At 53.5% G+C, this 49,856-nt stretch carries 49 protein-coding genes and 1 other RNA gene (1 of these 50 only partly in view); 39 read left to right on the forward strand and 11 right to left on the reverse strand.

The genetic code is table 11. The features are described 5' to 3' along the window. Together KGZ92_02565 and KGZ92_02570 are read left to right on the forward strand one after the other, a co-directional pair. On the forward strand, positions 1-653 hold the final stretch of the coding sequence (locus KGZ92_02565; GenBank protein ID MBS3888170.1) for an ABC transporter ATP-binding protein. Its footprint begins 1,138 nt before the window's first position; only the last 653 of its 1,791 coding nucleotides appear in the window; its start codon lies off the left edge, out of view; it ends in the stop codon at positions 651-653. Between the two features lie 51 nt (positions 654-704). Further along, a complete protein-coding gene (locus KGZ92_02570; GenBank protein MBS3888171.1) occupies positions 705-1,250 on the forward strand; it encodes a hypothetical protein in 546 nt (181 codons plus the stop codon). Between the two features lie 185 nt (positions 1,251-1,435). Here KGZ92_02570 and KGZ92_02575 read toward each other — a convergent pair whose 3' ends face one another. The 5 genes from KGZ92_02575 to KGZ92_02595 all read right to left on the reverse strand — a co-directional run bounded on the left by KGZ92_02575 (position 1,436) and on the right by KGZ92_02595 (position 6,199). Next, positions 1,436-1,804, reverse strand: coding sequence for a hypothetical protein (locus KGZ92_02575; protein MBS3888172.1), 369 nt, complete (start codon positions 1,802-1,804; stop codon positions 1,436-1,438). After that, positions 1,801-2,607: a hypothetical protein gene (locus tag KGZ92_02580; protein MBS3888173.1), complete on the reverse strand. Its 807-nt coding sequence runs from the start codon at positions 2,605-2,607 to the stop codon at positions 1,801-1,803. The genes KGZ92_02575 and KGZ92_02580 overlap by 4 nt, the downstream gene beginning before the upstream one ends. 129 nt (positions 2,608-2,736) lie before the next feature. Next, positions 2,737-4,734: a TRAP transporter permease gene (locus KGZ92_02585; protein ID MBS3888174.1), complete on the reverse strand. Its 1,998-nt coding sequence runs from the start codon at positions 4,732-4,734 to the stop codon at positions 2,737-2,739. After that, positions 4,731-5,249 carry a DUF1850 domain-containing protein gene (locus KGZ92_02590; protein MBS3888175.1) on the reverse strand — a complete coding sequence of 173 codons (519 nt, stop codon included), beginning with the start codon at positions 5,247-5,249 and terminating at the stop codon, positions 4,731-4,733. Before KGZ92_02590 ends, KGZ92_02585 begins: the two co-directional genes overlap by 4 nt. Then, complete coding sequence (locus KGZ92_02595) at positions 5,249-6,199, reverse strand: TAXI family TRAP transporter solute-binding subunit (GenBank protein MBS3888176.1); 951 nt, start codon at positions 6,197-6,199, stop codon at positions 5,249-5,251. Before KGZ92_02595 ends, KGZ92_02590 begins: the two co-directional genes overlap by 1 nt. Positions 6,200-6,352: 153 nt before the next feature. Between KGZ92_02595 and KGZ92_02600 the strand changes: the two genes are divergently transcribed. The 9 genes from KGZ92_02600 (at position 6,353) to KGZ92_02640 (ending at position 16,146) form a co-directional block, all read left to right on the forward strand. Continuing rightward, positions 6,353-7,117, forward strand: coding sequence for a phosphatase (locus KGZ92_02600; protein MBS3888177.1), 765 nt, complete (start codon positions 6,353-6,355; stop codon positions 7,115-7,117). 11 nt (positions 7,118-7,128) lie between these two features. Continuing rightward, the gene (rapZ, locus tag KGZ92_02605; GenBank protein ID MBS3888178.1) at positions 7,129-8,001 is read left to right on the forward strand and encodes an RNase adapter RapZ; all 873 of its coding nucleotides are present in this window, start codon (positions 7,129-7,131) and stop codon (positions 7,999-8,001) included. A gap of 2 nt (positions 8,002-8,003) precedes the next feature. After that, positions 8,004-9,302: a YvcK family protein gene (locus KGZ92_02610; protein ID MBS3888179.1), complete on the forward strand. Its 1,299-nt coding sequence runs from the start codon at positions 8,004-8,006 to the stop codon at positions 9,300-9,302. A gap of 25 nt (positions 9,303-9,327) precedes the next feature. Beyond that, positions 9,328-10,707 carry a tryptophanase gene (locus tag KGZ92_02615; GenBank protein ID MBS3888180.1) on the forward strand — a complete coding sequence of 460 codons (1,380 nt, stop codon included), beginning with the start codon at positions 9,328-9,330 and terminating at the stop codon, positions 10,705-10,707. A 27-nt stretch (positions 10,708-10,734) separates the two neighbouring features. Continuing rightward, the gene (locus KGZ92_02620) at positions 10,735-11,418 is read left to right on the forward strand and encodes a 5'-methylthioadenosine/adenosylhomocysteine nucleosidase (GenBank protein MBS3888181.1); all 684 of its coding nucleotides are present in this window, start codon (positions 10,735-10,737) and stop codon (positions 11,416-11,418) included. Positions 11,419-11,494: 76 nt separating this feature from the next. Then, positions 11,495-12,277, forward strand: coding sequence for a transposase (locus KGZ92_02625; GenBank protein MBS3888182.1), 783 nt, complete (start codon positions 11,495-11,497; stop codon positions 12,275-12,277). A 119-nt stretch (positions 12,278-12,396) separates the two neighbouring features. Beyond that, a complete protein-coding gene (locus KGZ92_02630) occupies positions 12,397-13,293 on the forward strand; it encodes a DUF4349 domain-containing protein (protein MBS3888183.1) in 897 nt (298 codons plus the stop codon). A gap of 187 nt (positions 13,294-13,480) precedes the next feature. Continuing rightward, on the forward strand, positions 13,481-14,857 hold the full coding sequence (locus KGZ92_02635) for a TldD/PmbA family protein (GenBank protein ID MBS3888184.1): 1,377 nt from the start codon (positions 13,481-13,483) through the stop codon (positions 14,855-14,857). Beyond that, positions 14,857-16,146: a TldD/PmbA family protein gene (locus KGZ92_02640; GenBank protein ID MBS3888185.1), complete on the forward strand. Its 1,290-nt coding sequence runs from the start codon at positions 14,857-14,859 to the stop codon at positions 16,144-16,146. The genes KGZ92_02635 and KGZ92_02640 overlap by 1 nt, the downstream gene beginning before the upstream one ends. A 68-nt stretch (positions 16,147-16,214) precedes the next feature. On the opposite strand, the gene KGZ92_02645 is transcribed toward KGZ92_02640, so the two are convergent. Both KGZ92_02645 and KGZ92_02650 read right to left on the reverse strand, forming a co-directional pair. Beyond that, entirely contained in the window at positions 16,215-17,354 is a 1,140-nt protein-coding gene (locus tag KGZ92_02645; GenBank protein ID MBS3888186.1) for a glycerate kinase, read from the reverse strand. Between the two features lie 74 nt (positions 17,355-17,428). Further along, complete coding sequence (locus tag KGZ92_02650) at positions 17,429-18,493, reverse strand: M42 family metallopeptidase (protein ID MBS3888187.1); 1,065 nt, start codon at positions 18,491-18,493, stop codon at positions 17,429-17,431. Between the two features lie 129 nt (positions 18,494-18,622). Between KGZ92_02650 and KGZ92_02655 the strand changes: the two genes are divergently transcribed. After that, the gene (locus KGZ92_02655) at positions 18,623-19,063 is read left to right on the forward strand and encodes a peptidylprolyl isomerase (GenBank protein ID MBS3888188.1); all 441 of its coding nucleotides are present in this window, start codon (positions 18,623-18,625) and stop codon (positions 19,061-19,063) included. A gap of 480 nt (positions 19,064-19,543) precedes the next feature. Here KGZ92_02655 and KGZ92_02660 read toward each other — a convergent pair whose 3' ends face one another. Together KGZ92_02660 and KGZ92_02665 are read right to left on the reverse strand one after the other, a co-directional pair. Beyond that, on the reverse strand, positions 19,544-20,119 hold the full coding sequence (locus tag KGZ92_02660; GenBank protein MBS3888189.1) for a hypothetical protein: 576 nt from the start codon (positions 20,117-20,119) through the stop codon (positions 19,544-19,546). Positions 20,120-20,353: 234 nt separating this feature from the next. Further along, positions 20,354-21,502, reverse strand: a complete 1,149-nt coding sequence (locus KGZ92_02665; GenBank protein MBS3888190.1) for a DUF362 domain-containing protein — start codon at positions 21,500-21,502, stop codon at positions 20,354-20,356. Between the two features lie 100 nt (positions 21,503-21,602). Between KGZ92_02665 and glnA the strand changes: the two genes are divergently transcribed. The 12 genes from glnA to KGZ92_02725 all read left to right on the forward strand — a co-directional run bounded on the left by glnA (position 21,603) and on the right by KGZ92_02725 (position 34,597). Continuing rightward, a complete protein-coding gene (gene glnA, locus KGZ92_02670; GenBank protein ID MBS3888191.1) occupies positions 21,603-22,928 on the forward strand; it encodes a type I glutamate--ammonia ligase in 1,326 nt (441 codons plus the stop codon). A gap of 127 nt (positions 22,929-23,055) precedes the next feature. Next, entirely contained in the window at positions 23,056-23,991 is a 936-nt protein-coding gene (gene whiA / locus KGZ92_02675; GenBank protein MBS3888192.1) for a DNA-binding protein WhiA, read from the forward strand. A 2-nt stretch (positions 23,992-23,993) separates the two neighbouring features. Beyond that, on the forward strand, positions 23,994-24,266 hold the full coding sequence (locus KGZ92_02680; protein ID MBS3888193.1) for an HPr family phosphocarrier protein: 273 nt from the start codon (positions 23,994-23,996) through the stop codon (positions 24,264-24,266). A 27-nt stretch (positions 24,267-24,293) separates the two neighbouring features. Then, entirely contained in the window at positions 24,294-25,583 is a 1,290-nt protein-coding gene (gene rpoN, locus KGZ92_02685) for an RNA polymerase factor sigma-54 (protein ID MBS3888194.1), read from the forward strand. A 144-nt stretch (positions 25,584-25,727) separates the two neighbouring features. Beyond that, a complete protein-coding gene (gene gap / locus KGZ92_02690; protein MBS3888195.1) occupies positions 25,728-26,732 on the forward strand; it encodes a type I glyceraldehyde-3-phosphate dehydrogenase in 1,005 nt (334 codons plus the stop codon). Between the two features lie 5 nt (positions 26,733-26,737). Further along, positions 26,738-27,937 carry a phosphoglycerate kinase gene (locus KGZ92_02695; GenBank protein MBS3888196.1) on the forward strand — a complete coding sequence of 400 codons (1,200 nt, stop codon included), beginning with the start codon at positions 26,738-26,740 and terminating at the stop codon, positions 27,935-27,937. A 1-nt stretch (position 27,938) separates the two neighbouring features. Next, entirely contained in the window at positions 27,939-28,685 is a 747-nt protein-coding gene (gene tpiA, locus KGZ92_02700) for a triose-phosphate isomerase (GenBank protein MBS3888197.1), read from the forward strand. Between the two features lie 4 nt (positions 28,686-28,689). Next, entirely contained in the window at positions 28,690-30,213 is a 1,524-nt protein-coding gene (gpmI, locus tag KGZ92_02705) for a 2,3-bisphosphoglycerate-independent phosphoglycerate mutase (protein MBS3888198.1), read from the forward strand. Positions 30,214-30,225: 12 nt separating this feature from the next. Continuing rightward, entirely contained in the window at positions 30,226-31,509 is a 1,284-nt protein-coding gene (eno, locus tag KGZ92_02710; protein MBS3888199.1) for a phosphopyruvate hydratase, read from the forward strand. A gap of 71 nt (positions 31,510-31,580) precedes the next feature. After that, positions 31,581-31,802: a preprotein translocase subunit SecG gene (gene secG, locus KGZ92_02715; GenBank protein ID MBS3888200.1), complete on the forward strand. Its 222-nt coding sequence runs from the start codon at positions 31,581-31,583 to the stop codon at positions 31,800-31,802. A gap of 68 nt (positions 31,803-31,870) precedes the next feature. Beyond that, positions 31,871-33,949 carry a sodium-translocating pyrophosphatase gene (locus tag KGZ92_02720; protein MBS3888201.1) on the forward strand — a complete coding sequence of 693 codons (2,079 nt, stop codon included), beginning with the start codon at positions 31,871-31,873 and terminating at the stop codon, positions 33,947-33,949. Between the two features lie 96 nt (positions 33,950-34,045). Further along, a complete protein-coding gene (locus KGZ92_02725; GenBank protein MBS3888202.1) occupies positions 34,046-34,597 on the forward strand; it encodes an HDIG domain-containing protein in 552 nt (183 codons plus the stop codon). A gap of 156 nt (positions 34,598-34,753) precedes the next feature. Here the strand turns inward: KGZ92_02725 and KGZ92_02730 are convergent, their stop codons facing one another. Then, positions 34,754-35,239 (reverse strand): hypothetical protein, encoded by a 486-nt coding sequence (locus KGZ92_02730; protein ID MBS3888203.1) that lies wholly within the window; start codon positions 35,237-35,239, stop codon positions 34,754-34,756. A gap of 108 nt (positions 35,240-35,347) precedes the next feature. Between KGZ92_02730 and KGZ92_02735 the strand changes: the two genes are divergently transcribed. From KGZ92_02735 to ssrA, 15 genes are all read left to right on the forward strand, one after another. Then, positions 35,348-36,658 carry a hypothetical protein gene (locus KGZ92_02735; GenBank protein MBS3888204.1) on the forward strand — a complete coding sequence of 437 codons (1,311 nt, stop codon included), beginning with the start codon at positions 35,348-35,350 and terminating at the stop codon, positions 36,656-36,658. 28 nt (positions 36,659-36,686) lie between these two features. After that, the gene (gene rnr / locus KGZ92_02740; protein MBS3888205.1) at positions 36,687-38,834 is read left to right on the forward strand and encodes a ribonuclease R; all 2,148 of its coding nucleotides are present in this window, start codon (positions 36,687-36,689) and stop codon (positions 38,832-38,834) included. Between the two features lie 96 nt (positions 38,835-38,930). Further along, a complete protein-coding gene (locus KGZ92_02745) occupies positions 38,931-39,206 on the forward strand; it encodes a hypothetical protein (protein ID MBS3888206.1) in 276 nt (91 codons plus the stop codon). A 5-nt stretch (positions 39,207-39,211) separates the two neighbouring features. Continuing rightward, the gene (locus KGZ92_02750; GenBank protein MBS3888207.1) at positions 39,212-39,637 is read left to right on the forward strand and encodes a BlaI/MecI/CopY family transcriptional regulator; all 426 of its coding nucleotides are present in this window, start codon (positions 39,212-39,214) and stop codon (positions 39,635-39,637) included. Continuing rightward, the gene (locus KGZ92_02755) at positions 39,637-40,548 is read left to right on the forward strand and encodes a M56 family metallopeptidase (GenBank protein ID MBS3888208.1); all 912 of its coding nucleotides are present in this window, start codon (positions 39,637-39,639) and stop codon (positions 40,546-40,548) included. Before KGZ92_02750 ends, KGZ92_02755 begins: the two co-directional genes overlap by 1 nt. A 61-nt stretch (positions 40,549-40,609) precedes the next feature. Further along, the gene (locus tag KGZ92_02760) at positions 40,610-41,770 is read left to right on the forward strand and encodes an ABC transporter permease (protein ID MBS3888209.1); all 1,161 of its coding nucleotides are present in this window, start codon (positions 40,610-40,612) and stop codon (positions 41,768-41,770) included. Between the two features lies 1 nt (position 41,771). After that, the gene (locus KGZ92_02765; protein MBS3888210.1) at positions 41,772-42,431 is read left to right on the forward strand and encodes an ABC transporter ATP-binding protein; all 660 of its coding nucleotides are present in this window, start codon (positions 41,772-41,774) and stop codon (positions 42,429-42,431) included. 192 nt (positions 42,432-42,623) lie between these two features. Beyond that, positions 42,624-43,820, forward strand: a complete 1,197-nt coding sequence (locus KGZ92_02770; GenBank protein ID MBS3888211.1) for a winged helix-turn-helix domain-containing protein — start codon at positions 42,624-42,626, stop codon at positions 43,818-43,820. A 202-nt stretch (positions 43,821-44,022) separates the two neighbouring features. Further along, positions 44,023-44,787 (forward strand): hypothetical protein, encoded by a 765-nt coding sequence (locus KGZ92_02775; GenBank protein ID MBS3888212.1) that lies wholly within the window; start codon positions 44,023-44,025, stop codon positions 44,785-44,787. Further along, the gene (locus KGZ92_02780) at positions 44,768-45,367 is read left to right on the forward strand and encodes a signal peptidase I (protein MBS3888213.1); all 600 of its coding nucleotides are present in this window, start codon (positions 44,768-44,770) and stop codon (positions 45,365-45,367) included. Before KGZ92_02775 ends, KGZ92_02780 begins: the two co-directional genes overlap by 20 nt. A gap of 110 nt (positions 45,368-45,477) precedes the next feature. Beyond that, positions 45,478-45,939 (forward strand): SipW-dependent-type signal peptide-containing protein, encoded by a 462-nt coding sequence (locus tag KGZ92_02785; protein ID MBS3888214.1) that lies wholly within the window; start codon positions 45,478-45,480, stop codon positions 45,937-45,939. A 73-nt stretch (positions 45,940-46,012) separates the two neighbouring features. Next, positions 46,013-46,663, forward strand: coding sequence for a SipW-dependent-type signal peptide-containing protein (locus tag KGZ92_02790; protein MBS3888215.1), 651 nt, complete (start codon positions 46,013-46,015; stop codon positions 46,661-46,663). A 111-nt stretch (positions 46,664-46,774) separates the two neighbouring features. Continuing rightward, positions 46,775-48,238 (forward strand): lysine--tRNA ligase, encoded by a 1,464-nt coding sequence (gene lysS, locus KGZ92_02795; protein ID MBS3888216.1) that lies wholly within the window; start codon positions 46,775-46,777, stop codon positions 48,236-48,238. 7 nt (positions 48,239-48,245) lie between these two features. Next, positions 48,246-48,719, forward strand: coding sequence for an SsrA-binding protein SmpB (smpB, locus tag KGZ92_02800; protein ID MBS3888217.1), 474 nt, complete (start codon positions 48,246-48,248; stop codon positions 48,717-48,719). Positions 48,720-48,725: 6 nt separating this feature from the next. Beyond that, positions 48,726-49,075: a transfer-messenger RNA gene (gene ssrA, locus KGZ92_02805) on the forward strand. 301 nt (positions 49,076-49,376) lie between these two features. On the opposite strand, the gene KGZ92_02810 is transcribed toward ssrA, so the two are convergent. Then, on the reverse strand, positions 49,377-49,745 hold the full coding sequence (locus tag KGZ92_02810; protein MBS3888218.1) for a hypothetical protein: 369 nt from the start codon (positions 49,743-49,745) through the stop codon (positions 49,377-49,379). Positions 49,746-49,856: the final 111 nt, after the last annotated feature.

Genomic DNA, 49,856 nt, shown 5'->3' on the forward strand with positions numbered 1-49,856 from the left:
TACCCCCTGGCAGAACAGTGGCCTTAGTTGGCCCCACAGGTGCAGGAAAGAGTTCTATCATTAATCTGTTGGCGAGGTTCTATGATCCCACTAGCGGCGTCATCTCTATCGATGGCCATGACTTAACAACTGTGACACAGCGTTCACTGCATGAACAGGTGAGCATGGTGCTGCAAGACAGTTTCATTTTTAATGGCTCCGTGCGGAATAACATCGCCTATGGGCGCCCAGATGCCAGCCAGGACGACATAATTGCTGCCGCAGAGGATGTCAACGCCCATGAATTCATCATGCGTCTGCCTGATGGCTACGACACGGAGGTCGGCGAACGTGGTGCTAGGTTGTCGCAGGGCCAGAGGCAGCTACTGTCCTTTGCCCGGGCCTTACTGTGTCGCCCTAGCATTTTGATTCTCGACGAAGCCACCTCCTCGGTTGATGCTTACACAGAAGTCCTCATCCAGCGAGCGCTAGAGAAGCTTTTAGCGGGACGCACAGCGGTAGTGATCGCGCATCGCCTCTCTACCATTCGCCATGCCGATACCATTGTCGTTATTGACCAGGGGCGCATCGTGGAGCAGGGTAATCATCACGAACTTATGCAACTTGTCGATGGGCTCTACAGGCGCCTCTATGAACGCCAATATGGAAAATGATACAAGTTTACCCTGCGCCTACTTGCCGATACTATGAGCAGGAGGTGTTGCATGGTGTGGCAGAAAATAACTGCTGTGACCCTATTGTTCACTATTTTGTCCTCGGGAGTTTCGGCCCTTAGTAGTGAGGAGCAAAGGTACGACCAGTTCGTCGCTGCTCTGCAGCGAGCTAGCAGCGGGGAGTTTGTCTTTAGCGAGAACGAAGCGCTGACCTTGTTGAACGAAGGTATGGACGAGCTCTTTGCGGATACCAAGCATGTCACCGCTGCGGCGCGCAGCGTGCGTATTCGGGGTTCGACCGTCACTGTGGTGACTGATTTACGGGTCCTTAACCTTTCAGTTAGCCCCGAAGTGACTTTTGCAGCCTCGGTCGCTGGAGAAAACGTAGTTCTCGACATTAAGCGCTTACGCCTAGGGAGACTGCCGCTTAGTGTCTCGGCCTTGCTGACCACCATGCGTGCGGCAGGCTTAGGCGAGTACATACACGTGGAGCCAAGGTTGGGGAGAATTGTGGTCGAAAAGCGTGGAGCTGTGCAGCGAGTTCGGGCCATTTCTGTCCGGTCTGGGTCCATCAGAGTAAGAGTCGGAGGGAAGTAATAAAAAGGCTGGCCACATATTCGTGGTCAGCCTTTTTTGGTGCGCGGGGGGTGTTTTGTCAACCTCCGCATACCGAACTGTACGCACGGTGGTGTGAAAGGGAGGGGGTTAGTCACCCCCTCCTGCTCGATCTATACTGTAGAGTTTGGGATTCGATCAGCATAAGTTAACTGGGCAACTTCAAATCAGGTCTCCCTTTGTACGATGTAATCTGCTAGGGCCTTCTCAACCATGTCCATAAAATCTGAGCCAGCGCCAAAGTCTTCTCCTTCTTTGGACCATCGTTTATGTCCTCCAGTAGACACATGGATTGTAGTAACACCGAGCAAGTTGCTGATAGTTATAGCTAATGTTATGAAGCTGCCTACTCGAATGTAGTACTTGGTGAGTATCAGGGAGATAATCGTGCCTGACGAGCTATTAATTCGATAATTGTCCAAGAGAATACCTGGATCCTTGCCAATTCGGAAGAGTGCTTTTTCTTGAGTGATGGTCTCTATGATTGCTGACGCTGCCTGTTCGGGCGACAGTGATACTGTGTAGTCCCTAATCATGTAGCTTGTATGCCGTAGCGGCTGTAAGTTAGTGGATAGTAGGTTTGGTTTTCGGTCTCCCATCCTGCCGGACAGTAGTTCTGATGAAGTAGGAAAGCCCGATGAGATAACTCCCCGTCATTGTAGAAGTTTGGGGATGGAGCTATGCGGTCGGGAATGGTAGTCGGGTTATCAACATACTGCAATAAGGGAGGGTTAATACCTTGAGGATTCGCCACAGTGGCCCTGTCGTACCTAAAATAATCATATCTATAGGCGGTATAGTATGTTTCCCAGTTGCCACCCAAGGATGACTGAATTTGCACGGTCTTAAGGTAAGTATTATGTGAGTAGCCTATTTCAATTCCTACTGTAGATGTCGGTTGAGGACTAAAGCCCATAAAAACACTAAAAAGGTAGTTGTGAACAGTAGTTTGTATGGCCAGTTGTGCGACCCAGATGGCACTGTTTTTGATTAACTGGTATTCACCATTCCAGCGACCCCAGTATATTGCCGAACCAGGAATTGTAGTCTCAAGTATTCTCATGCCATATATTAGCCTGCCACTTAGGGGAGCATGCGTGTCATTTTTTTCCAGCAGGCCATCCAGTGTAATAGGTACTGTGAATGTTTCGCTGGAAAGCACTCGTGTGGTAATAGGCTCAGTGTTTGCAATCATCTCGACATAATCGTACAACAAGTCTACGTTTGCTGGATGCGCAGCCCAAATTCTGGAGCGATGAGTATTTGCCTCAGCGAACCCTAGAGGCGCAAAGAGACACGACAGCGCTAGTAATCCGGCCAAAATTCTCTGCCAATACATGTAACTACCTCCTTTTATCTAGGGATCAAATTGTATGTGCCACTGTTTTGCATGTCAACTGTACATATACACTGTTTTTTGCAGGACGGAGTTGCTCGGGGTAGGTATCCTTCTCGATTGGATTGGGAACTAGTTCGCGTTTTGCGGCGGAGTTAGACCAGAGTTCTCTAGACATGACTTCTGTAGGCGCGCCTTCTGTAGAAAGTAGACGAGAGCAAGTGAAGTAATGCCGATAAAGTCAGTCAGGAGGCCTGGGTCAATCAGGGCAAAGGCCGAAATGAAAAGCAAGGCGCGCTCTGTTAGACGGGTGTCTGTCAGAAAGAAATTCTGTACGCCTCCTGCTAGGGCCACTATGCCGATGCAGGCGGTGACGATATTGTGTACGGCCTCTATCCACGTGACATCAATGAGTAGTAGCGCCGGCGAGAGGGTGAACATGTAGGGAATCAAGAAGCCTGCCAGGGCTAACTTTAGGGCCAAGACGCCCGTTTTCATGGCGTTGCCACCCGCTATGCCAGCCCCGGCATAGGCTGCTAAAGCCACGGGGGGAGTGATGTCGGCGACGACGCCGAAGTAGAGGATAAAGAGATGGGCGGCAATTAAAGGAACTCCGAGTGCTACCAGTGCTGGGGCCGCCATCGTGGCTAGAACAATGTACTTCGCGGTGGTCGGTAGCCCCATCCCTAGGATCAGTGAGGCAATCATGGTCATGAACAGAGTCAAGAGCATGTTTCCATCGCCAACAGATAAGACCAAGGAGGAGAACTTGAGCCCGAGCCCCGTCAAGGTGACCACGCCAACGATGATTCCCGCACAAGCACAGGCCGAGGCAACGCCGACTGCGCTGCGCGCCCCATTCTCAAGTGCTTTTAAGATGTCACGGATGCCGAGAGGGCGCTCGCGCTTGATGTAAGCTCCAATCACAGCCACGACGACGGCAATGTTGATGCTGTAGAACGCCGCCCTAAAGGGCGAGCGGCCCGCCATAAGAAAATACAAGATGGCGATGAGGGGTATGAGCAAGTGCCATCCCCGTTTGAGGGTGGCTCGAGGGTCTGGCAGCAGAGCTTTTGGTAGGCCAACGAGGCCTTTTTTTAGTGCTTCGAAGTGAACCATGGTGGCTACCGCTAGATAGTAGAGAATGGCGGGTATGGTCGCCGCCTTGACAATCTGCAGGTAGGGGATGCCGGTCATCTCGGACATTATAAAGGCGGCTGCGCCCATGACGGGGGGCATAATCTGCCCGCCCGTAGAGGCTGCGGCCTCTACAGCTCCGGCGAATTCAGGGCTGTAGCCTACTCTCTTCATGGCAGGAATAGTAAAAGCCCCTGTAGTGACGGTATTAGCTACCGACGAGCCAGAGATAGAGCCCATAAGGCCAGAGGCCAGTACAGCGGTCTTGGCAGGCCCGCCCCGCATATGGCCAGTTGCGGCAAAGGCAAGGTCAATGAAAAATTGCCCCACGCCGGTTTTTTCTAGGAAGGCTCCATAGAGGATAAAGAGAAAGACGAAGGTGGAGCTAACGCCGAGTGGTGTGCCGTAGATGCCCTCCGTCGTAAGAAAGATGTGCTCGACAATGCTTCTAATGCTGTAGCCGCGATGTCCGAGAGGGCTCGGAAAGTAGGGCCCTAGGTTGGCGTAAACCAAGAAGACGACTGCCACGATAGGTAGCTCGGGGCCGATGGTGCGGCGGGTTATCTCGAGGACGAGCGCAATAGCCAAGATGCCCACCGCTACGTCGAGCGGTGTGGGGATGCCAGCGCGAAGCAGTAGAGCATGGTAATTCAGCAGAATGTAGGCGCCCACCCCAAGTCCAGCTAGAGCCAAGAGCACATCATACCAGGGCAGACGGAAACGACTCAGCTTCTTTGACGCAGGCCACAAGAGAAAAGCCAAGACCATAACAAAAATTAAGTGCACAGCACGCTGCTGCATCGCCAGCAAGATGCCAAACCCCGCCGTGTAGTAATGAAATAGCGACATGGCAATGGCAATCGCGGCTACGAGCAAGCCGACAAAGCCGGCCAATTTGCGGTAGTTAGACTCGCTGTCGAACTTTTCTAAGAGTGCTTCTACATCCACATTTTCCGCTGCGACTACGCTGGTGGGCTTGTCAGTGCTACTCAAGGTAGTATCCTCCTTAATCGAAGCCAAAGTAAGGGGCGTCTAACGATTTTTACACTAAGTGAAGTCCCCACCGGGTATGTAGAGAGGTCTATTCTTTCGCCGGCAAGGTATAGAGCGGGCAGGGTGCTTGGTGTGAGCATGAAGTCTAGTTGGGGGAGCCTAAGGTCAAAGTCTTGCACAAAGGTACCGCCAACCAAGGCAAAGCCACCCGTAGGCGGTACTGGCAGTCCTGCTCCGAGCGCTCGCGTTTCGGCCCGTACTAGGCGAAACGCATCGCCCTCAAGGCTGAAAAACTCTTTTACCGGAGTATTTTCGACAGAATGGAGGTGACTAAAGACGATTTCATCGCCACAATGGGCCGGTGTACTCCAGATAAGTCTGTTTTCAACTTCTAAACCTAGTACGCGTGCGGAAGGATACAGTGTCGCAACGAATAGCGCTGCGAAAGTAATCAGCCCGAGTAAGGGCAAAAAGGAAGGGGCACCGCGACGCGGCGCCCCGGCCATTCGCGGCACTAGCGTCTTTCCCTGTAGAATCTCTCTGCTCCGGGATGAAGCGGTATAGGCATATTTTCGCGGGCGGTAGCCAGAGTGAGGTCTTTGCCGCGCACATGGGCGGCTCCAAAGGTAGCGAGATTATCAAACAGGGCTTTGGTTATGTCATAAACTAATCTCTCGCTAAGATCAGCCCGGACAACCAGCATGGCCTTAACGGCAATAGTGGTGACCTCCTCGGTCTGGCCTCTGTAGGTGCCCGCAGGTATCTTAAGCACTTGGTAGAAAGGGTACTTCGCCTGCAAGGCTTGCACTTCGGGTCCGGTGATAGATATTAGTCTGACGTTGATAGAAGTTGCCATTTCGGTCACAGCCGCAGTGGGAAAGCCAGAAGTCACAAAAGCGGCGTCGAGATGGCCGTCACGCATATTGGTACTAGCTTCGGCAAAGGAGAGAAAATCGGCTCTATTTAAGTCAGCGTGTTTGACGCCAAAGGCTTCGAGAATTTGGCGTGAGTTGGCCTCAACACCACTGCCCGCTGCTCCTAAGGCCACTCTCTTGCCCTTGAGGTCAGCCACCGACCTAATGCCGGACGCCTCAGTGACGACAAGCTGAATAACTTCCGGATAGATGGTGGCGATGCCGCGCAGTTGGTCGTTCTTCTTGTCGGTGAACATTTCGCTGCCTGTAAAACCATAGTGAGCAATATCATTTTGTATGAAAGCTAGTTCAACTTGTTTCTCGGCCAGAAGATTGACATTGGCTACCGAGGCGCCGGTGGAGCGCACCGTGGCTTCCATGCCGCGTATGTTCTCATTGAGAATTTTGGCTAAGCCGCCGCCGAGTGGGAAGTATACTCCGGCGGTGCTTCCTGTGGCAATGGTGAGGAACTGCTGTTGTGGCTGACAGCCGGTGAGCACCACTGAAAGCGAGAGCACTAGGGCTAGGGCAGTAAGTAAAATGCGTTTCATAAGAGACCTCCTCCGTTCATTTGGGGTGATTGTACTATGCGTCCTACAGAAAACTACAGAATACTACCGAAAATAACATTCATTTTTCAGAATATTATTTATATCACCTCGTGCAAATGCAGAGAAAGGCGGAATGGGGTATAATGTAGCCGTATGGAATTAGCGAGGAGGGATTGCGTGTTTAAGGCCGATACTCATATGCATACTATTGCTAGTGGACATGCTTGCGGCACAATCTGGGAGATGGCCAAGGCTGCTAGCAGTAAGGATTTAGAGCTCATTATCATCACGGATCATGGGCCGGCCTTGCCGGGTGGCCCCCACAAGTATTACTTCAGCACTCTAGCGTGGCTGCCGCCTGTTATTGAAGGAGTGGAGGTGCTGCGGGGAGTTGAAGCCAATATCATTGATGCGCAGGGAACTCTAGATCTCGAAGATCACTTTCTCTCCATGCTCGACTGGGTCGCAGTAGGCCTGCATGACGACTGCTTCGCACCAGGGTCGCGCGATGAGAACACCGCAGCCCTCCTCTCAGTTATACGCTCTGGGCGGGCAGATGTGATTGTCCACCCTGGTAATCCGCGTTTCCCCATTCATCATCGTGCTTTCGTGGCCGCGCTGGCTGACGCTGGCATGGCCATGGAGATGAATAACTCCTCGCTAGTATCACCCTTCCGCCGCGGGAGCGAAGTCAACTGCGAAGAATTGGGCAAATTAGCCATAGAATATGGCGTGCCCATTGTTCTCGGCAGCGACGCACACACGCCCTGGCAGGTGGGGGAAATCAATCATGCCTACAAACTAGCCGCAAGTTGTGGCATACAGCCTGAGCAGATTCTTAACTTCACCGCCGATGGCGTGCGCAAGTTCTTGGCTAAGCGCGGCAAAAAGAGATTCCTCACTGCGCCAGCAGAGTAGGGGGGACGGGCTTGAAGCATGATGTTAAGTTTGTCATTATCACCGGGCTCTCGGGGGCAGGCAAGTCACAAGCGGTGCGCGTGCTCGAAGACGCGGACTACTTTTGCGTGGATAATTTGCCGCCCGCCTTGGTGCCTAAGTTTGTCGAGCTCTGTACGCAGTCGGGCGGAAAGATTAAGCAGGCGGCCCTGGTTATGGACATTCGGGGTGGGGAGTTTTTTAACGCCTTGACTGAGGCCTTAGCCTACCTGCGCCATCATGAATGGCCGCATGAAGTGCTTTTTTTGGAAGCATCTGATGAAGCGCTTATTCGTCGTTTCAAGGAAACGCGGCGCCGACACCCGCTCAGTGGCGATGGAAGTATTCTCGATGGTATCAGAAGTGAAAGACAGGCTCTGCAAGAGCTAAGAGGTCGTGCCGACAAGGTTATCGACACGACTCACTTGACGCCAGCCCAGCTCAAAGAAGAAGTACAGTCACTTTTCTTGCGCCAAGGACAGAGTCCTGTTCTCTTGGTCAGAGTAGTATCCTTTGGCTTCAAACACGGGCTCCCCCTCGATGCCGACTTTGTTTTTGACTGCCGTTTCTTGCCCAATCCCTTTTATATCACTTCCCTAAAAAATCTCACTGGTCTTGACCAGGACGTTAAAGAGTATGTTCTCAAAGAGGCAGCCAGCCCCAAGTATCTCGACATGATTTATCAGATGCTAGAGTTTGTTATTCCCTACTGCCTGGTCGAAGGCAAAATGCAACTGGTGGTGGCACTAGGTTGTACGGGGGGCAGGCATCGCTCCGTCGCTCTGGCGGAGAGTTTGCGTGACAAATTGATGCAGGGCCGGCAGCGCACCGTGGTCGAGCACCGACATATCAGCGAGGGGGTGTGAGGGTGCGGCTGTGGAAATGGCTGTATCCCGGCCTGTGCATTAAGCGCTGGATTGTCCTAGCATTGGTGGGGGTCTTCTTTTTTATGACCGGGCTAGGGCTCCTGTGGGGGCGTGAGCTCATTGGCTTTGCGGAACGACAACTCCTTTTTTCTTTAGGACTCATATTCGGCACCCCAGCCTCGCTCTACGGCGGCATCTCCCTCATGGCCAGCGGCCTTCTCTTTCTCTTGGTGGCGGTACGGTCAATTATAGTTACCATCCTGCATACTTTAGCGCCAGAAAACGATCATAGTTTGATCGACGTATTGTTTGAACGCCGCCTCTTGCAGAGCGGGCCGCGATTGGTTGCTATTGGTGGCGGAACGGGGCTGTCTGTGTTGCTGCGCGGACTCAAGCGCTACACGAGCAATATTACGGCCGTAGTCACCGTGACTGATGATGGCGGGAGCTCGGGGAGGCTGCGCAGTGACCTAGGGATGCTGCCGCCGGGGGATATCCGCAACTGCGTCTTGGCCTTAGCTGATACGGAGCCACTCTTAGAGCAGCTCTTCCAGTATCGCTTCGCGGCAGGCGAGCTTGAGGGCCATAGCTTTGGCAATCTTCTTATAGCGGCGATGACCTCCATCACCGGCGACTTTCAGCTAGCCATCAAGGAGTTTAGCAAAGTTCTGGCCGTTAAAGGTCGAGTATTGCCCGTCACCACCACTTCCGTGCGCTTGGCGGCAGTGCTAGAAGACGGTACTAGGGTGGTTGGTGAGAGCAATGTAGGAAAGTGCAAGGGACGCATTGCAAACATGGTGCTCGAGCCCGAAAATGTTGCTGCGTTGCCCGAAGTGCTACAAGCCATCCACGAAGCAGATGCCATCATCCTAGGTCCTGGCTCCCTCTACACCTCAGTGGTGCCCAACTTGCTGGTGCAAGGTGTGAGTGAGGCGCTGCAGAACACCTCTGCCACCATCATTTACGTCTCAAACATCATGACGCAGCCAGGAGAGACAACTGGTTTAACTGCCGCTGACCACTTAGAAACCGTACATAAGTTTATCGGCAAGAGAGTAGTTGACTATTGTTTGCTTAACTCAGCCCCCATTAAGCCAGAGCTAGCTGCTAAGTATAGCGAGGTAGATTCTTTGCCGGTGACTACAGGCGGGGCCCGCCTGCAGCAACTTGGGTCACGGGTGATGGCGGAGGACTTGCTAGATGGAGGAGGGTTACTACGCCACGACCCGCACAAGCTAGCTCGCCGTATTATGCGAGTTATAATCGACCGCTCGCTCATCACCAAGCGACGTAAGCGATAGATATAGTATTTTAAGGAGGATGCAGATGAAAAGACCATTACCCCAAGCCGAACCTTTTCGCATCAAAGTAGTAGAGCCAGTGAGCATGACCACCCGTGAGGAGAGAGCCGCAAAAATAGAGGCCTCTGGTTTTAACCTCTTTGGTCTCAAATCTACGGATGTCTATATCGATTTGCTCACCGACAGTGGCACCTCGGCCATGAGCGACAACCAGTGGGCTGGCATGATGCTAGGCGACGAAGCCTATGCTGGCAGCAAGAATTACTACAATTTACTCGCAGCTGTAGACGATGTGATGGGCTTTCCGCATGTGGTGCCTACCCACCAGGGGCGCGCGGCCGAAAATTTGCTCCTCTATGTCATGTTGCGCGAAGGCAATTTTGTTCCGAACAATATGCATTTTGACACTACCAAGGCGCATGTACTACATAAGCGCGGGGTGCCAGTGGATCTAGTGCGGAGCGAGGCTTTTGACCCCACCTCGGAGTATCCTTTTAAGGGAGATATGGACTTAGGCAAGCTAGAGGACTTTTTACTTGAGCACGGCGATCAAGTGCCCTTGGTGCTCCTCACCGTTACTTGTAACAGCGGTGGGGGACAGCCTGTCTCTATGGCCAATATTCGCGGGGTAAGTAGCATTGCCAAGAAGTATAACAAGCCCTTTTTTATCGATGCCTGTCGCTTCGCGGAAAATGCCTTCTTTATTAAACAGCGCGAGGCTGGGTTTGCCGAAAAAACAATCGCCGAAATCGTGCGCGAGATGTTCTCCTATGCCGATGGTTGTACCATGAGCGCCAAAAAGGACGCCTTGGTAAATATCGGAGGCTTCCTGGCCATGCGCGATCTCAAGCTGTACCAGGAAACGAGCGGCTTGGCGGTACTCTTTGAGGGCTTCCCCACCTATGGCGGCTTAGCGGGGCGCGACATGGAAGCCTTAGCGCGAGGGCTCCGCGAAGTTATTGACGGTGACTACCTGGCTTACCGAGTGGGGCAGGTCAAGTACCTCGGCGACTTGCTAGTCAACTATGGTGTACCCATCATCATGCCGGTCGGGGGGCATGCCGTCTATCTTGATGCCAAACGCTTCTTGCCGCATCTACCGCAAGGGCAGTTTCCCGCCCAAGCACTAGGCGTAGAGTTATATATTGAAGGCGGCGTGCGCGGGGTTGAAATAGGCACTTGTCTTTCAGGGCGTAACCCCAAGACAGGAGATCATGACTACCCCAAGCTAGAGATGCTGCGCCTTACCATCCCGCGGCGAGTTTATACAGACCGACACATGGATGTTATTGCGGTAGCCTGCGCCAATGTGTGGGATCGCCGGGCTGAAATTACGGGGCTAGAGTTCACCTATGAAGCCCCCATCCTTCGTCACTTTACGGCCAGATTTAAGCGTCTTGGCTAAGAGCCGAGAAGAGAAAGAGGTGTGCCTGTGACTACTGCCATTGTGTGCGCCATGCATTCCGAGTTAGAGGTGCTGCGTTCCTCCTTAGACCTTGTGCCCTATGAAAGCAGCAGCCCTTTCACCCTCTACCAAACACGCGAGCAGGACATTGTAGCCATGGTCAGCGGCGTCGGCAAAGTTAATGCCGCCGCTGCTCTGGCTTGGCTATTGTCTCGCTTTGCTATAAAGCAGGTGCTAGCCGTCGGGGTGGCAGGTGGCATTGCCGCAGATCTTAGGCTAGGCGATGTGGTCGTTTGTAGCGGGGCCATTCAGCATGATATGGATGCCACGGCCTTCGGTTACGAAGTTGGCATGGTGCCTGTCCTGCGCAAGAAACTATTTGCGGCCAGCAAGGACCTAGTGCGCGAAGCACTAGAGGCGGGTGAAAAGGCGGATTTAGGCGTCGCCGTACGTGCGGGCCTCGTACTAACAGGGGACAAGTTTGTGGCCGGCAGAGAAGGGGCTAGCCTGAGGGAACTTTTTAGCGGCGACTGCGTCGACATGGAGACCGCCGCGTGGGCACAAGTTGCCGAGCTCTTCCAGGTGCCCTGGGTGGCACTGCGCAGCATCTCTGACCAAGCCGATGGCCACGCCCCCGCCGCCTTTAACGAATTCCTACCCCTAGCCGTCGCCAACATGAGCGCCGTAATCCTCGCCATGCGAGCGAAGTGAAGCGCGAAGCGCTAGGGACGGTTCTTCTTGCTTCACAGCGCCCATGATGCTATGCTTGCCTTGGAGGTGGGTAGATATGCCAAGACAGGCGAGAAGGGTTAATCCACAGGGATACTATCACGTGATGATGCGGGGCAATAATCGGCACCCCATTTTCGGTAGGCCCGATGATAAGGCGTATTATCTCAAGGTTTTGCAGGAGCATTGTTGCGAAGACACCTTAGCCATTGTGGCTTACTGCCTTATGGACAATCACGTGCACCTAGTTTTGCATGCCGCAAGTGATGCTTTTAGCAGAGCGTTGAGCCGCACCAATCTTAAATTCGCTCTGCGTTACAACACACGACAGAAGCATTGTGGGCATGTGTTCCAAGACAGATTTAGGAGCGAGATCATCGATGAGCCTCGCTACTTGCTGGCGGCCATCAGGTATGTGCACAATAATCCCGTCAAGGCAAAGCTCGTCAATGCCCCTAGGGACTACAGGTGGAGCAGCTATCAAGAGTACGTGAGCGAAAGCACAATCATAGATAAAGAGTTAATGGTAAGCGTGCTGGCAGAATATTTTAATGGGGATGTCAGCAAGTTCATCGCTTTTCATCGGCAACATGACGAGCATGAGTTTTTGGAGGACAGAGTCGACTTAGAGTTGCAGCGCCTAGAGCGTGGTCAGCGTGTTCTTTTAGCGTTTTGTGAGTCATATGGTATCGAGAATCCTAAGGAGGCCTATCGCAATCCCGAATTGTTGGCGACTTTGACGCATTATCTGATTGAGAACAGCCGATTAAGTCATAGACAGGTAGCGGAGTTGCTAGGCGTTAGCAGTAGCCGAATACACAGAGTAGCTTCGCGACAATGAGGGTTTTGGCGGTAGAGGGGGCAGAGTGAAGCGCCGAGAACCGTCCCTGGTGCGTCACTTCGGGAACAAATAGACTCGGTGTGGCGTCAATAAGGCAAAAGATATGCGGAGGTAGTGTTATGAGACGCAAATTTATTTTACCCGTTGCTCTTTTTGTCGTATTGGCCCTCGCAGCTGGGGTCCTAGTCAGTTTGCGCAACCCTGCCCTGCCAGAGATGTCTATGGGCAGAGGGAGCGAAGAGGCGTCACCGCCAGGCGTAGCCGGTAAGCAATCGGTGTCCTCTGATTTTGCCTTAACCGGGCGCAGTGCCGAGATTGTGGACCGCAAAGTAGTCACTCATGCCTCTTTGGCAGTGACAGTGCCCAAACTCGATGCTGCGCAAGCCGAAGTTTTAAGCCTCACCACGGAACTAGGTGGCTATGTGCAGAGCTCAAACTTTAATAATCATACAGAGAACCAAGCCTGGAATTTTACACTACGCATTCCAAGTGACAAGTCGAATGAGGCGGTGAGGCTTATTTCGGCACTCGGCACCGTACAAAGCAGTGGCTCTAATCGTCAGGATGTCACTGAAGAGTACATGGACCTAGAGGCTCGCTTAACCGTCATGCGACTCGAAGAAACTCGACTGCTAGAGCTTCTCCGCCGCGCCAACACCATTGATGACTACCTCAAGGTCGAGAGCCACCTTACGCGCGTGCGCATCGAGATAGAGCAGGCTACGGGTCGTCTTAAGTTCTTAACACATAGCGTCGATATGGCGACCATTGGCTTAACCCTTACTCCCGAGAGAGGCACAATTCTACCTAAGCCCGTCGGGTTTGCCGGTCTAGGACAACGCCTTAGTGCGGCTTTTAGGCAAGGGCTAAACGTGGTGGTAGAAATTGTAACGGGTGCCCTTGTCTTCGTGGTCGCCGCGCTTCCATTGTTCATCATCATCGTGCCCTTGCTCCTCATCGGCCTTGTTTTTTACCGCCGCATGAGCCCCACGAAGAAGCCTCCGGCAGCTTCATAGGATAGTACTTGTCCCTGTAGAAACCGAGAATAGTGGGCCGCCTAGTGGTAAACTAAGCTGGCCCACATATTTTTTATTACCAGTACATACCTTAGGCAGGGATTAGCCGCGTACTAAGCAGGAAAACTCATGCCAGCGGCTAATAAGAAAAGAGTGGAAGTCAATCGTTTTGATGGGAGGAAATTTGGTGAAAGAGCTTATCTCTCGTGCCCTTGCGGCGTCGACCGCAGATTACTGCGAAATCCGTATCGAAGAGACACATCAAACATCTATAGTCTATCGGGGACGTAACCTCGACGACCTAGCGCAAAGCATGCGCTATGGTGGCAATGTGCGTGCCCTAAAAGACGGTGGATGGGGGTTCGTTTCATTTAACAGCTTAGATAATCTCGAGGCCAAAGTTCACATGGCTTGTGAGCAAGCAGCGGCAATCGGTGCCGTAAAGCAGGAAGTGAGTCAACTAGCAGAAGTGCCTGTCGTGGTGCAAGAATTAGCAGCGGATGTCGTTCTGCATCCGCGGGAGGTGTCGCTTGAAGAAAAAGTAGAGCTATTCTCACGCTACAATGACCAAATTCTTAACTTTCACCCTGCCATCACGAGCTCGCTCGTGCGCTACTTCGACCGGGACATCAGGCTCTACTTTGGCAACTCCGAAGGAACATACGTCAAACAAGAAAAGGTGGATATAGGATGTGGCTTAAGAGCCATTGCCACCTCTGGTGACATTACCGTGCAAGAGGGCGTTAGTACCGGCAGTAACAGCGATTTTGGCTGTGTTCTAGGCAAAGAAGACGAACTGCGTAAAGCCTGCCAACTTGCTGTCGACCTCCTTCTCGCTCCTACCGTGAAAGGTGGGGAGTACACTGTTATTCTTGACCCGCATATGGCAGGTCTCTTTGTGCATGAAGCCTTTGGCCACTTGAGCGAAGCTGATGATATTACCGAAAACGAAGAGCTAAGGAATATCATGACGCTCGGCAAACGTTTCGGCAGGGATATCCTTAACATCTACGACACCGGCCTTGACCACGGCAACCGCGGAGCGCTCGCCTATGATGATGAAGGTGTGGCCGCACAAAGGACCGACCTCGTGAAAGATGGTATTTTGGTGGGGCGGCTTCACTCGCGCCAGAGCGCTGCCAAAATGGGCGAAAACCCGACCGGCTCGGCGCGCGCCCTAGATTACCGCTACGCCCCCATGGTGCGCATGCGTACTACCTGCATCGCCAAGGGCGAGACCCCTTTTGCGGAAATGCTCAAGGATATCGAACTAGGTGTCTATGCTGTCGGTGGATATGGTGGCGAGACAAATGGCGAAATGTTTACCTTTACCGCGAGCTATGGTTTTATGATTAGGCAAGGTCAAATCGCCGAGCTAGTCAAAGATGTTACCCTCACCGGCAATGTTTTTACCACTCTTGCCAATATCGACATGATCGGTGATGATTTCACCTTTGACAACAACGCCGGTGGCTGTGGCAAAGGATACCAGTCGCCGCTACCGACTTCCGAAGGGTCGCCTCACATCCGTGTGCAAAAGGTCGTCATAGGAGGTGCCAGTTAATGCGTGAGTTGCTAACACAGGCTCTTAAGGTTGGGGACCAAGCTGAGGTTTTTCAAAGTAGGGGTGAAAAGCACGCCGTTGTTTTTCAGGCCAGCAAACTGAAAGAGATAACATCTACAGAAGAACAAAGTACCACCCTGCGTCTTATACAGAATGGTCTTCTAGGTTCTGCCAGCGTCACGAAGCCAGACAGCCATGATATCTTGCTTAAGTACGCCGCAAACACCGTAAAGTACGGCAGCCCCATAAAGTATAGCTTCCCTCCACAGGCACAGTTACTGCAGCCCCGTGTTACAGACGAGAGGGTAAGGCATGTCACTCAGCAGGAAATGCTCGACATTGCGGGTGACTTGGTTGCGGCTCTCCACGCCTTCGACCCGAACATTAAGGCCATGGCGGAGGCGATTAAGGCTAGTGGCTACTTTGGCCTGTCTAACAGTAATGGTTTTGTGGCCGAAGGCGAATACACCGCCTGGTCAGTCGTTTTTGGTGGCGAGCTAGTGAGTGAGCGGGACGGGTTCTTGTTTATTTATGATGCCCTTTCAGGCACAGACTTCACAGCTGATGTGAGCCTTCTCAAGGCCAGAGTTATCGAGGCCTTTCGCCTAGCGCAAAACACGGCTAGTATCAGGGCAGGGCAGTACCCAGTCATTTTTGCCCCAGGTGAGGTTAGTTGTCTAGTTAATCCACTGGTAGCCTGCCTTAACGGCAAAGCAATATCGCGTGGGTTCTCGCCTTTTAAGGGTCGCCTAGGAGAGCTGGCCTTTGACCCACGGCTTAGCATAATCGACGACGCCACCATCGACGGTGCGGTAGGGAGCAAAGGCTTTGACCGTGAGGGCATACCAGCCACAAAGCGCAGCCTGATCGAAGGCGGTAAAATAAATGGCTACATGCTAGACTTACAAACGGCGGCAGAGCTTAACATGTCACCAACCGGCAATGGCAGCGTCAGCGGCCCGGTGCAAAACAACATCATTGTTCCCGGCGGCCAGGCAAGTTGGAGCGAGATGCTAGCGGGGATCGATGAAGGGGTGCTTATTGAGGGAACCATGGGGGCGTGGGCAGGTAACCCCTACGGCGGACAAGTGAGCGGCAATATTTCTCTCGGGTACAAGATTGAGAAAGGCCAGATCGTGGGCCGCATCAAGGACGCCATGTTCTCTGTCAATGTCTTCACTGATTTGCGAGACAACCTGGTAGCACTTAGCAGCGATAAGCTCTGGCGCGGCAATACCTGCTACCCCTACTTGCAGCTGGCCAACGTCAACATTAGCACCAAGAGTTAGTAGTGCGAAAACACGCCTGACAAAAGCAGGGTCTCCTCGCCATTGAGAGGACCCTGCTTTTCTTACAACTATATACGCGAGCCTAAGAGTATCAGGCGCATCGCCGTTTCAGCTGCTTTAGTTAGCAGTGCGTACGCGTCATCCATGCAGGCGGCTAAGGAGAGGGGGCCAGGGGTGATGGACAAGGCGGCCGTCATGCCATGGGCATAGAGGGCGCTTGCGCCCGGAAGCACTGCTCCTCCTAGGGCGACCACCGGCTTGTTGTACTTTGCCGCTAGAGTGGTCACGCCGAACACGGCCTTACCTTGGGCTGATTGACCATCTACACTTCCTTCGCCGGTGAGAACCAAGTCTGCTGTGGCGATGGCGTTTTCAAGACCTACGGCCTCAGCCACAACGGCAAAGCCTGGCGTGAGCGTAGCTTGCACAAACACCATTAGACCGGCGCCTAGGCCGCCTGCGGCCCCTGCCCCGGGTGTATCAGAGACGCTTATACCTAGCTGCTCCTTGATTATTGCCGCATAGTTAGAGAGGGCGGAGTCTAGAGAGAGCACCATGTCTGGGCTAGCGCCCTTCTGGGGCCCATACACTGCCGAGGCACCCTGTGGCCCGACGAGGGGATTGTTGACATCACAGGCCGCGATGACGGTGCATTCCCTGAGCCTAGGGTCCAGTGTCGAAACATCTATCGTGTCTAAATCGCGCAAAGCTAAGCCACCACAAGGTAGCTCCCGCCCTGTGCCGTCAAGGAACTTCGCACCAAGGGCCGTGGCCATGCCAGTACCACCGTCGTTAGTGGCACTGCCCCCTATGCCGATAATAATTTTCCTGTATCCAGCGTCGAGGGCGTGGCGGATAAGTTCACCTGTGCCAAAAGTAGAAGTGAGTGTGGGGTTACGCCTGTCTTCAGTCAAAAGCAACAAACCGGAGGCGGCAGCCATTTCGATGACCGCCGTTTTGGCGTCGCCGAGAACCCCCCAAGTTGCGGAAACCGTGTCGCCTAGGGGCCCTCGAACTTCGCTCATCCGTGCCTCTCCGCCACTGGCGGTCAAGAGGGCGCGCACAAAACCTTCGCCCCCATCGGCAATAGGCTTAAGCTCTAGCACTGCCTGAGGCATGGCGGCAGCTACTCCCTCCGCCATAGCGCTTGCCGCATCCACGGCCGACAGACTTCCCTTAAAAGAATCTGGTGCAATGACAATGCGCACAAAGAGTCCCCACTTTCACTAACCCTGCCGGCTCGCTCTAAATTCTATACATAGTAGCCGCTCACCAGAAGTGCTTACTTTTCGCTTTTCGTCTCCACAGGTGAAAGAAGATAGGCAATGCATAGTTTGGCCGTAGCCTCTAGTGCTTGCGTATGCGTGCGCTCATGGGCATGCGAAGCGTCAACGCCTGGTCCAATCAAGGCTGCGCGCACATTGGCTCCGGCACGTAGTGCGGCGCCAGCGTCAGAGCCGTAGTAGGGGTAGACGTCAAGGGCATACGGCAATTCCTCCGCCTCCGCGAGCGTTACCAGTTTTTTGCGTAGTGCTAGGTCGTATGGGCCACCTGAATCTTTGACGCAAATGGAGACATCAAATTCGGTGCACGATAGGCCATTGCCGATACAGCCCATGTCAACAGCCAGGAACTCGACAGTCTCTGTCGGCGTGCCGAAACTCGCGCCATGGCCTATTTCTTCGTAAGAAGTGATAAAGAAATTGGTGGTGTGTGGTAGCCGCAAACCTTCCTCGTGAAAGTACTTGGCCACACCGAGCAGCACGGCGACACTGGCCTTGTCGTCAAGGTGCCGTGATTTAATGAAGCCTGATGGCGTCACGGTAGTGCGAGGGTCAAAGACGACAAAATCACCTACCCCGATGCCAAGGCGCAGGACGTCTTCCTTGCTCTTTACAACTTCGTCCAGGCGTATTTCCATTGTATCGTCATCGCGGTCTTGCTTTCCTGACTCCTGTCCGTAAACATGGGTGGACTGCTTGGTGGTAAGGATGGTACCGGTGTACTTTTGCTCGCTAGAGGTTATAATGGTACAGTGTTCACCTTCGACGGAGTTCATGGTGTAGCCGCCGATCTTGGCGAATTTGAGTCGCCCACTGCCCTTAATCTCCTTGACCATGGCCCCTAGGGTGTCGACATGGCCGCTTAAAGTGCGCTGTTCGGCGTTGTTTTTGCCTTCTAGGGTGGCGATGAGTCCTCCCTTAGTCAGGTGACGCGTTTTAAGGCCCCACCGCGCAAATTCAGCGCTTATTGAGGCTAGCAACTCGTCAGTGTAACCCACCGGGCTAGGTGAGGTTGCCAGGCGCACTAATTGCTCTATAATATAGGTGGTATCGACCTTAGTCATCATGTTTGTCCCTCCTCTTGTTGTCTAGTTGCGTGAAACCACACATATTATTAGCTATTTTCGCCGATTTTCCTTTTTTCCGTGCAAGAAATTTCTGTTGTTGTTAAGTATTATTACGGAGGTGTGTCTATGTCAAACAAGCAAATCGCTACCATCGCCACAGAAAAAGGTAATTTCACGGTGGAGTTGTTCGCCCAGCATGCGCCAGGCACGGTAGAGAACTTCACCAAACTCGCCAAGGCTAAATTTTACGACGGGCTGACCTTTCATCGCTGCATTCCAGATTTCGTCATACAGGGCGGCTGCCCAGAGGGCACGGGTAGAGGTGGCCCCGGGTACCACATTAAGTGTGAAACCGCGGGTAATCCCCACAAGCATGTGCGCGGCGCCCTTAGCATGGCCCACGCCGGTAAGGACACAGGCGGTAGCCAGTTCTTTGTTGTCAGGCAGCCGCAGCCCCATCTTGACGGCAAGCACACCGTATTCGGCCAAGTTACTGACAACGTGGACTTAGTCGATGCCATTGCGGAGGGCGATAAAATTATTAGTGTCACCATTCACTCTAGCTAGAGCACCTGCGCGGCAAACTCAAGCGGCGCGTAAGGACAAAGACAGAAGCCATCTTGCTTCTGTCTTTCTTCGGGTGTGCGCAAATTGAATGCTCGATCGTGGGTACTAGTCTGAGCAGGATCATCCGAACAGTTCTAGGGGATATGGAGGCGGACCGCATGTATCTCGACGCTCTCTTCAGGAAAGTGTTTTGGTCTGAAACACTAGTTCCCGCTCTACTCAGAATGTTGACCGCCGAATATCCTGTAGGCTACAACTGTCACCAGTGTCGGCACCAGCAAAAGTCCTATAGTGAGGGGGTATCCGAATTTTATACCGTCCAAAGCAGCTCCTACGACTAAGCCTGCGCTGCCGCCTACAAGACTTCCGACAATTGTCGAAAAGCGAGTGGATTTCACATCTGCTAATTTCGGGAGTAGTTTGGCAAACAGTAGCATAAAAACTAAAGTAGTTCCCACTGTTATGATTGGCACTTGCAAGTTAACGCCACCCAGCCAAACCAGTTATGAGTAAAATATCCAGAGGTGCACCTGCTGCGGCGCCTGCACCCCCGCCTACAGCGCTTCCAACCAACTTCGCAGTGGCTGACGGGTTGACTCCCGCTAATATTGGAATATATTTTGCACCAAGCTTCACTCCTAGAGCAACAAGGGCCGCAGTGATAATGGGATTTACATCCGCTACGAGTAGCACTTCCCCATTAGTCACCAACACTCTAAACTCATCAAAGGGTACTACAATTGCGCCTCCAGCTGTTGGCACAACAAACCCATCCGCATGTTTTTTAAGCGGGACCATCTGCCCATCAACAGAGATAGTGTCACTCAGTACAATTGGAATGCCGACAAGTCCTTGCCTAGTTTCTGCAACAAGTACGATCTGATCATTGATAAACCTGACTTCGGCATCTATGTGTAACTGTTTTTGATGTCCTTGCCCCTGCCTTTGCGCGTTACCTCTGTCGTTTCCGCGACTAGCGACAACTGGAGTAGCAAATGCTGATGCGATGAGTATGGCCGTCAGAAAAACAGAAGTGATCCGAAACATCGATTTCATTGAGAACCCCACCTTCCTTAAGGTCGCCATCGTTGCTTTGCAAGTATTAGCAATCTCTCCGTTCTTTCCACCTAAATTTATTGCAGCCAGCTACTTTGGCAATTTAAGTATAATCCGCTCCTACATAACAAGTCAAGCATAATTGCAAAAAAACCATGATAGTCTCCTATAACTTCCATCCAACAGGAAACGATGACATTCGCTTGGGCACAGCTAGCCCATCGCTAGGTGCGCCTAGCGGATCACCTTCGACAACCAGGATTTTTGCACCAAGACAGCATGTTCCGGGCATAGTTCTTGGCAGCAAAAACAGCTTATGCACTTATTCATATCAACTTGCGGCAGGCTGTTCTGGGTTAGAAGCATGGCCTGCGGCGGGCAGCTCTCGACGCAGATGCCGCAAGAGATGCACTTTTCGCCGTCAAAGGCTAGGCGAGGCTTGAGATGAAGTGCGAGAGCGCGCGCGAGAGGTGAGGAGCCTAGCCTGCGGAGAAAAGAGGGGCGGCGCCCCACATTAGGAGTAACAAAGGGTGTGACTGCTGGCTTCTTGCCAAGCAGAGTGATCTCGGCAAGTGATGCGGACAAGAGCCCGAGTGCCTGAGCAGCCTCTATGGTTGGCACCGTTTGGGGGTCAAGGCCCATAATTTGCGCTGCCACAACGTCAAGAGCGTGCATATCCCGGCTCAAAAGAAGCGCACCGCAGTGCTTCGGTGTACCACTAGAGGGCCCTTCGCCTTCCATAGCCTCAACCGCATCCACAATCGTCAGTTCAGGCTGCGTTAGCTCGGCAATCTGCACCAGTGTGCGGCAAAAGTCGCCAATGGCTGGGTAGCGCAGATGGTAGTCGATTTTCGTTAAGCCAGGGACTAAGCCAAACATGTTTTTTGCGGCGCAGGTGAGTATGGTCAGGCCATGTGTTTTAAGTTTGGGCATATTAATGATGAGGGCAGCGTTAACGGCAGGACTAAGCAGCATGGCTGTGCCGTACTCCGGATGCCGGGGGTCATGCACCTTGACCACCGAGGTGTCAAAATTTAGCGCAGCCCCTGTTTCTTCGGCCACGGCCGCAAAGCCGCACTTCTCGTAAGCCCGTTTAAGTGCACCTATAGTGTAGGGCCCACCCGGGCTATCAATGATTACTGCCTTCCCTCCGCACTCCTTAACCAGGAGGCACACTTCGCGCACGAGGCCGGGATGGGTGGTGATGGCTCGCTCAGGGGTCTTGCCCATGAGCATGTTCACCTTGATGGCCACCGTGTCGTTTGGTTTAATCATCGCCTCGAGACCTTGCGGCAGGAGCAAGCTAAGGCCTTCACGTAAGGCCGTGTGGAGCACTTCTGGAGAATAATTTTGCGCATCTACGACGGCTACAGTCTTCATCACAAGGCACCTCCGAAGATTGAGAATAGCTGGTCATTTTACTAGACAAGGAGCTTGTATTCGTGTAGTATAAGCCCATTATAGTCGGAAAGGGTGCAAGGTTGTGGCTACAAAAAGAGATGTGCTCGAGAGAGTCAAAGAAGACAAGGTGCGTTTTGTGCGTCTGCAGTTTACGGACATCCTAGGTGTCAATAAGAATGTGGCCATTTCTGTGGACGAGCTAGAAACAGCGCTCGACGGGCAATTAATGTTCGATGGCTCTTCTATCGAGGGTTTTGCGCGTATTGAAGAATCCGACATGTTGCTTAATCCCGACCCCGCGTCTTACGCTCTCTTTCCCTGGACTAAGGACAAGGCGCCGACGGCCCGCCTTATTTGTGACGTTCTTAACCCAGATGGCTCGCCCTTTAGCGGTTGCCCACGGGGCACCTTAAAGCGAGCGGTGGCCGAGGCTAAGTCTATGGGCTTTGTCATGCAGGTAGGTCCTGAGGCGGAGTTCTTTCTCTTTAAGCGCGACAGCGACGGCGGGCCTACCACCATCACCAATGATCGCGGGGGTTACTTTGATCTCTCACCCATCGACCGCGGCGAAGATGCCCGCCGAGACATTGTTCTCGCCCTTGAAGAGATGGGCTTTCACGTCGAGGCCTCGCATCATGAGTGCGCACCTGGGCAGCATGAAATAGATTTTAGATATGCAGATGCACTTACTGCTGCAGATAATGTTACCACATTCAAGCTCGTTGTTCGCACTATTGCCATGCAACATGGTTTGCACGCTACCTTTATGCCCAAGCCCCTCTTTGGCGAGGCCGGCAGTGGCATGCACATAAATCAGTCTTTATTCTCAAACGGCTGCAATGTCTTTTTCGACCCTGAGGCCCCTCGTCAACTGAGCTCGGTGGCCTTGTCCTACCTAGCGGGTCTGATGCGCCATGCGCTAGAGTTCTCGGCCATCACTAATCCGCTCATTAACTCCTACAAAAGACTGGTGCCAGGCTACGAAGCGCCGGTTTATGTGGCTTGGTCAGAGCGCAATCGCAGCCCCCTAATTAGGGTTCCAGCTCGCCGCGGCAATGGCACTCGCCTTGAACTCCGCAGCCCTGACCCCTCCTGCAATCCCTACTTGGCTTTTGCCGTGGCGCTCACGGCAGGTTTGCAGGGCATTAGAGAAGGTTTGACGCCACCGCCCCCTATGGAGTGCAATATCTACCATCTCGGAGAACAGGAAAGATCTAGTGCCGGCATCGCCTGCTTGCCGGGCAGCTTGCAGGAAGCGCTGCAGTTCTTCGCTAACAGCGCCTTGATGCGTCAAACCTTGGGGGAACACATTTTCACACGGTTCATCGCCGCCAAACAGGCAGAGTGTCGACTATATGAGACTGCGGTGCATCCTTGGGAGCTAGACAGGTACCTCTCTATTCATTAGATAAGGGCACCCAGGCACAAGGCAAGCGTAAGCCCAGCCCCCCGCCGAAATGTGGGGGGCTTGTTGCAGGTAATTCTCCAGGCAAGTGGAATACTCTAAGCAGTGGGTAGAGTCAGGGGGACAGCAGATGACCTTCACAGAAGATGTAAAAAGCGAGCTAGTGCGTATCATCGATGGCGAGGCCTGTTGTCGCCATAGCGAACTCGCCGCCGTTATTAGGCAGAGCGGCATCCTGCAGCTTTCACGTGCCGGTGGTATGGGGCTGAACGTACATACGCAGAATCCTGCTGTGGCGCGCTTAGTCCTGCAACTGCTCAAGGAGCATCAGCCTTTGGCCAGGGTATTTATTCGTCGTCGCTCGGCTTTTCGCAAGAACCGCATGTACCTGCTCTTTGCCCCAGAGGCAGACAAGGTGCTGGTAAATGTAGGGCTGTGGGACAGCCAAACGCGTAGCCTAATTTCGCGTACCACACCGCCAGAACATATCTGCTGTCATCGGGCCTACTTGCGAGGTGCTTTTATCATCAGTGGCACCATCAGTGACCCAAACCGCACTTCGTACCATCTAGAGATGGTTTGTGAATATGAGGAAACTGCTACTTACCTCTGTAGAGTGATGGAGGCGGTGGGGCTGACCCCGCGTCTGGCGCGTCGCAAGGAGCTTTTTGTCGTCTACCTTAAAGAAGGTGAGCAGATCGTCGACTTTTTAAACCTTACTGGGGCTCACTCAAGTTTGCTCAGGGTAGAAGATGCCCGTGTCCGCAAGTCTATGCGCAACCAAGTTAACCGTTTGGTCAACGCGGAGACGGCCAATCTCCATAAATCTATTTCTACCGCCTGGCGGCATATAGAGAGTATCAGGTATTTAGATCAAGTGGTTGGTCTTAACAATTTATCTGCCAATTTGCGCGAAGCGGCAGCGTTAAGAGGCAAGTATCCCGAGGCCAGCCTGCAAGAGCTAGGGCTTTACTTTCAGCCGCCACTGAGTAAGGGTGCTGTCAATCATCGTTTGCGCAAATTAGAGGAGCTTGCCCGCCGCAGGGGCTTTGGGGGAACAGAGTAAAGATGATGGAGGCACGCGCTAGGGTAGTCGTCGTCAATGAGGTCATGCATTTTCGGCCTTTAGCCCGTCTAAGGGAGCTGGCCACGCAGTTAGACATGGAGCTGTTGCTCGTCTATGGCGGCGACACTCTGCCCATATCGCGCATCTTGGGGCTTATCGGGTGGGAGCTGGTCAAGGGTGACGAGCTTGAAGTAATCGTGCGCGCGAGCGGTGACGTTGCCTCTCGGCTCGCGGCGGTCGTGGCCTTTATGCAAGGAGGCTGTGGCGAGAAGTAGAATGTAAAAAGCAAAGGAGGTAGTCCGGTGCGCCCTGAGCTACAACAAGCGCCAAGCCTGCGCCAACATCTAGTCATGACGCCCGAGCTCAGGCAAGCCATACAGTTGTTGCCGATGACGGCTGCGGAGTTAGAAGCCTACTTGGTGCGAGAGGCGGCTGAGAATCCGCTCCTTGAAGTGGAGCGCTCGAATTTTGAGTTGCCGTCTGGGCTTAGTTTCGGTGTTCTGCGCGCGCCTTGCGTCGCGGAGCCAGCCGACCCCCGCGCGGACTTGCGTTTAGAGGTAAATCTCTGTAGAGCGCCGTATGCGGTGCGGCAGGCGGCTAGCATGCTCGTAGACTCGCTCGACGAGCGTGGTTACCTCCCACCCCTCGATGCCGTTCTGGCAGATGAGCTTGGGGTTAGCCTGGCGCTACTCTGGCAGGGGAAGGCTCTCTTGCAGTCGCTTGGTCCGGCCGGTTTTGCGGCCGAAAACCTAGGCGAGAGCTTGCTACTTCAGCTCGCACAGGCCAACAAGGTCTCGGCCGATACCGAGAGAATCGTCACTATGTACCTTAGGGAAGGTTGCCCGAGTGCGGACAAAGTGGCGGCAATTCTAGACTTGCCCAAGCCACAAGTGCAAAAAGTACTCGCAGAGCTGCAAAACTGTAGCCCCTCCCCAGGGGGTGCTTATGCAGCGCGGCACGAAGTGGGCACAGTGTACCCAGATATCTGCATTGTGAAGACGAGCGGGGGTTATCGCGCCAAAGTAAATCAGCCTGGCGTCAACGAGATAAATATGAAGCGAGTGTTTCACGAGTTGTTCGCCTGTGCTGACCAAGGAACAAAAGAGTACCTGCGAGCGCGCTACCATGAAGGTCTGTGGCTCGCACGAGCCATCAAGCAGCGGCTTGCTACTCTCGAGCGCCTCGCAGCTGCACTCATCAAGTTTCAATACGCCTTTCTTGAACATGGCAAGGCCTCTCTACGCCCCTTGACCATGTCTGCCGTGGCGAGCGAAGCGGGCGTGCATGAATCCACGGTTAGCCGGGCCGTGAGCCATAAGTTCGCCCTTACCCCGCAGGGGGTCGTACCCCTTAAGAGCTTTTTTTCGTCCCATGTGCACTCTCTCGGGGGCGAAGTTGCTTCTTTGGCCGTGAAAGAGAGAATTAGTCAGTTGATTGCTGCCGAAAACAGGAAATCGCCTTTGACCGATAGCCAGGTGCAAGACCTTTTAACTGCTGAAGGCATCAATATCAGCAGGCGTACCGTGGCCAAGTACCGTGAGGCTCTCTCTATTCTGCCGCGCAGTCATCGCAAGGCCTGGGCAAGAGGGTGAGGCTCTCTGCGCTTTATGGAACCTTGGTCGCCTAGCCACAAAGAAGAGATGCCTAGGCGCTGAGTGGTTGCTTGTACTTTCAGGAACACAGTAATGGTGATACAATGAAGCAAATCGGTACCACACATTGGAGGAGGGTATTCTATGAAAATCGCTATTAACGGTTTCGGTCGCATTGGTCGCCAGGTGTTTCGCATTGCGCACGAGCGACCAGAGCTTGAAATTGTGGCCATCAATGATTTGGCCGATCCCAAAGGGCTTGTGCATCTCCTAAAATACGACTCCAACTATGGTCACTTTAAGGCCGAGGTGGCCTTAAGCGAAGGTGGCTTTGTCGTTGACGGCCGCCACACCAAGGTGCTGGCTGAAAAAGACCCTTTGCGCCTGCCCTGGGGCGAGCTTGGCGTCGACGTCGTTGTAGAGTGCACCGGCCGCTTTAAGGAGCGCGACACAGCTGGTAAACATATTACGGCAGGGGCCAAGAAAGTGCTCATTAGTTCTCCTGCCACTGGTGAAGACATTACCCTAGTGCTCGGTTGTAACCACGACAAGTATGACCATGCCAATCACCACATAATTAGCAATGCCTCCTGCACCACAAATGGCTTAGGCCCCATGGCAAAAGTGCTGCACGAAGAGTTTGGCATCGTCAAGGGCTTGATGAATACTATCCATGCTTTCACCAATGACCAAAGCATTCTCGATCAAATCCATTCCGATTTGCGCCGGGCGCGTACCGCCAGTCAGTCCATCATTCCCTCAAGCACGGGGGCTGCTAAGGCTATCGGCTTGGTGCTGCCTGAACTAAAGGGCAAGCTCAATGGCTTTGCCTTGCGCGTTCCTACAACCACGGTGTCCATCGTCGACCTCACCGTGGAGCTAGCTAAGCCCGCTACAGCCGAGGAAATCAACGCCGCGTTTCGCGCTGCCGCTGCTGGGCCCCTTAAGGGCATCTTAGGCGTGAGCGACGAACCGCTCGTCTCTATCGACTACTTAGGAGACACGCGTTCTTCTATAATTGATTTGCCGCTGACCATGGTGAGCGGAGGCAACATGGCCAAGGTGTGCGCCTGGTACGACAACGAATGGGGCTATTCTTGCCGCATGGTAGATGTCCTGGCGATGATTGCCGAGCATTACGGGGGCTGATAGCGATGGCTAAACTAGGGATAAAGGATGTTTCTGTTGCCGGCAAGCGCGTTCTAGTGCGAGTGGACTTTAACGTACCCCTAGATGAGAACGGGCATATTACCGATGATGCCCGCATACAGGGGTCTCTGCCGACTATTAATTACTTGCGCAATGCCGGTGCGAAGGTAGTGCTGGCCAGCCACTTCGGGCGGCCAAACGGTAAGCGCGATTTGCGCTACACTCTCGCCCCTGTTGCTGTTCGCCTGCGTGAATTGCTGGCGCAAGATGTAGCCCTGCTCGCTGACTGCATAGGGGACGAAGTGTTACGCCATGTAGAACAGATGAAAGACGGGGATGTAGCCCTGCTCGAAAACCTCCGTTTTCACCCTCAAGAAGAAAAAAATGACCCCCACTTTGCGAGCGAGTTAGCCAAATTAGCCGAGGTCTATGTCAACGACGCCTTCGGCGCTGCTCATCGCGCGCATGCTTCGGTGGCTGGGGTTACTGAATTCCTAAAGCCTGCTGTGGCCGGTTTCTTAATGCAGAAAGAGCTGGAGTTTCTAGGCTCGGCACTCGAGAACCCGCGTCGGCCCTTTCTCGCTATCCTGGGGGGCGCTAAAGTCTCTGACAAAATTAAAGTAATTGAAGCACTCCTCTCGCGCGTAGATAGCCTAATCATCGGCGGAGGCATGGCTAACACCTTCCTCAAGGCCAAGGGGTGCGAAATTGGCAAGTCACTCGTGGAGCCAGATCGTGTGGAGCTAGCCAGCGAACTGATGGATTTAGCAGAGCGGTCCAAGGTAAGCCTTCACTTGCCGCAGGACGTAGTTGTGGCCTCCTCTATTGGTGACGATACGGGTGAGATCGTGTCCATTGGGGAAGTGCCGCCCGACAAAATGATAGTCGATATTGGCCCGCTCACCATGGAGGACTACGCGCAGGTCATCGCCTCTGCCCGCCTGGTGGTCTGGAACGGCCCCATGGGTGTCTTTGAGAATCCGGCCTTTGCCGTGGGCACCTCAGGTATTGCACAGGCTCTCGCCGACTCCAAGGCTGTCAGTGTCGTTGGTGGCGGAGATAGTGCGGCAGCGGTGCTACAGGCTGGGCTGGCACAGGCCATGACCCATATTTCTACCGGCGGTGGGGCAAGTCTCGAATTCTTAGAGGGCAAGGTGCTGCCTGGGGTCGCCGCCTTAACCGACAAGAGTGGCAAGGGGGAGTAAAGTGGCACTACCTTTAATTATCGGCAACTGGAAGATGCATAACTCGCTGGCGGAGAGCGAAGCGTTGCTCCGCCAGCTTCTAACGCAGCTAGATAGCCAAAATGAAGTAGAAGTGTGTGTTTGCCCCCCTTTTACTGCCCTGGCCTTGGCTGGCTCGCTACTTAAGGCGAGCAACATAAAGCTGGGTGCACAAAGTTGTCATCACTTAGAAAGTGGCGCCTTTACGGGCGAAGTATCTTTGCCCATGCTTAAGGAGCTCGCCTGCCAGTATGTTCTCGTGGGGCATTCCGAGCGGCGCCAGTATTTTGGCGAAACAGATAGCGGCGTAGCGGCTAAAGTGGCAGCTGCGGTTAAGCATGGCCTGGTACCTGTGCTGTGCATAGGCGAGGATTTGGCTACGCGCCAGTCTGGTCGGGGCGAAAGCTATGTCTTAGCCCAACTGGAGGCCGGTTTGTCGCTCTTGTCTGGTCCTGTAGACGAAGTAGTCATTGCGTATGAACCAGTGTGGGCTATTGGCACCGGCCAAGCAGCCACGCCAGCGCAAGCTAATGAAATGCTAAGAAGTATTGCCGATAAAACGCCGCAAGTTGCCGACATCAAGCAAGTACGACTGCTCTACGGAGGCAGTGTCACGGCGCAAAACGCCGCTGGTTTCTTTGCTGAAGAGTATGTGGGTGGGGTACTGGCTGGTGGCGTAAGTCTTAAAGCCGAGAGTTTTGCACACATAGTGCGACTAGCTAGGAGATAGGCCCATGTATAAACAGGTAGCCCTTATCATCCTTGACGGTTGGGGTCTGCGCGCTGAAACGAAAGGCAATGCCCTAAAGAGCGTGGCTACACCCGCTCTTGATCATTTTCAGCAACAATATCCCTCTGCCCAACTAGCTTGTTCGGGCGAGGCAGTAGGCCTCATGCCAGGGCAAATGGGCGACAGCAATGTCGGCCACTTAAACATTGGTGCGGGGCGAATTGTCTACCAAGACCTAGCCCGCATTACGCGGTCACTGGCACAGGGCGAATTAGCGGCAAACACTACCTGGCAAAGTTTAGTCTCTAAGACGCGCTTAAACCAGGGTCGCCTGCACCTGTATGGACTGCTCTCCCTAGGTGGGGTGCATAGTCATACCGAGCACCTCCAAGAGATACTGCGCCAATGCCATAGTGAGAAACTACAGGTGTACCTGCACTTGCTCTTAGATGGCCGCGACGCACCGCCGACATCGGGGCAGGCATGGCTAACTGAAATGGAAGACTTCGTGCACGACTTAGGCACAGGTCGCATCGCCACCGTCATGGGTCGCTACTATGGCATGGACCGTGACACTCGTTGGGAGCGCACTGCCAAAGCCTATGATGCTCTGACTTTAGGCCAGGGCCAAGTGGTTACTAAGGCCAGTAGCGCTGTTCTCGAGCATTACAGGGCAGGGCTCACCGACGAATTTATGACACCCCTAGTGGTCGCTGCCGAGCAAGGAAAGGCAGAAATGCGAGATGGCGACAGCTTGTTGTTCTTTAACTTTCGGGCCGACCGCATGCGCCAAATTGTGCAGGCCTTTTCTTACCAGCAAGAGGTTGGCTTTGTGCGATCGAGGCAGCCAGAGCTGCAAATCGCGACCTTTACTAGGTATCATCAGGACTTGCCGTTTCCACAGGTATTTTTGCCCGAGGACTTGGCAGATACCTTGGGCGAAGTCGTGAGTAGAGCCGGTCACAGACAGCTACGCTTAGCCGAAACCGAGAAGTACGCCCACGTGACCTTCTTTTTTAGCGGCGGCAGAGAGGATGCCTTTCTGGGAGAGGACCGCCTGCTCATCCCCTCACCTCGCGTGGCCACCTACGACCTGATGCCGCAAATGAGCGCGCCCGAAGTAGCGGAGGCCTTTATAGAAAAATGGTCAGAGGGCTACCCCTTAGTCGTTGTCAACTTCGCCAACCTCGACATGGTGGGCCACACTGGTATTTTTCCGGCGGTGTGTCAGGCCGTCACCGCTGTCGATGGGGCGGTCAGCAAGGTGCTCAGCACTATACTGGAGAGCGGGGGAGCGGCCGTGCTCACGGCCGACCATGGCAATGCCGAAGAGGTCTATGACGAAAATGGCGACCCACACACTGCTCATACTCTAAACCCTGTGCCCTGCATCGTTATCACACCCGAAAACATGCTCGCAGTGCGCGAGAACGGTGTTCTGGCGGACATCGCCCCTACAGTCCTACAGCTAATGAATCTTGCCCAGCCGGCCAAAATGACCGGCCAATCCCTAATCATTAATCAATAAGGAGGCAAAGCGATGAGCAGTATAATTGAGATTCTGGCACGCGAGGTCTTAGATTCGCGCGGCAACCCTACCGTAGAAGTTGAAGTTGTGCTCGACGATGGCGTGGTAGGCAGGGCCATAGTTCCCTCAGGCGCCTCGACTGGGCAGTTTGAAGCCAGCGAACTGCGCGACAATGACAACGGGCGTTATCTTGGCAAAGGGGTAAGAAAGGCAGTAGACAATGTCAATGGCGAAATTGCCGAAGCTTTGGCGGGGCTAGATGCCTGCAATCAGGCCGCTATAGACGCCATACTCATAGCCTTAGATGGCACCCCCAACAAAGAGCGCCTCGGCGCTAACGCCATCCTCGGGGTATCCTTGGCCGTGGCGCGTGCCGCAGCAGAGTACTGCCATCTTCCTCTCTACCAGTATTTAGGGGGCGTGAGCGCTCGGGTTCTGCCGGTGCCCATGATGAACATCTTAAATGGTGGCAAGCACGCCGACAACGGCGTCGATATCCAGGAGTTTATGGTTATGCCAACGGGGGCCGTCTCCTTTGCCGAAGGCCTGCGCATGGGTGTGGAGGTCTTCCATAAACTGAAGAGCGTCTTAAAGAAGCGTGGTTACAGCACGGCCGTTGGCGACGAGGGCGGTTTCGCGCCTAAACTTGGCTCTAACGAAGAAGCACTCGAGCTTATTATGGAGGCCATCGCGGCCGCTGGTTTTGTGGCTGGCCAAGACCTCTACATCGCTATTGATGCCGCCGCTACTGAGTTTTGCCATGACGGCGTCTACACACTAGAGCGCGGCACCAAGCGCTGGAGCGCGGCTGAGCTAGTAGCCTGGTGGACAGAATTGGCCGCCAAGTACCCCATAATCTCGCTTGAGGACGGCATGGCCGAGGAAGATTGGGAGGGCTGGAAAGCGCTTAAGGCTCGTTTAGGGGGGAGCATACAGATCGTGGGCGACGACTTGCTCGTTACCAATACGGAGCGCATCGGTCGAGCCATCAAAGAGCAGGCCGTTAACTCGGTGCTTATTAAGCTAAACCAAATCGGCACCTTGACCGAAACTCTAGACGCCATCGAAATGACTAAGCGTGCGGGCTGGACGGCTATCATTTCTCACCGCAGCGGCGAAACAGAAGACACCACCATTGCCGACCTAGCCGTGGCGGTAAACGCCGGGCAGATTAAGACAGGGGCGCCCTGCCGCACCGACCGCGTAGCCAAGTACAATCAGCTTCTGCGCATCGAAGAAGAATTGGGCGCCTCGGCGGTCTTCCCCGGCAAGGATGCCTTCTACAATCTCAGATAACTAGTTCACAGGTTGTCAACCAGGCAGGCCTGTGCTAGAATCAAGAGAGTTTAGGTGGGGGGGGGAACAGAATGCTCATCGCGTTAAAGATTATGCAGGGCTTGATCGCCATTGGCGTCATCGTTTCGATAGTCATGCAGAGTGGTCGCGCAGCCGGGTTGGGAGCTATTGCCGGTGGTGCCGAAACACTGTTTGGACGCAAGAAGAACATGGATGCCTTTTTTAACAAACTGACCATTGGACTAGGGGTTGCCTTTATGGTGCTCTCGTTAGTCATTGCCGTAGTACAGTAAGTAAGAGAAAGTAAGGGCAACGCATAGATGCGGCTGCCCTTACTGCACGAGAACGGAGGCTACTATTTATGGAAGAGACCTTACTATGGTTGGCACCAGTGGCGGGAACGCTCGCCTTGCTTTTTGCCTGGTACCTAGCCACTAATGTCAGTCGGCAAGACGCGGGCACATCGCGCATGCAAGAGATTGCTGGCGCTATTCAAGAAGGTGCCATGGCTTTCTTGCGCCGGGAATACAGAAGTTTAGCTATCTTTGTATCTGTTCTATTTGTTATCTTGGCCTGGCAGATAAACCTTTCTACCGCATTTGCCTTTTTATATGGTGCTTTAAGCTCTATGTTAGCCGGCTTTATTGGCATGCGTGTGGCCACTAAGGCCAATGTACGCACGGCCGCCGCTGCCCGTCAGGGTCAAAACAAGGCCTTGTCCGTGGCTTTTTCGGGCGGTGCTGTCATGGGGATGTCGGTGGTTGGCTTAGGACTAATTGGCATTAGCGCTCTTTTTATCATTTTCCGCATTGTGCACGCCGGCATGGTCATTATAGACCCCTTGGCGCATTGCCCTGCCTGTGCCGCTATAGACACCAGCCCTACGGGTAACTTCGTAGTCCTGCTCTCCATGGTCAATGGTTTTGCCCTAGGTGCCAGCTCTATCGCCCTTTTTGCGCGTGTCGGAGGTGGTATCTACACCAAGGCGGCTGACGTCGGTGCCGATCTAGTAGGCAAAATCGAAGCTGGTATTCCCGAAGATGACCCCAGAAACCCGGCCGTTATTGCCGACAATGTGGGCGATAATGTAGGCGACGTTGCTGGCATGGGAGCCGATCTGTTTGAATCCTACGTTGGTTCTATTGTTGCCGCAATGGCCATTGGAATTGTGCCTATGGCTGCCAACCCGCTCAAAGACAGCCCTTGGAACGCCATCTTGGTGCCGCTGCTGCTTTCTGCTATCGGCATTATCGCGTCCATCATCGGCTCTCGCTTTGTCTCGGCCCGCGAAGGCGCTAATGTGCAGAGCGCACTCAGTAACGGAACGTATGTCTCTGGTGCGTTGACCATTGCCGCGGCCTTCTTTATGATTCGCTTCTTGCAGGTAGATATTGGCGTCTTCTACGCCATTGTCTCGGGTCTAGTTGCCGGCATCGCTATCGGGCGCATTACGGAGTACTACACCTCAGGCGATAACAAGCCTGTCCAGAATATCGCTGCTTCTGCCCAGACCGGGCCTGCCACCACTATTATCACGGGCTTAGCGGTCGGCATGATGAGCACTGCGCTCCCTATCATTGCAATTGCCTTGGCCGTTTACCTCTCTTTCTACTTTGCGGGCCTCTTTGGTGTAGCCATTGCGGCTGTCGGTATGCTCGCCACCACGGGCATGGTGGTAGCAGTAGACGCCTACGGGCCTATAGCTGACAACGCCGGTGGCATCGCCGAAATGGCTGGTCTTGACAAGTCGGTGCGTAAAGTCACCGACAATCTCGACGCCGTCGGCAATACTACGGCTGCCATTGGTAAGGGTTTTGCCATCGGCTCCGCCGCTCTTACGGCCTTAGCGCTGTTTTCGGCCTATGCTACTTCAGTGCAGCTCACGACGATCAATATTTTGTCCGCACCTGTGATTATCGGCTTGTTTTTGGGCGGCATGCTGCCTTTCTTGTTCTCTGCCTTGACCATGCAGGCGGTAGGACGCGCTGCCTTCCAAATGATCGGCGAAGTGCGCCGTCAGTTCAAAGAAATGCCCGGCATTATGGCTGGCACCACTCGCCCTGACTATGCGCGCTGTGTGGATATCAGTACCGCCGCAGCCCTTAAAGAAATGATTGTGCCAGGGATTATTGCTGTGTCCGCACCTATTGCCACGGGCCTCTTCCTAGGTAAAGAAGCTTTGGGCGGTCTGCTGGCTGGTTCTCTCGTCACGGGCGTTTTGCTCGCCATTATGATGGCCAACGCTGGTGGCGCCTGGGATAACGCCAAAAAATACATCGAGAGCGGTCAGTTTGGCGGCAAGGGTACTCCCACTCATCAAGCTGCTGTCGTGGGCGACACTGTGGGCGATCCCTTTAAAGACACTTCTGGTCCTTCGCTCAACATTCTCATTAAGTTAATGGCCATCGTCGCCCTCGTATTCGCCCCCTTGTTCATCTAGTCTAGGCTCATTATTTAAGACAGTGTCCTGTAGTGGGGCGGCGAGTAGCGAAATGCTGCCGGCCGCCCCTAGTATTTTAGCGGAAGGAAGTTAGGCATGGAGCGTACTACAGCGGTGGAACTAGTAAAGCAGCATGTAAAGAACAAGAACTTGATCAAGCATATGTTGGCAGTAGAGGCCGTCATGGGGGCACTAGCCCCGCGCTTTGGTGGAGAGGTGCCGCTGTGGGAACTCACGGGTCTCCTGCATGACATCGACTACGATCTGACCTGTGACAAGCCGGAAGCCCATAGCCTACTTGGTGCCGAAATTCTCGCCAGCCACGGGCTGCCTGAGGACTTGGTGAGTGCGGTGCGGGTGCACAATGAACAACATGGCCTGCCACGAGACAGCACGCTAGAGAAAGCACTCTTTTGCAGTGACCCAGTAACAGGGCTCATTGTCGCCGCCGCGCTCATTCATCCGGCCAAGAAGCTCGCCGCCATCGATAAAGACTTTGTGCTGAATCGCTACTACGAAAAAAGTTTTGCCCGCGGGGCTAGCCGCGAAACTATGGCTGGCTGTCGCGAAATAGGGCTCGAACTCGATGAGTTTATCGAGATCGCACTCTACGCCATGCAGCGCCGTGCGCCAGAGCTTGGGTTGTAAAACTCTAGAGATACAAAAAAGGCTACCCCTGTGCTTATGATATGCTCCCCCCACAATCGAAAGATGAAATAACAAACCATCTGTCAGACTGAAGGGGGAGCATATCACTAGGGTAGCCTTTTGGTCTATACTGTTACTAGAATCAGCTAGTGGCGATTAGCGGAGTCTTTTGCGGAGTACGATGGCGCCAGTCCCGAGGGCCAGTACGGCAAAGCCGCCGATCAGGGCATATTGGAGGGTGGAGACGCCAGCTGCCTCAGGCTGTGCTGTGTCTGTAGCAACCGACATAGTGGTGAACATGCGGTCGCTCTTAGTGGCAGTGGCGACTTCCGCGGCTTTGAGATCTTCTACTTCTTTTTCGGTGAGTAGGGCCTTGTCGCTTACGCGCACATTAACGGTGAGCTTATCTTCCCCAATGACGAGGGGAACTACGTAGATTTCTGTTCCCAAGCCCCGCAGGTCAAGCAGCCATGGTTCGACAGCGACAACTTGAGCGAGGGGGATGTTCCTCTCGGTAGCGATGTGATTGCGCGCAATGGTCTCTAGTTCGAGGGCGACACTGGGCTCAAGCACTCTGAGCATGGCACTGGCCGGCAGGGCCAGCATGACGAGGACTAAGGTTAGTAGTAGGATTCTTTTCATTGTTATTGCTCCCTTCGTTGTGGTTTCATTAGGTTAGACGTGTAAATGGCCCGCGTGTTCCACCAATAAGCTGCTTTTTTGCTCTGGAAAGGGAGAGTGACTTGTTCTGTGTTCAAGAAGGTATGGGCAGAAAATGTGCGAACCTTACTGGCTGATAACGATATCACTGTGGCTGAGGCTGCGCGGCTACTGGGTACTTCTAAGCAGTATCTGACGACCATACTTGGCGAGAGCCTGCCGCAGAGCACCAAAGAACAGGTTGTAGAGAGTCTTTCTTTACTGCTCCATGCACACCCGGGCAGGCTCTATTCCCCTCTGCCCCTAGTCCCAGAGGAACAACTCACCACAGCGCCTGCGGTAAACTGGCAGCTGCTGGACATGCCCGTCAGTGCCGCCGAGCAGGCCGTACTAGCTGAGCGTCATTTTTTGGGCGGCGACTATCGCGGTAGCCTGGCCTTTGTCAGACACCTACTGGCCGCGCATGGAGAGAGCCTCTTGCCCATAGCCACGGCGCAGGCACAACTTCTCGCCGGAAAGTCGGCGTGCCTGCTTGGGCAATCCGCCTTGGCGAGGGAATACCTCAAGTTGGCACAGCGCGTCTTTCAGAAGCGAGTCAGCGCCCAACCACAAAAATACTTGCCCCTGTGTCTAGAATGTTATCGCTACGGGGCCCTGGCGGCTCACATGGAGAGAGATTACGCCCTGGCGATGAAGCTACAGCGTCAAGCACTGCAGCTCTTAGTGAAACACCGGGGCGAGGACGATAATCTGGGCATGAAGTGGGAAACTTTAGGACAGAATATACTGCGTACGGTGGTCAAGCAGGGCAGACTGTCGGGCATCGTCGCGGTTGCCGACGAGCTCGAGGCTTTAGCAGGCCGGCTTGATTCCCCGGCGTTATCTGAGCGCGCAGTATTCACGCGGCAGTTCGCCCTCTATGCCGTGGCAAGGGCGCAAGGCATTCCGGGCCAGCAGGCCATGATGCCACCACCTCAGCTAGTGAGAGACGCCTATATATTCCTCCACTACGGGCTAGTGTTGTGGGATAGGGGTGGAGACCTGCGGCTCTTTACCGATAGCCTGCCGGTGGATACAGGTAGCGAAGAACTTGCCCTAGTCCATGAATGGTTGAGCAACCTGGCCGAGACCGGTGAAACAAAACTACGCTTTTCGTCGACCAACACCCTAAAGCCATGGGGTCTCCTAATAGGGGCCTGTACCGCACTAGAAAGTGATGCTCTGCAGGCTTTTCACATGTGGCAAGAGGCCCTGTTCGATCTCAAGGCTAACCGCGATATACCCCTGTACCTGTATTCCTTGGCCATGGGGCTCGATAAGTTTTCTGCCCATATTACGGCCCATAACCGCCAAGTGCTGCAAGCGGTGCTCGATAAAGTCCTGTCTCAGTTTACAGCATAGTTACCGAGATGCTTATAATAGTAGGGAGATGAGATGGGTGGCAACTACCAGCAACGAAGACAAGATCCTGTACCTGATGCGGCAAAAAGTATACAAACCTTTAACCGAGAGCGAGTTGGTGCAAGCGCTAGCTGAGAGCGGAGAAGGCGATGTACCCTGGCGCGAGCTTATCCTGGCTCTTGAGCAGTCCGGCCACATCATTAAGACGCGCTATCATCGCTATGGCTTGCCAGAGCAGATGAATTTGGTCGTGGGGCACCTACTCATGCAAGCCCCAGGGTATGGCTTTGTAGTGCCGCAAGTAAAAAACGGCCAGAGTGACATCTATATTCCCAGCCACGCCCTAGGCGAAGCCTTCCATCAAGACAAGGTCGTGGTACGCCTAGTCAGCAAGCCTGCTGGCGACCGCAAAGCCGAAGGTGAAGTTATTCGGGTACTAGCTCGTAGGAACGAGACCATTGTCGGCACCTTCTCTGGCTCCAGCGGGGAGTTCGGCTTCGTCAAGCCGGATGAAAAACGCCTGCCCTTTGCCGTCTTTATTCAGAAAGGAAAGACCGCAGGTGCGCAGGGCGGGGAAAAAGTAGTCGTGCGCATCACGCGCTGGCCGGTAAAGCGACAGGGACCCGAGGGTGAAGTCATTGAAGTGCTAGGGGCCGGCAGCGACCCCTTGGTGGCCATGCAAGGTGTGGCACGACAGCTTAATCTGCCGCGCGAGTTCTCCCAAGAAGTTTTAGCCGAGAGCGAGCAGGTTCAGTCTGAAATTGACGCCCGGGAGCTTGCCAAGCGCCGCGACTTACGTCAATCTAACATCGTCACCATAGATGGGGCAGATGCCAAAGACCTCGATGACGCCGTAGAGGTCGAGATAGGTGCCAATGGCAACTTTCGCCTGGGGGTGCACATCGCCGACGTAGCCCACTATGTGCCGGAAAACTCTGCTCTGGACAAAGAGGCTTTCTGGCGGGGGACAAGCATCTACTTTCTCAATCAAGTCATACCCATGCTGCCGCCCGCCTTGTCGAACGGCATTTGCAGCTTGAATCCACGTGTTGACCGCCTAGCGCTGAGTATAGTTATGGAAATCGATCACCAAGGTCAGGTCGTAAGTCACGACCTGTTTGAAAGCGTAATCAAGACGCGGGAGCGTTTTACCTACACGGAAGTCAATGAGTTGCTTGCAGGCACGGATGCAGCTCTGCGTGAGAGATACGCTGATCAACTTGCACACCTAGAGCTCATGGTTAAACTGCGCGACTTGCTCCGTGTAAAGCGCGAAAAGCGTGGCTCCATCGATTTCGAGCTGTCTGAGGCCAAGATCACCCTTGACGACAAGGGTCACGTAGCAGACATTGCGCCTCGTGCTAGGACCCTTTCTGACAGTATCATTGAAGAATTCATGTTAGCCGCGAATGAAACTGTCGCCGCGCGCTTTTATGACCTGCAGGTGCCCTTTGTGTACCGGGTACATGAGGAACCCAAGGAAGAGAAAATAGAAGACCTTAATCTGCTGCTAAACAATTTTGGCCTGCGCATCAAGACACCGCGCGGTAAGCTGCACCCCCACGCCTTTAGGCAGGTGATGGACAGTATCGAAGGCAGGCCCGAGGCCCATCTCCTAAATCGCGTCCTGCTGCGCTCCATGATGCGCGCGCGTTACAGCCCCGATTGCGCTGGTCACTTTGGCCTCGCCGCCAAATTCTACTGCCACTTTACCTCGCCCATAAGGCGCTACCCAGACCTCTTAATTCATCGCATCATCAAAGAGGTGCTCAGGGAGGGACAAATTTCTTCGCGGCGGGGGCGTCTGCTGACCGAGGTAGTCGATAGCGCTGCGCGGCAATCATCCGAGCGCGAGCAGCTGGCTACGGAGGCCGAGCGCACCATCGAGGACATCAAGAAGGCGGAATACATGGCCGGAAAAATAGGCGAGACCTTTGCGGGCATTATCTCCGGAGTGGTTTCCTTTGGTTTCTTTGTGGAGCTGCCGAACACGGTAGAAGGGCTTGTGCATGTGTCAAACCTGCATGATGATTACTACGTGTTTGATGCCGAAGCCTATACTCTAGTGGGTCGTCGTCTAAAGAAGCGTTACCGCATGGGAGACGCCGTGCAGATAAAGGTAGAGAAAGTAAATGTCGAAGAAGCAACCGTCGATTTTTCTCTTCTCGAGACCTAATTTTGTTCTCACACCCCTCCGGGTACCCTTTACAAATGCCATTCAGTGGAGTATTCTAGAATCGTACTACACAGTGTAGTAGAAAGGGAGTGGCTCATGAAGCCCATTTATGTGGTCATGGCAGTTCTCGTCATGGCAGTAGCTTTTTTTGGCTACAATTACTTTGTCAGTCTCAATGATGGCGGTGATTTTGGCGCTATTGAGCGGGAGGCCTTGGCCTTTTACCAGCAACAAAACCCGGCCTTGACCAATCTTTCGGCAGAGGTAATTGACTACGGCTGTCATATCGAAATCGAAATTAGACAGGGTGGCGAGCGCCTGACACGTCTCGGTTTTGCCGGGCAGGGTCGTTTCTACGAGATAGGCAGGTAGTTGTTATGCTGCGGCAGCGCCCGGTAGCCCCCGATTTTAAGCCCCACCGCCTTGGTCTAGAGCAGGTGCTAGGTGAGCTTGAGGCCGAAATTATGGAGATAGTCTGGACGGTAGGGGAGACAACGGTGCGCGAGGTGCATCACAGTTTGCTTAAAGTCCGCGACATTGCCTATACTACGGTGATGACGGTAATGACACGGCTAGCAGACAAAGGTCTCCTCCTGCGCGAGGCTGATGGTCATGCCTACCTCTATCGACCGCGCCTGTCTCGTGCGGCCTTCGTTTCAGAGATGGTCGGCGAAGTGCTCGATGCACTGCTGGCCTCGCATTCCTCCCAGACGGTCTCTCATTTTATGGCCCGCCTCGACCAGGCCAATGCTCTAGAACTGCAAGCACTAGAGGAACTCATTCGAAAGCGCAAGGGGGGGTAATGGTGTCCTTTAACCTCATGGTTGCCCCCTACATCCTCTATGTGCTCGTGAGCGGGGCTCTGCTCTACGGCGGAGCGCAAGTGTTATCGCGCCTACTGCCCTTGCCCCCTCGGACGAAAATGTTGCTTTATGCCGGAGTCCTCATTTTACCCGTTGTGACGTATACCTACTACTTGCGCCATATGTCCGCAGACTGCGACATGTTAGCGAACCCCGAGGCACTTCGTATCTGTTCGCTGGCCTACCGCTACAGCGACATCCTTACACCTTTGACCCTACTACTTCTCGTCGTTTATGCGCTGTGGCGTGCTTGGCAAGTCTTAGCGTCTCCCGTTAGACGAAGCCGCATCAGCACCGACAGCGCCTTAGTCACACGTGTGCGCAGTATCCTCCAGGAATGGGGCTACCACGACAAAGTAGCTATTGGCATCATCGACAGTCACTACCCCACGGCCTTTGTCAGAGGTTTTTTTCGCCCCGAGCTCGTGCTTTCGCGCGGTATGCTAGACCTCTTACCAGATGAAGCACTGCGCTCAGTGCTTGCACACGAAGTTTCGCACCTCGAGGGTGGCGACAATGTCTACAATCTGGTGCTGCTCTTACGAGAAGTCGCTTTCTTTTCGCCCTTTGCGCATCTCGCTTACCAGGGCTACACTGAAGAGTGCGAGTTGGCAGCAGATATGGCCGCGGGTAAACGTTCTGACAAACTAGCCCTCGCTTCTGCTATTCTTAAGGTCACACAAAGAGGGCAGGAGCTGTATCGCTTTGCCTGGCAGCACAGTTACTTAGTGGGAAGAGCGTCCGTGTCTTTGCGGGTGCATTCCCTATTGCGCGAAGGCCAGGTCTACTCTGCTTTGCCGCCATGGTTGGCGCTTAGCCTACTCGCCACGCTGGTGTTGGCGCTATGTTAGCCCTGCGGGGCTTTTTCTCGGGACTATGTACTACAATGTGTAGTAGTAAGGAGCAGTAACGGTGATAAAATTTCTGCAAGTAGCACTTAAGAATTTGTTTAGAAGGCGCTTTCGCACCCTCCTGACTATCCTAGGCATCGCCATTGGTATCTCTATGCTCTTTAGCTTCTTGGCTTTTAGTCAAGGATACGAAGCTTCTATGCGGGGGGAGCTAAATAAAATAGGGGCGCATATGCTGGCCATCGCCAAAGGATGCCCCTACGAGGCCACGGCTTTAATTATGCATGGCGGGGTCATAGAAGATTTTCTCACCACCGATGATGTACTGCGGGTCAGTGAAATGCCTAATGTACAGAGCGCCGTCGGCAATTTCATGAACCAAGTTGTGCTCCCTCACGGTAAGAGTGTGGTGGTATTTGGCATGAACGAGTACACTTTCGCTCAAAAACCATGGTGGGTGATTCGCGGTGAGAGATTTACGGGGGAGAACTCCATCATTCTGCCTGAAACTATGGCCACCGAGCTCGGGCTCAACATTGGTGATGTCTACCGGATGCCGGGCAAAGAAATAGATTTCGTCATCAGCGGCCTACTAGAAAAGACAGGCACCCAGGACGACAAATTTGTCTATGTCCCCTTCGCTACTGCCCAGCGCTTGTTTAACGCTGAGGGCAAGGTGACCTCCATCTCCATCTTGCTCGAGGACTTGGGGCGTGTGCAAGAAGTGGTTGACAGTGTGGAGTCACTGCCCGATGTGCAGGCTATTACCATGTCGCAAGTGCTAGCTACTGCGCAAACGCTTATGAGTTCAGCCCAAGCTATGATCAACTCCATTGTAATTATCGCCGTAGTCATCAGTGCGCTGGGTGTCATGAACAGTATCCTCATGTCTGTCTTTGAGCGCACCAAGGAAATCGGCATGATGAAGGCCGTCGGAGCCACGGGGAGCGATATTATCGCCCTCGTATGGATAGAGAGCGTCATTCTGTCGCTGGCGGGTGGCGTGGTTGGCATACTGGCCTCCTTTGCTACAGCGAGTTTCATCGAAACATTTATCCGCGGCCTCATTCCCTTCGCCCCCTTAGGCGAGCTACTCGCCTTTGACGCTAACACGGTGGCAATCAGTCTGATGAGTTCACTTGTGCTTGGTCTAGTCGCAGGGGCTTATCCGGCCATACGAGCTGCGGAGTTAAGTCCCATGGAAGCCATAAGGAGTGAGTAGCATGAGCCTCATAGTAACAAGTAAACTAGGCAAGAACTATCGTCGCGGCAGCGAAACCGTACACGCGCTAGAGGATGCCAGCCTCACCATCAAGGCGGGCGAACTCCTCGCCCTCGTCGGGCCATCTGGTTCCGGCAAGACAACTTTTATGAACTTACTGGGCTGCTTAGACACCCCGAGCTCCGGCAGCTACCTCCTCAATGGACAGGAAGTAGCCGGTCGCAAGGAAAGTGAACTCGTTAAAATTCGGCAGCAAAATATCGGCTTCGTCTTTCAGCAGTTTTTTCTTCTGCCCACTTTGACAGTGCAAGAAAATGTAGAGTTGCCTCTGCTCTTTAACCCCAGTGGCAAGAGCCGGGCGAACGAACTGCTAGAGCTAGTCGGGCTCACCCACCGCAGGCATCACTTACCCAAGGAGCTTAGTGGGGGTGAAATGCAGCGTGTGGCCGTCGCCAGAGCCTTAATTAATCGGCCCAAGATTCTGCTCGCCGACGAACCCACCGGCAACCTCGACAGTAAGAACAGTGAAAAAGTAATGGCACTCTTTAACGACTTGCACAAGCAAGGTCTGACCATTGTCTTGGTTACCCACAACATGGAGATAGCGAAGCACAGTCAGAGAGTAGTTCGTTTGGCAGATGGGCGGATTATCGAAAGCTAGACTAGGTAGGATGAAATGGAAGCTCTGGCGTAAGTGCTAGGGCTTCCATTTTGCTTTACCAGGGCAACTATTACAAAATATTTGCATAATTATCGAAGTGATGATATTATGTGCGTGAAAGTGAGACGGGCGTAGGCCTAAAGGCACCTAAGGACATGGGACATGGCTTATTTTTGTGAAAGGATGAGCAGGATGACGATGTCGGACAGTGGTAAGCGGCTTAAAATTACTACCTTGGGTCACTTTGCTGTCGTAAACGGGAGTAGCTGTATTTCGCATTCCTGTGGTCGCTCGCGAAAGATATGGGATCTATTTAAGTTATTGCTGGTTCACCACGACCGTGTATTAATGCCGGAGTCTATTGTAGAACAGCTGTGGCCCGAAAAACCCTATGATGATGCCAGGGGGGCCGTCCGCACTCTTGTCCATAGGCTGCGGAGTGTGCTGGGTGAAGATATGGACTACATAAAGTTCACTCAAGGGGGCTATACCTTTAGCCTCTACCACGACGTCTGGTTAGATATACATGTTTTCGAGAACACCTGCCGACAAGCGCGACAACTAGCCAAGCAGGGCCTCATGCCAGAAGCTGTGCATCTGTACAAGCAGGGGCTATCGTTGTACCAAGGCGATTTGTTACCTGAATGCCCGTACAGTGATTGGTTGTTGCCCCATAGGGGTCATTACCACAGTCTGTATGTACAGGCCGTTGCTGAGCTGGCGGTATTGCTCGACGAGCAGCATTCCTACGCGGAGCTTGAGGAAGAAGTAACTAGAGCCCTCATGGTTGATTACTACGAAGAAACCCTGCACCTAATTTTACTGCAGACACTGCTGCGAGAAGGTAAATTCACCCAGGCCAAGTGGCATTACGAAAAGGTCACTTCTGTTTTCTACCGCGAAATGGGCCTCAAGCCGAGTGCGGCCATGAAAGGGCTCCTGCGCCTTATCTTAGGGCAAGAGACCGAAAACAACAGGGCGGCGGCAGAACATGTGCCCATACTAGATGCTGTGCCCTGCCAAGAGGAGTCTCGTGGGGCTCTCCTCTGCGAGCGCGAGGTTTTTAGGGTCATCTGTAGCCTAGAGAGCCGCCGTGCGGAGCGGACAGGCAGCACAGGGCAAGTGGCGGTGCTCGCCGTGACGCAGGCCCACATCAGCGATTCACTGCTAGGTGAGAAAGGTGATGAAGGCCACGTTCTCGAAAAGCTGCTACGGGCTGTGTTGCGCAAGGGCGATGTCCTCTGTCGCGATGGCCTTCATCAGTTCTTTGTCCTCCTTCCTGCTACCACTTATGAACAAGCGCAGAGCATCATCAGGCGAGTAGAGGACGCTGCTAAAGAAAGGGGGCTCTTACTAAGAAGGCGTCTACAGCCACTAAGCGCCTCTTAAGGGTCTTAAGTATACATAGCTTCTGCACCGCGGACCAGCGTTGGTCCGCGGCTTTGTCATTCTGTTGGGCTGTTTGTGTTCTAGCGAAATATGTAATTAGTCTGTAATTTAGATGCAACCCCCATAAAACTTGCCTGTATCTAACTTGTAACCCCCTATTGCTACACTGACCTTAGTAAATGAAGAGTAGGAGGGTTTTCTCATGACCAGGCTCGAACAGCGCCGACAGCGCCACCTGCACACACAAGAAAGCTGGCGTGCCTTAGGCAAAGTTGTCTTGTTGCTCTCCTTGGTTGCTCTGCTGCTCCTACCGCCAAAGTTGCCGATGGTTGGAGCAAAGTTTACAAGCTGGGGTCTTTCACAAGGGGCGCTGCGTAGCGGTGACTCATCATACAGTCTATCCTTGCATCCTGGTAGTAGCATGACTAATGACAGCCCAGGGGATCCTGGTCCAGCTTTTAGGGTGGCGGAATGGAGAGGTGGACAGCTCAGTCTAGATTTTGGCACCTACCCTGTCGGCAACAACAGAAATTTTCCGCAGGTTCTCGTGGTGCACAATGCCAGCGGTTGGAGCTCGGGGCTACACTTGCAGCTCAGCGGCGAAGTAGCACAGTTCATCGCCATAGCCGAGCCAAGTGCATGGATCGGCCCACGTGGTAGCATCTCTCTAGGTTTTCGCCTCGCGAGTAGTCCGACTGATAAAGACGGTGAGTTCGTCGGCACCCTGCACATTGTAACTGACAGAGGAATTACGCTCGGCGCGTTACCAGTACGACTAAGGCTGGCTAAGGCCAAGAGTAGCGCTAGTCAAGCTACGTTACCTGCACCCCAAGTATCTGCGCCTGAAGTAGCCCTTAGTGACGAAGGAGGTAGTAGCGCAACTGGCGGTACCCCTTTTGAAGCTGAGGCGCAAAGCTCGGCCGGAGCAGAAGAAAGCGGTGAGACAAATGGAAATCCCGGTAGCTAAAAATTCATCGCTGCGCGATGCAGTGCATAAATTTTCTCGCCATGTCGGCAACTCTCTGTTTGTAATTTCTCTCGTCCTAGCGGTGGTCCTGGTGTTCTTCCTAATTCAGAGTCGTGTCACTGGGGGGGTGCCGGCCGTTCTTGGGCATCAGTTGTACATAGTTGGTGGCGGCAGCATGAGCCCTGCCTTCTCTGCAGGCAGCGTCGTCATGGTTCGGCCGCAGGAGGCCAGTACGATTCGCCTCGGCGACATTATCACTTATCGTGACCCCGATTCAAACACCACGGCCATCATTGTCACGCATCGTGTGGTAGGCATAGCACAGGGCGAAGCGCTCACCTTTACGACCCGCGGCGACGCAAATCATGCCGATGACCCGCTACCGCTCCCGGCCAGCAACATTATCGGGCGCGTGGCCTACACCATCCCGTTTCTTGGCTACGTGCTTAGTTTTATGCAGACAAAGAACGGCATGTTGCTAATGCTCGTCCTACCGGCCAGTGTCGTAATTGTGGTCGAAGTGCGCAAGCTCATGGGCTACGCACGTAGCATAGATAACCAAGGGGGGGGATGCGTATAGCAGAGGCATTTGCAGCATCACACTCGCCTGAGGACGCTAGCCGGGCTGTCCGGTGTGGGCGTGGCGTACCGCAAGTACGTCAAAAATAGAATATAATGGAGGCCTAGAAGATGAAAACTAAAATGATCGTGAGCATGCTGATTCTCGCTTTGGCCGCCGCCTTGGTCGGTGGCGCGACGATGGCTATCTTTACCGATACGGAGAACAACAATGGCAACACCTTTACCGCAGGTACGGTCAACATCACCGTGGGTGGCACTAGCATGCCCGCTGTAGCAGCGGGGAATATGGCCCCTGGGGACACAATAACAGGCAGCTTTACAGTTACCAATGCCGGCACCTTGCAGCTTAGATTTGATGTGTCGGGTGCACTAGGCGGGGCCCTCTTTAGTGGCGCAACCCCAGCCATACTCGCTGGACTTGGCGATGACCAAGATGTAGTTCTTGATCCCGGAGCCTCGGCAGTCGTCACCTTCACCGTGCACCTGCCCCTTGGCGCAGGCAATGCCTATCAGAACGCCACCGGCACTATCGACTTCACCATCGTGGCCGAGCAGACAGCCAATAACTAGCTCCTTCCAGTCATCTCAGGAAACCATGCTCTACCGCCTGATATGATGACGGCATAGGGAAAGGAGGAACAAGGTGAAAACAAGAATTGTAGTAGCTTACCTAACCGTAATGCTAGTGGCTGGGCTGCTAGGCGGGACCACCATGGCGATTTTCACCGACGTGGAGAGTAACTCCGGCAATATCTTTGTCGCCGGCAGCGTGGACATCAGGGCTGATCGCAACCTAGGCGACCCCATACCCGGCCCCATGTTTTACACCAATATTGCTGAGGGCACGGTAGAGGGAGCGGGTTCGCCCCATCAACCTACACTGCTGTGGGCCCCTGGGGATACACACACACGTAATTTGGATGTGCGCAACATGGGCTCCCTAGAGGTTCGCCTGGATCAGGTTTCGGCGCAGATCACCTCCATTAATGGTTCACTGCCAGAGGCATTCCCAGGGATGGCAGCCTCGTGGGCTAGCAAAATGAAGGTCAAGATTTACGTGGCCGGCTTTCCACAGACGAAGATTCTCTACAATGGTCCACTGGCCGTATTGCTGACGGGCCCGCAAGCATGTATACACCAGCCGGTTATCTCACCAAATATCGGACTTTGGCCCCCCATGGTGCAGCTAGTTTACGAAGTGTCCATGGACATTAGCGCCGGTAATGACTTGCAGGGCATCGTGCCCATAGTCAGTTTCAGCGTCTTCGCTGAACAAACAGCCAACAACCCTTAGGCCAGCAGTCAGGCGCATAACTTGACACCCTCTGGCTGCCTCTGTACAATTAAACAACACCCCAAGAAAAGCCTCCTTACTGGGGGCTTTGGGGTTTTTGTGAAGGAGGTCTTGACATTGGCGCCACAAGATTACCGCTTAGATAAATTTGAGGCCCTAAAGGCGCACGGCGTAGAGCCGTACCCCGCACGTTTTGCGGTTAATTACACGCTGGCCGCCGCGGCCGCCTTACCCGATGATGTAGCAGAAGTCAAAGTGGCGGGGCGCATCATGGCCATTCGCAAAATAGGCAAACTCACCTTCGTGCGCTTGCAGGATTTTCATGGCCAGGTGCAAGTAGCCCTGAAGAAAGACCACATCGGTGACAACTACGACCTGTTTCACAAGATCATCGATATCGGTGACTTCATCGGCGTTTGTGGCACCACCTTTACGACCAAGACTGGCGAAAAGACACTGCAAGCTGACGAGTTTGTTTTCTTGGGCAAGGCCTTGCGCGAAATGCCGGAGAAATGGCATGGGCTAAAAGACGTGGAGCTCATCTACAGGCAGCGTTACCTAGGCCTTATCTCTAATGCTGAAAGCCGGCGGGTGTTTTTGCTGCGCTCGCGACTGCTAAGAGAAATTCGCACCTTCCTAGAGAGCCGCGGTTTCTTAGAAGTAGAGACGCAAATTCTCACCAATCAAGCTTCAGGCGCCTTGGCCGCCCCTTTTGTCACTCATCACAATGCGCTCGGCATCGATGTCTTTCTGCGCATTGCCCCCGAAATGTACCTCAAGCGACTCGTGGTAGGGGGCATTCCCCATGTCTTTGAGGTCGCGCGTTGCTTCCGCAACGAGGGCATTAGCCCCACACATCTGCAGGACTTCACCATGATCGAAGGATACAGCGCCTACTATGACTACAAAGACAATATGAAGCTCATGCGCGAGATGATTCTGCACTGTATCACAGAACTTTTTGGGGCCACCAACATAAAGATAGATGAGGAAGACATAGATTTCGGTGGTGAGTGGCCCGTAGTCACTTTTCGGGAGCTCATACTGCGAGACTCATGTATAGACATAGAGGATTACGACGATGCCGCCTCTCTCTTGGCCGCCATTTTCGCCCGGGGCATTTCGCTCGAGCACGAAAACCTAAAGAAACTAGGCAAGGGCAGCTTGGTCGATTTACTTTACAAAAAAGTCAGCCGCCCCAAGCTCATTAGCCCCACCTTCCTCACTGCGCACCCACTCGAGCTCTCACCCTTAGCTCGTGCCAATGATGACGACCCCGGCTTATCCGATCGTTTTCAGCTGGTCGTCAATGGGGCCGAGATCATCAATGGGTACTCTGAGCTTGTCGACCCGCTCGAACAGCGTAGGCGACTTGAAGAACAGCTCAAATTGCGCCAGCAAGGTGACGCTGAAGCCATGCCCATGGATAATGACTACCTCAAAGCGATGGAGTATGGCATGCCGCCTATCTCAGGTTGGGGCATGGGCGTCGACCGTCTGTTGCAGGTTCTGCTCAACTTGCCAAACATTCGCGATGCCATATTATTCCCCACCATGCGCCCCTTAGAGGAGTAGTCTTTTGATGAAAAAACCAGAGGAAGAGAAAGTTTTTGCCGACAATCGCAAGGCCTACCACGACTACTATATTGACGAAACATATGAAGCGGGCATCGCCCTGACAGGCACAGAAGTAAAATCAATACGTAGCGGCAAAGCCAACTTGCGCGACAGCTATGCCGCCATTGTAGACAGTGAGTGCATTTTAATAAATGCCCACATCAGTCCCTACGACCAAGGCAATCAGTTTAATCACGATCCGCGGCGCCAGAGAAAGCTTTTGCTGCATAAACGCGAAATTAACCGCTTAATTGGCTTAACCATGCAAAAAGGATATACTTTGGTGGCATTGCGATTTTATCAAAAAAGGGGTAAAATAAAAGTAGCACTTGGGCTCGCGCGTGGCAAAAAAACGCACGACAAACGCGATGCCGAGGCTGAAAAAGAGGCTAAGCGCGATATCGAGCAGGCCTTCCGTCTTCGCCAAAAGGGCGAATAAAAACATGGGGGCGAAAAGGTTTCGACGGGGGTAGAGTTGGTCAGGGTAGCGAGTCGGGTTCCCGACACCCGTAAAACAGGGAAAACAAAAACAAACGCAAACAATAATTACGCGTACGCTGCCTAGCTAGGCAGCCGTCGGCCCGCACTTTTCCTACGAGGGCGGTAACTGGCGTCATGAAAGTAGGAGTAGGGTTATCGAGCGCCTAGTAAGTAACCCGAAATCATAGGCTAGCGAAAGCCTCAGCCCGTCAGTGGGCGTAGGCAAGGGCGAATCACCAAATCGCTGACTGCACTCGGAGAAACTCTGGCAGGCATATCTTCGGACGGCGGGTTCGACTCCCCCCGCCTCCACCAAATCAAACACCATCTATTGATAAAAGGAATTTTGTCAGCAGGTGGTTTTTTGTTTGCCCGAAAGTACTTGCTTTAAGCCGCTTTCGGGCTTTGTGCTTTTCGCCTTGTAGCAATAGTTGGTGTTTTAGTATATCTGTTTTCGGAGGATACTTGACACAAACCTGTAGCTGCCAAGTGCTTACTTTTAACGATTTGACCTCTTGGGGTGTGCATCTTTTAACGATTTGTCTTGTAATCGTTAAAAGATACTGTTACGGCAAAAAAACAGCCCGCCGATTAGCGAGCCGTAAATAGTTGAATGTTAAGCTGTGACTTCCGAGCCGTTTTTGAATCTGAATCTCATTGCGCCATCTTGGTTGACCGTTACTTGGTCGATTACAGCAAGCCACAGTTTTTCGTCAAACTCAGCTATGGCAAACGGTCGGCTCTCAATGTCTTTGATGAAGCCTTCGATGATTTTGCCCTTGCCAAGGCGCTCTCGCTTGATCGCTTCCAACTCATCGACCTGCTCTGAAGCTTTACGGTGGCGTTCGAGATAGGCGTTGTTACGCTCCGTCCATTCCTTCTGGTCTACCGCCGATCGGGCATTTTCATAAATTGCCTTTCTGGATAGTTCGGTAACAACCTCAATCTCACGGAACAATTCGGCAAGTTCTGCGGTGAACCCCAAAAACTAGACACCTTAGAACTCGTTTTAGCTCTGTTTTTTGCGGTATTTCGTGTGTACATTTTCTGCGGCAAGGAAACACGTTAAGGCACAGAAAACGCGTCGCCTGAGCCA

It is taken from the genome of Bacillota bacterium (assembly GCA_018333655.1).
Taxonomy (GTDB): Bacteria; Bacillota; UBA994; order UBA994; family UBA994; genus BS524.

Excerpts from the sequence above, each read along its gene's own strand:
- KGZ92_02570 (MBS3888171.1), top strand. The coding sequence starts at position 705 with ATGGTGTGGCAGAAAATAACTGCTGTGACCCTATTGTTCACTATTTTG.
- KGZ92_02575 (MBS3888172.1), bottom strand. The coding sequence starts at position 1,804 with ATGATTAGGGACTACACAGTATCACTGTCGCCCGAACAGGCAGCGTCA.
- KGZ92_02580 (MBS3888173.1), bottom strand. The coding sequence starts at position 2,607 with ATGTATTGGCAGAGAATTTTGGCCGGATTACTAGCGCTGTCGTGTCTC.
- KGZ92_02595 (MBS3888176.1), bottom strand. The coding sequence starts at position 6,199 with ATGAAACGCATTTTACTTACTGCCCTAGCCCTAGTGCTCTCGCTTTCA.
- KGZ92_02600 (MBS3888177.1), top strand. The coding sequence starts at position 6,353 with ATGGAATTAGCGAGGAGGGATTGCGTGTTTAAGGCCGATACTCATATG.
- KGZ92_02615 (MBS3888180.1), top strand. The coding sequence starts at position 9,328 with ATGAAAAGACCATTACCCCAAGCCGAACCTTTTCGCATCAAAGTAGTA.
- KGZ92_02625 (MBS3888182.1), top strand. The coding sequence starts at position 11,495 with ATGCCAAGACAGGCGAGAAGGGTTAATCCACAGGGATACTATCACGTG.
- KGZ92_02630 (MBS3888183.1), top strand. The coding sequence starts at position 12,397 with ATGAGACGCAAATTTATTTTACCCGTTGCTCTTTTTGTCGTATTGGCC.
- KGZ92_02640 (MBS3888185.1), top strand. The coding sequence starts at position 14,857 with ATGCGTGAGTTGCTAACACAGGCTCTTAAGGTTGGGGACCAAGCTGAG.
- KGZ92_02650 (MBS3888187.1), bottom strand. The coding sequence starts at position 18,493 with ATGACTAAGGTCGATACCACCTATATTATAGAGCAATTAGTGCGCCTG.
- KGZ92_02655 (MBS3888188.1), top strand. The coding sequence starts at position 18,623 with ATGTCAAACAAGCAAATCGCTACCATCGCCACAGAAAAAGGTAATTTC.
- KGZ92_02660 (MBS3888189.1), bottom strand. The coding sequence starts at position 20,119 with ATGAAATCGATGTTTCGGATCACTTCTGTTTTTCTGACGGCCATACTC.
- whiA (MBS3888192.1), top strand. The coding sequence starts at position 23,056 with ATGACCTTCACAGAAGATGTAAAAAGCGAGCTAGTGCGTATCATCGAT.
- KGZ92_02680 (MBS3888193.1), top strand. The coding sequence starts at position 23,994 with ATGATGGAGGCACGCGCTAGGGTAGTCGTCGTCAATGAGGTCATGCAT.
- gap (MBS3888195.1), top strand. The coding sequence starts at position 25,728 with ATGAAAATCGCTATTAACGGTTTCGGTCGCATTGGTCGCCAGGTGTTT.
- KGZ92_02695 (MBS3888196.1), top strand. The coding sequence starts at position 26,738 with ATGGCTAAACTAGGGATAAAGGATGTTTCTGTTGCCGGCAAGCGCGTT.
- gpmI (MBS3888198.1), top strand. The coding sequence starts at position 28,690 with ATGTATAAACAGGTAGCCCTTATCATCCTTGACGGTTGGGGTCTGCGC.
- eno (MBS3888199.1), top strand. The coding sequence starts at position 30,226 with ATGAGCAGTATAATTGAGATTCTGGCACGCGAGGTCTTAGATTCGCGC.
- secG (MBS3888200.1), top strand. The coding sequence starts at position 31,581 with ATGCTCATCGCGTTAAAGATTATGCAGGGCTTGATCGCCATTGGCGTC.
- KGZ92_02720 (MBS3888201.1), top strand. The coding sequence starts at position 31,871 with ATGGAAGAGACCTTACTATGGTTGGCACCAGTGGCGGGAACGCTCGCC.
- KGZ92_02725 (MBS3888202.1), top strand. The coding sequence starts at position 34,046 with ATGGAGCGTACTACAGCGGTGGAACTAGTAAAGCAGCATGTAAAGAAC.
- KGZ92_02730 (MBS3888203.1), bottom strand. The coding sequence starts at position 35,239 with ATGAAAAGAATCCTACTACTAACCTTAGTCCTCGTCATGCTGGCCCTG.
- rnr (MBS3888205.1), top strand. The coding sequence starts at position 36,687 with ATGAGATGGGTGGCAACTACCAGCAACGAAGACAAGATCCTGTACCTG.
- KGZ92_02745 (MBS3888206.1), top strand. The coding sequence starts at position 38,931 with ATGAAGCCCATTTATGTGGTCATGGCAGTTCTCGTCATGGCAGTAGCT.
- KGZ92_02750 (MBS3888207.1), top strand. The coding sequence starts at position 39,212 with ATGCTGCGGCAGCGCCCGGTAGCCCCCGATTTTAAGCCCCACCGCCTT.
- KGZ92_02755 (MBS3888208.1), top strand. The coding sequence starts at position 39,637 with ATGGTGTCCTTTAACCTCATGGTTGCCCCCTACATCCTCTATGTGCTC.
- KGZ92_02765 (MBS3888210.1), top strand. The coding sequence starts at position 41,772 with ATGAGCCTCATAGTAACAAGTAAACTAGGCAAGAACTATCGTCGCGGC.
- KGZ92_02770 (MBS3888211.1), top strand. The coding sequence starts at position 42,624 with ATGACGATGTCGGACAGTGGTAAGCGGCTTAAAATTACTACCTTGGGT.
- KGZ92_02775 (MBS3888212.1), top strand. The coding sequence starts at position 44,023 with ATGACCAGGCTCGAACAGCGCCGACAGCGCCACCTGCACACACAAGAA.
- KGZ92_02780 (MBS3888213.1), top strand. The coding sequence starts at position 44,768 with ATGGAAATCCCGGTAGCTAAAAATTCATCGCTGCGCGATGCAGTGCAT.
- KGZ92_02785 (MBS3888214.1), top strand. The coding sequence starts at position 45,478 with ATGAAAACTAAAATGATCGTGAGCATGCTGATTCTCGCTTTGGCCGCC.
- smpB (MBS3888217.1), top strand. The coding sequence starts at position 48,246 with ATGAAAAAACCAGAGGAAGAGAAAGTTTTTGCCGACAATCGCAAGGCC.